At 61.1% G+C, this 56226-nt stretch carries 56 protein-coding genes (2 of these 56 running past the window's edge); 24 read left to right on the top strand and 32 right to left on the bottom strand.

All coding sequences use genetic code 11. The annotated features are described in order from the left end of the window. From ubiB to FBAL_RS18180, 10 genes are all read left to right on the top strand, one after another. A protein-coding gene (ubiB, locus tag FBAL_RS18135; protein WP_013347052.1) for a ubiquinone biosynthesis regulatory protein kinase UbiB crosses the window boundary here: on the top strand, positions 1-423 show its final stretch. It extends 1212 nt beyond the left edge of the window; 423 of the gene's 1635 nt are visible here — the last part of the coding sequence; the start codon falls outside the window, past its left edge; the stop codon is at positions 421-423. Between the two features lie 70 nt (positions 424-493). Next, positions 494-742, top strand: a complete 249-nt coding sequence (tatA, locus tag FBAL_RS18140) for a Sec-independent protein translocase subunit TatA (protein WP_013347053.1) — start codon at positions 494-496, stop codon at positions 740-742. Positions 743-748: 6 nt separating this feature from the next. Beyond that, positions 749-1159, top strand: coding sequence for a Sec-independent protein translocase protein TatB (gene tatB / locus FBAL_RS18145; RefSeq protein WP_013347054.1), 411 nt, complete (start codon positions 749-751; stop codon positions 1157-1159). Between the two features lie 3 nt (positions 1160-1162). Further along, positions 1163-1915 carry a twin-arginine translocase subunit TatC gene (gene tatC / locus FBAL_RS18150; RefSeq protein WP_013347055.1) on the top strand — a complete coding sequence of 251 codons (753 nt, stop codon included), beginning with the start codon at positions 1163-1165 and terminating at the stop codon, positions 1913-1915. 37 nt (positions 1916-1952) lie between these two features. Next, a complete protein-coding gene (locus FBAL_RS18155) occupies positions 1953-2486 on the top strand; it encodes a hypothetical protein (RefSeq protein WP_013347056.1) in 534 nt (177 codons plus the stop codon). Then, on the top strand, positions 2486-3268 hold the full coding sequence (locus tag FBAL_RS18160) for a TatD family hydrolase (RefSeq protein WP_013347057.1): 783 nt from the start codon (positions 2486-2488) through the stop codon (positions 3266-3268). The genes FBAL_RS18155 and FBAL_RS18160 overlap by 1 nt, the downstream gene beginning before the upstream one ends. A gap of 90 nt (positions 3269-3358) precedes the next feature. Then, the gene (hemB, locus tag FBAL_RS18165) at positions 3359-4369 is read left to right on the top strand and encodes a porphobilinogen synthase (RefSeq protein WP_013347058.1); all 1011 of its coding nucleotides are present in this window, start codon (positions 3359-3361) and stop codon (positions 4367-4369) included. Between the two features lie 156 nt (positions 4370-4525). After that, entirely contained in the window at positions 4526-5071 is a 546-nt protein-coding gene (locus FBAL_RS18170; protein WP_013347059.1) for a thioredoxin family protein, read from the top strand. A 287-nt stretch (positions 5072-5358) separates the two neighbouring features. Then, on the top strand, positions 5359-5727 hold the full coding sequence (locus FBAL_RS18175) for a DUF3718 domain-containing protein (protein WP_013347060.1): 369 nt from the start codon (positions 5359-5361) through the stop codon (positions 5725-5727). A gap of 155 nt (positions 5728-5882) precedes the next feature. Further along, on the top strand, positions 5883-7025 hold the full coding sequence (locus tag FBAL_RS18180) for a pyridoxal phosphate-dependent aminotransferase (protein WP_013347061.1): 1143 nt from the start codon (positions 5883-5885) through the stop codon (positions 7023-7025). A gap of 469 nt (positions 7026-7494) precedes the next feature. On the opposite strand, the gene FBAL_RS18185 is transcribed toward FBAL_RS18180, so the two are convergent. From FBAL_RS18185 to rhlB, 4 genes are all read right to left on the bottom strand, one after another. Next, on the bottom strand, positions 7495-8829 hold the full coding sequence (locus FBAL_RS18185; protein WP_013347062.1) for a CoA-disulfide reductase: 1335 nt from the start codon (positions 8827-8829) through the stop codon (positions 7495-7497). A 64-nt stretch (positions 8830-8893) separates the two neighbouring features. Then, the gene (locus FBAL_RS18190; protein WP_013347063.1) at positions 8894-10291 is read right to left on the bottom strand and encodes an L-cystine transporter; all 1398 of its coding nucleotides are present in this window, start codon (positions 10289-10291) and stop codon (positions 8894-8896) included. A gap of 179 nt (positions 10292-10470) precedes the next feature. Next, positions 10471-11403: a Ppx/GppA phosphatase family protein gene (locus tag FBAL_RS18195; RefSeq protein WP_013347064.1), complete on the bottom strand. Its 933-nt coding sequence runs from the start codon at positions 11401-11403 to the stop codon at positions 10471-10473. A 97-nt stretch (positions 11404-11500) separates the two neighbouring features. Beyond that, a complete protein-coding gene (rhlB, locus tag FBAL_RS18200; protein ID WP_013347065.1) occupies positions 11501-12784 on the bottom strand; it encodes an ATP-dependent RNA helicase RhlB in 1284 nt (427 codons plus the stop codon). Positions 12785-12975: 191 nt separating this feature from the next. Between rhlB and trxA the strand changes: the two genes are divergently transcribed. The 3 genes from trxA (at position 12976) to FBAL_RS20500 (ending at position 15132) form a co-directional block, all read left to right on the top strand. Then, positions 12976-13302: a thioredoxin TrxA gene (gene trxA, locus FBAL_RS18205; RefSeq protein WP_013347066.1), complete on the top strand. Its 327-nt coding sequence runs from the start codon at positions 12976-12978 to the stop codon at positions 13300-13302. A gap of 247 nt (positions 13303-13549) precedes the next feature. Beyond that, positions 13550-14815 (top strand): transcription termination factor Rho, encoded by a 1266-nt coding sequence (gene rho / locus FBAL_RS18210; protein WP_013347067.1) that lies wholly within the window; start codon positions 13550-13552, stop codon positions 14813-14815. Positions 14816-14982: 167 nt separating this feature from the next. Beyond that, positions 14983-15132: a hypothetical protein gene (locus FBAL_RS20500; RefSeq protein WP_013347068.1), complete on the top strand. Its 150-nt coding sequence runs from the start codon at positions 14983-14985 to the stop codon at positions 15130-15132. Between the two features lie 87 nt (positions 15133-15219). Here the strand turns inward: FBAL_RS20500 and FBAL_RS18215 are convergent, their stop codons facing one another. The 3 genes from FBAL_RS18215 to FBAL_RS18225 all read right to left on the bottom strand — a co-directional run bounded on the left by FBAL_RS18215 (position 15220) and on the right by FBAL_RS18225 (position 17479). Further along, positions 15220-16410 (bottom strand): conjugal transfer protein TraF, encoded by a 1191-nt coding sequence (locus tag FBAL_RS18215; protein WP_013347069.1) that lies wholly within the window; start codon positions 16408-16410, stop codon positions 15220-15222. Between the two features lie 156 nt (positions 16411-16566). After that, entirely contained in the window at positions 16567-17049 is a 483-nt protein-coding gene (locus FBAL_RS18220; RefSeq protein ID WP_013347070.1) for a hypothetical protein, read from the bottom strand. Continuing rightward, entirely contained in the window at positions 17027-17479 is a 453-nt protein-coding gene (locus FBAL_RS18225; RefSeq protein WP_013347071.1) for a hypothetical protein, read from the bottom strand. The genes FBAL_RS18220 and FBAL_RS18225 overlap by 23 nt, the downstream gene beginning before the upstream one ends. A 146-nt stretch (positions 17480-17625) precedes the next feature. Here FBAL_RS18225 and ubiD point away from each other — a divergent pair, with 146 nt between their 5' ends. From ubiD to FBAL_RS18240, 3 genes are all read left to right on the top strand, one after another. Beyond that, complete coding sequence (ubiD, locus tag FBAL_RS18230) at positions 17626-19104, top strand: 4-hydroxy-3-polyprenylbenzoate decarboxylase (RefSeq protein WP_013347072.1); 1479 nt, start codon at positions 17626-17628, stop codon at positions 19102-19104. A gap of 10 nt (positions 19105-19114) precedes the next feature. After that, entirely contained in the window at positions 19115-19807 is a 693-nt protein-coding gene (fre, locus tag FBAL_RS18235; protein ID WP_013347073.1) for an NAD(P)H-flavin reductase, read from the top strand. A gap of 186 nt (positions 19808-19993) precedes the next feature. Next, on the top strand, positions 19994-20590 hold the full coding sequence (locus FBAL_RS18240; protein WP_013347074.1) for a GNAT family N-acetyltransferase: 597 nt from the start codon (positions 19994-19996) through the stop codon (positions 20588-20590). Positions 20591-20651: 61 nt separating this feature from the next. On the opposite strand, the gene FBAL_RS18245 is transcribed toward FBAL_RS18240, so the two are convergent. From FBAL_RS18245 to FBAL_RS18355, 23 genes are all read right to left on the bottom strand, one after another. Next, positions 20652-20936: a putative quinol monooxygenase gene (locus FBAL_RS18245; RefSeq protein WP_013347075.1), complete on the bottom strand. Its 285-nt coding sequence runs from the start codon at positions 20934-20936 to the stop codon at positions 20652-20654. 165 nt (positions 20937-21101) lie between these two features. Beyond that, positions 21102-21344, bottom strand: coding sequence for a Rho-binding antiterminator (locus tag FBAL_RS18250; RefSeq protein WP_013347076.1), 243 nt, complete (start codon positions 21342-21344; stop codon positions 21102-21104). A 50-nt stretch (positions 21345-21394) separates the two neighbouring features. Then, positions 21395-22264, bottom strand: coding sequence for a 4-hydroxybenzoate octaprenyltransferase (gene ubiA, locus FBAL_RS18255; RefSeq protein ID WP_013347077.1), 870 nt, complete (start codon positions 22262-22264; stop codon positions 21395-21397). A 139-nt stretch (positions 22265-22403) separates the two neighbouring features. Continuing rightward, positions 22404-22919, bottom strand: coding sequence for an aminoacyl-tRNA deacylase (locus FBAL_RS18260; protein ID WP_013347078.1), 516 nt, complete (start codon positions 22917-22919; stop codon positions 22404-22406). Positions 22920-22975: 56 nt separating this feature from the next. Further along, the gene (locus tag FBAL_RS18265) at positions 22976-23953 is read right to left on the bottom strand and encodes a glutathione S-transferase family protein (protein WP_013347079.1); all 978 of its coding nucleotides are present in this window, start codon (positions 23951-23953) and stop codon (positions 22976-22978) included. A 92-nt stretch (positions 23954-24045) separates the two neighbouring features. Beyond that, positions 24046-24441: a DoxX family protein gene (locus FBAL_RS18270; protein ID WP_013347080.1), complete on the bottom strand. Its 396-nt coding sequence runs from the start codon at positions 24439-24441 to the stop codon at positions 24046-24048. Between the two features lie 117 nt (positions 24442-24558). Further along, positions 24559-25050: a hypothetical protein gene (locus FBAL_RS18275; protein WP_013347081.1), complete on the bottom strand. Its 492-nt coding sequence runs from the start codon at positions 25048-25050 to the stop codon at positions 24559-24561. 119 nt (positions 25051-25169) lie between these two features. Then, entirely contained in the window at positions 25170-26153 is a 984-nt protein-coding gene (locus FBAL_RS18280) for a formate dehydrogenase subunit gamma (protein WP_013347082.1), read from the bottom strand. 62 nt (positions 26154-26215) lie between these two features. Further along, on the bottom strand, positions 26216-26788 hold the full coding sequence (gene fdh3B, locus FBAL_RS18285; protein ID WP_013347083.1) for a formate dehydrogenase FDH3 subunit beta: 573 nt from the start codon (positions 26786-26788) through the stop codon (positions 26216-26218). A 25-nt stretch (positions 26789-26813) separates the two neighbouring features. Beyond that, entirely contained in the window at positions 26814-29675 is a 2862-nt protein-coding gene (locus FBAL_RS18290) for a formate dehydrogenase subunit alpha (RefSeq protein ID WP_013347084.1), read from the bottom strand. 13 nt (positions 29676-29688) lie between these two features. Next, a complete protein-coding gene (locus FBAL_RS18295) occupies positions 29689-29886 on the bottom strand; it encodes a formate dehydrogenase (protein WP_013347085.1) in 198 nt (65 codons plus the stop codon). A gap of 435 nt (positions 29887-30321) precedes the next feature. Beyond that, entirely contained in the window at positions 30322-31305 is a 984-nt protein-coding gene (locus FBAL_RS18300) for a formate dehydrogenase subunit gamma (RefSeq protein ID WP_013347086.1), read from the bottom strand. 53 nt (positions 31306-31358) lie between these two features. After that, positions 31359-31931 carry a formate dehydrogenase FDH3 subunit beta gene (gene fdh3B, locus FBAL_RS18305; RefSeq protein ID WP_013347087.1) on the bottom strand — a complete coding sequence of 191 codons (573 nt, stop codon included), beginning with the start codon at positions 31929-31931 and terminating at the stop codon, positions 31359-31361. Positions 31932-31954: 23 nt separating this feature from the next. Next, positions 31955-34825 carry a formate dehydrogenase subunit alpha gene (locus tag FBAL_RS18310; protein WP_013347088.1) on the bottom strand — a complete coding sequence of 957 codons (2871 nt, stop codon included), beginning with the start codon at positions 34823-34825 and terminating at the stop codon, positions 31955-31957. 9 nt (positions 34826-34834) lie between these two features. Next, a complete protein-coding gene (locus FBAL_RS18315) occupies positions 34835-35026 on the bottom strand; it encodes a twin-arginine translocation signal domain-containing protein (RefSeq protein WP_013347089.1) in 192 nt (63 codons plus the stop codon). 397 nt (positions 35027-35423) lie between these two features. Further along, entirely contained in the window at positions 35424-36479 is a 1056-nt protein-coding gene (locus tag FBAL_RS18320) for a formate dehydrogenase subunit gamma (protein WP_013347090.1), read from the bottom strand. A 16-nt stretch (positions 36480-36495) separates the two neighbouring features. Next, positions 36496-37077, bottom strand: a complete 582-nt coding sequence (fdh3B, locus tag FBAL_RS18325; protein WP_013347091.1) for a formate dehydrogenase FDH3 subunit beta — start codon at positions 37075-37077, stop codon at positions 36496-36498. A gap of 14 nt (positions 37078-37091) precedes the next feature. Continuing rightward, entirely contained in the window at positions 37092-39956 is a 2865-nt protein-coding gene (locus FBAL_RS18330; RefSeq protein WP_013347092.1) for a molybdopterin-dependent oxidoreductase, read from the bottom strand. An 11-nt stretch (positions 39957-39967) separates the two neighbouring features. Then, complete coding sequence (locus FBAL_RS18335) at positions 39968-40162, bottom strand: twin-arginine translocation signal domain-containing protein (RefSeq protein ID WP_013347093.1); 195 nt, start codon at positions 40160-40162, stop codon at positions 39968-39970. Positions 40163-40255: 93 nt separating this feature from the next. Further along, on the bottom strand, positions 40256-40882 hold the full coding sequence (locus tag FBAL_RS18340) for a TorD/DmsD family molecular chaperone (protein WP_013347094.1): 627 nt from the start codon (positions 40880-40882) through the stop codon (positions 40256-40258). A gap of 12 nt (positions 40883-40894) precedes the next feature. Next, positions 40895-42583, bottom strand: a complete 1689-nt coding sequence (locus FBAL_RS18345; RefSeq protein WP_013347095.1) for a 4Fe-4S binding protein — start codon at positions 42581-42583, stop codon at positions 40895-40897. A 172-nt stretch (positions 42584-42755) separates the two neighbouring features. Next, complete coding sequence (locus FBAL_RS18350) at positions 42756-43376, bottom strand: DUF3306 domain-containing protein (RefSeq protein ID WP_013347096.1); 621 nt, start codon at positions 43374-43376, stop codon at positions 42756-42758. Continuing rightward, a complete protein-coding gene (locus tag FBAL_RS18355) occupies positions 43376-43831 on the bottom strand; it encodes a DUF3305 domain-containing protein (protein ID WP_013347097.1) in 456 nt (151 codons plus the stop codon). Before FBAL_RS18355 ends, FBAL_RS18350 begins: the two co-directional genes overlap by 1 nt. 279 nt (positions 43832-44110) lie before the next feature. Between FBAL_RS18355 and FBAL_RS18360 the strand changes: the two genes are divergently transcribed. The 3 genes from FBAL_RS18360 (at position 44111) to FBAL_RS18370 (ending at position 47974) form a co-directional block, all read left to right on the top strand. Then, a complete protein-coding gene (locus FBAL_RS18360) occupies positions 44111-44944 on the top strand; it encodes a formate dehydrogenase accessory sulfurtransferase FdhD (protein WP_013347098.1) in 834 nt (277 codons plus the stop codon). After that, a complete protein-coding gene (locus FBAL_RS18365) occupies positions 44941-45846 on the top strand; it encodes a helix-turn-helix transcriptional regulator (protein ID WP_013347099.1) in 906 nt (301 codons plus the stop codon). Before FBAL_RS18360 ends, FBAL_RS18365 begins: the two co-directional genes overlap by 4 nt. 616 nt (positions 45847-46462) lie before the next feature. Then, a complete protein-coding gene (locus tag FBAL_RS18370) occupies positions 46463-47974 on the top strand; it encodes a hypothetical protein (RefSeq protein ID WP_013347100.1) in 1512 nt (503 codons plus the stop codon). Positions 47975-48018: 44 nt separating this feature from the next. Here the strand turns inward: FBAL_RS18370 and FBAL_RS18375 are convergent, their stop codons facing one another. Together FBAL_RS18375 and FBAL_RS18380 are read right to left on the bottom strand one after the other, a co-directional pair. After that, entirely contained in the window at positions 48019-50097 is a 2079-nt protein-coding gene (locus FBAL_RS18375) for a sensor histidine kinase (RefSeq protein ID WP_013347101.1), read from the bottom strand. Next, the gene (locus FBAL_RS18380) at positions 50091-51458 is read right to left on the bottom strand and encodes a sigma-54-dependent transcriptional regulator (RefSeq protein ID WP_013347102.1); all 1368 of its coding nucleotides are present in this window, start codon (positions 51456-51458) and stop codon (positions 50091-50093) included. The genes FBAL_RS18375 and FBAL_RS18380 overlap by 7 nt, the downstream gene beginning before the upstream one ends. 245 nt (positions 51459-51703) lie before the next feature. On the opposite strand from FBAL_RS18380, the gene FBAL_RS18385 reads away from it, so the two are divergent. The 5 genes in view from FBAL_RS18385 to FBAL_RS18405 are tightly spaced (at most 20 nt apart) and all read left to right on the top strand, a layout consistent with a single transcriptional unit that may run on beyond the window. After that, positions 51704-52513: an ABC transporter substrate-binding protein gene (locus tag FBAL_RS18385; RefSeq protein ID WP_013347103.1), complete on the top strand. Its 810-nt coding sequence runs from the start codon at positions 51704-51706 to the stop codon at positions 52511-52513. After that, on the top strand, positions 52510-53220 hold the full coding sequence (locus FBAL_RS18390) for an ABC transporter permease (protein ID WP_013347104.1): 711 nt from the start codon (positions 52510-52512) through the stop codon (positions 53218-53220). The genes FBAL_RS18385 and FBAL_RS18390 overlap by 4 nt, the downstream gene beginning before the upstream one ends. Before the next feature lie 2 nt (positions 53221-53222). Further along, complete coding sequence (locus FBAL_RS18395; protein ID WP_013347105.1) at positions 53223-53900, top strand: energy-coupling factor ABC transporter ATP-binding protein; 678 nt, start codon at positions 53223-53225, stop codon at positions 53898-53900. Next, a complete protein-coding gene (mobA, locus tag FBAL_RS18400) occupies positions 53897-54490 on the top strand; it encodes a molybdenum cofactor guanylyltransferase MobA (RefSeq protein ID WP_013347106.1) in 594 nt (197 codons plus the stop codon). Before FBAL_RS18395 ends, mobA begins: the two co-directional genes overlap by 4 nt. A 20-nt stretch (positions 54491-54510) precedes the next feature. Next, positions 54511-56226 carry the 5' portion of a bifunctional molybdopterin-guanine dinucleotide biosynthesis adaptor protein MobB/molybdopterin molybdotransferase MoeA gene (locus tag FBAL_RS18405; RefSeq protein ID WP_013347107.1) on the top strand. 78 nt of this gene lie beyond the right edge of the window, so 1716 of the gene's 1794 nt are visible here — the first part of the coding sequence; it begins with the start codon at positions 54511-54513; the stop codon falls past the right edge of the window.

A 56226-nucleotide genomic window follows, 5' to 3' on the forward strand; every position in this document is an offset into this window, starting at 1 on the left:
AAAACCCTGCTCTATATCGAAGGACTCGGTCGCCAGCTCTATCCGCAATTGGATCTTTGGGACACCGCCAAACCGTTCCTGGAACAGTGGATGGCGCAGCAGATGGGGCCCCAGGCCTACTGGCAACGGGTTAAGGAATCCGCGCCGTTCTGGGCGGAGAAACTGCCTGAACTGCCGGATCTTTTGCATGACAACCTGACCCTGGGCCGCACCCTGCTGACCAATCCCCGGCAGGTTCTGGAACCCTACATTCAGGAACGTCGTCGCCAACACAGAAGCCAAATTTTCCTCGTGATAGGTGGGTGTTTGGTGATCTCCAGCACAATCCTCTTTGGTAAAACCGTTACAATCTGGCCTTCCATGGCGTTGGCAACGGCGGGCTTTGTGGCCTGGATCACGTGCTGGCGAATTAGGAAACCGTGATTAACCACGGTACACTTGAAGATGATTTCTCAGGCTGAATAACAGCCGCAAACCGTAAATGGGAGCCACTATGGGCAACATCAGCATCTGGCAACTTCTGATCGTCGCACTGATCGTAGTTTTGCTGTTCGGAACCAAGAAACTGCGCGGCATCGGCGGCGACCTCGGCGGCGCTGTTAAAGGCTTCAAGAAAGCCATGTCCGACGAAGATTCCGCTGCGGCCGACAAGAAAGCACTGGAAGACAACGGCAAAGAGACTACCGCTCAAAACACTGCTGCCCAGAACACCACTGAGCAGAAGAACAAAGAACAGGCGTAATCCCTTATGTTCGACGGGTTCGGCTTTTTCGAAATGCTGGTGGTCGTGGTGCTGGGCCTGATTGTGCTCGGCCCGGAACGACTGCCCGTGGCGGTACGTACCGTCTCCGGCTGGGTCCGCACCATTAAGCGGATGGCCGGTTCTGTGCGCACCGAGCTGGAACAGGAGCTGAAAATCGAACAGCTCCAGGCGGATCTGAAAAAGGCGGAAGCCAAGGGGCTCAAGGATCTTGACCCCGGCCTGCAGCAATCCATCCAGGAACTGCGGGAGGCTGCCCAATCGGTAAACCGCCCCTACGCGGAAAGCGACGCTCAGGCCCCGGCCGCAGAGCCCGCTCCGGCGACCGCGGACAACGAGACCAAACCGGCAGCAGCCGCACCTGCAGCAGCGCCGGCCGAGTCCAAGCCCAAAGAGTAAACCATGTCTGACCAGCAACCCTTGATTAGCCACTTGATGGAGCTGCGCAGCCGTTTGATGAAGGCAATCGGCTCCGTTCTGGTGGTGTTTTTCTCTCTGGCCTACTGGTCCAAAGACATCTACCACTACCTCTCCAAACCGCTGCTTGAGGTAATGCCTGAGAGTGCATCGATGATCGCCACCGACGTGGCCTCGCCGTTCTTTGCACCCTTCAAGCTGACCCTGGTGGTGTCCTTCTTCCTCGCGATTCCGTACGTGCTGTACCAGATGTGGGCCTTTATTGCGCCGGGTCTGTACAAGCATGAACGCAAGATGATCATGCCACTGCTGGCCTCCAGTACGGTGCTGTTCTACTCCGGCATCGCGTTTGCCTACTTCGTTGTGTTCCCGGTGGTGTTTGGCTTCTTCACCAGCGTGGCACCGGAAGGGGTGCAGGTGGCAACGGACATCAACAGCTACCTCAACTTCGTTTTGAAGCTGTTCTTCGCTTTCGGTCTGGCGTTTGAGATCCCCATTGCGGTGATGCTAATGTGCTGGACAGGCGCCACCGACGTGGCAAGCCTGAAAGAGAAACGCCCCTACATCATCGTGGGTGCCTTCGTAATCGGTATGGTGCTGACCCCGCCGGACGTGATCTCTCAGTCCATGCTGGCCATCCCCATGCTGCTGCTGTTTGAAGCGGGCCTGTTCTTTGCCCGGTTCTACACGCCGAAGGACGACGAAGAAGAGGAAGAGGGCGAACACGCTACGGACTAACAGGCGATAGCAGGGCTATCGCCTCCATGGAGGGAGAATGCGCGCTACCCTGCTGCTACTGACCCTGATTTCCGGCGGCACTTATGCCGCCGGATTTGGTTGTACTGACCAACCCGACCAACGGGCCCGTCTGGCCTGTTACGACCAGCTGGCCGAAGCCATCGCCCAGTGCGCTGGCCAACAGGACCAACTCGACCGTCTGCTCTGCTACGACGAATTCAGCAAAGCCGCTGGCCGTACCGTACCCGCTGCCGTCGCTCCTGCTGCTCCCGTGGCCGCCGCCCCTGCCGTGGTCGCGCCCCAGGCCGATCCGGAAGCGGAATTTGGCGTTACTACGCCCAAAGCCGAGGCCATCGACGCCATCACCAGTGCGGTTACCAAGGTCACCACCAACCCCTACGGGCAATGGACCCTGACCCTGGAGAATGGCCAGCGCTGGCGCCAGACCGAATCCCGCCGCTACAAAGTAAAAAGCGGGGATACCGTGACCATTGAGCGTGCCTCACTGGGCTCCTTCCTGCTGTCCGCCGAAGGCCGTAACGGCTCCACCCGGGTGAAGCGACTCGACTGATGCACTGGACCGACATCGCCGTCAACCTGCTCTCTGGCCAACTGGCCGGAGAGATTGACCAAACGCTGGAAAACGCCAAAGCCGCCGGGGTACACCGGGTGGTGGCGCTGGCCAGCGATCTCGCTGAAGCCACCGCACTGCAAGCCATTCAGGCCGATTATCCGGCCCTGAAGCTGACCGCTGGCGTTCACCCCCATCACGCCAGCGAATGGGCCAGTGACCGCGTCGAACGGCTGGTCAGGCTGATACAGCATCCTGCCGTGATTGCCATTGGTGAGTGTGGGCTCGACTACTTCCGCGACTTCTCCTCCCGCGAGGCGCAACGCGCCGCGTTTGAGGCCCAACTGGAACTGGCGGTTGAACACCGCCGCCCGCTGGTGCTGCACTGCCGGGAGGCTTATGACGACTTTATTCCGATGGTCGCCCGCTACCGGGACCGATTGCCCGGCGCCGTGCTGCACTGCTTTACCGGCACCGCTGACGAGCTTCAGGCGGCACTGGACCTGGACCTTCACATCGGCATCACCGGCTGGATCTGCGACGAGCGACGCGGCACCGAGCTGCGCCAGCTGGTGACCCGCATCCCTGATCATCGCCTGCTGCTGGAAACCGACTCCCCCTATCTGCTGCCCCGTGATCTGCGCCCCAAACCGAAAAGTCGGCGCAATGAACCGGCCCATTTGCCCCATATCGCCCGAACCGTTGCCCAACTTCGCAGTCAAAGCGAGCAGGCACTGAGTGAGCTGACCGAGGCCAACGTCAAGCAGTTGTTTCAGTTGTGACCTCTGCCATACACCGTAACCACCAGTTTGCTAACATGACACGCTGAAATCGCCCTGGCGATCATCCAATTTCACTACAAGGAGTGATCCGTGAGCCAAGTAACCGGAGCCTTTCCCCGTCGACGTCCGCGTCGTATCCGCAAGCACGACTTTTCCCGTCGCCTGATCGCGGAGAACACCCTGACGGTCAACGATCTCATCTACCCGGTGTTCGTACTGGAAGGCAACAACCGTCGCGAAGCGGTTGAGTCCATGCCGGGCGTAGAGCGCCTGTCCATCGACCTGCTGCTGGAAGAGATGGCAGAGCTGGTGGCCCTGGGCGTGCCTGCGGTGGCCCTGTTCCCGGTCACCCCGCAAGAGAAAAAATCCCTCGGTGCGGAAGAAGCCTTTAACCCGGAAGGTCTGGCTCAGAAAGCGGTTCGTGCCCTGAAGCGCGCCTTCCCGGAGCTGGGTGTGATCACCGACGTGGCGCTGGATCCCTTCACCACCCACGGTCAGGACGGCATCATCGACGAGTCCGGCTACATCCTCAATGACATCACCACCGAAGTGCTGGTGAAGCAGGCTCTGTCCCACGCCGAAGCCGGTGCCGACATGGTGGCCCCGTCCGACATGATGGATGGCCGTATCGGCGCCATCCGTGACGCACTGGAAGCCGCGGGTCACATCAACACCCAGATCATGGCGTACTCCGCCAAGTACTCCTCCAGCTTCTACGGCCCGTTCCGCGACGCCGTTGGCAGCGCAGGCAACCTGGGCAGTGGCAACAAGCACACCTACCAGATGGACCCGGCCAACAGCGATGAAGCGATTCAGGAAGTGGCCATGGACATCGAGGAAGGGGCGGACATGGTGATGGTGAAACCGGGTATGCCCTACCTGGACATCGTTCGCCGCGTGAAGACCGAACTGAAAGTGCCCACCTTTGCCTACCAGGTGAGTGGTGAGTACGCCATGCTCAAAGCCGCAGCCCAGAATGGCTGGCTGGATGAGAAGAAGGTGGTTCTGGAAGCGCTGCTGTGCTTCAAGCGTGCCGGTGCCGATGGCATCCTCACCTACTTCGCCAAGCCGGTTGCACGCTGGCTGAAAGAGGCCGAGTAAGCCTCACTAAGCAAAAACGGGCAGGCTCTCCTGCCCGTTTTCACGCTTTCGCTGCTTTTTTGTCCCGTCTCACAGTTCCCATGAACGCCCCGCACTTTTTGCCCCGGTTGCCCTCATACTGGTGACACAGACGTGAACGGACAAGGGAGATTCACCATGAAACGCACTCTGTTAGCCCTGGTACTGGCCCCGCTGATGATGGGCCCGGCAATGGCCGCTCAGGGCGGTTGCGGTTTCGATAACCAAGCCGAAGGTGGCCTGTTTGCCACCTGCGAAGAGGAGAAGAAGGAAGTGATCCTGACCGGACTCCTTGGTTTCGAAGAGCTGCGCCAGCAGCCCGGTTATGAAGCCAACTTCGATGCCTACCAGGCCGACGCGGCCCTGGTGGCCAAACTGGCCGCCATCGACACCCCCACCGAGCTGGTGGTGATTGTGGGTACCTGGTGCCCCGACTGTCATCGCGAAACCCCGCGACTGGCCAAAATCCTGGCCGAAGCCAATAACCCCAACCTGAGCGTCAAGTACATCGGCATCGATCGCAGCCGCACCGATCCCGAAGGCCTGGCCGCCCAGTATGACTTCCAGCGCATCCCGACAGTGCTGGTGTTCCAGGAGGGTGAAGAGCAGGGTCGCATCGTTGAGCGTCCCACTTCAGAAACCCTGGAGCAGGACCTGATGAATATCCTCGGCACCACCGAGTAAGCGTCCACGTTCAGAAAAACCCGCCATAAGGCGGGTTTTTTTATGCTCTGCCATGCGCTCAGGCGGCCATTCAGTGTCGACATCGGGCATCGCCCACAAGCTGTTTCAGGATATGTCAGCAGCGCAGGGCGCAAACCCGGTTTTGCACTTCGCATACCGGCAGTTAGCCAACACTCCCCCGCACCACCTCTGTGATTTCCTTACACTCCCACACCCTTTCGCAACACCCGGAACCGCCATGCCAACCATGGTTTCAAAGTGCCCACTCCTCGCTTAAGGAATCGCCGATGAAAGCCGTTGCCCTTACCGCCATGATCAGCCTGGGCTTTATCGCCACCAGCCAGGCCGCCTCGGTCGAGTTTGTGCCTCAGGACCGTTCTACCGCCACCAAGCTCTGTATCGCCGCCGCCACCATGAAACCGATGCAGTTACGTCAGGCCATTAAGCATCAGGGCCTGACCGAACAATCGGCGGTTCGCGCCATCGACTGCAATGATGAAAACATCGCGACCTTTGCCGCCCGCTATAACCCCGACCGACGGTCGGTGCGGCGCCTGGGTGTTTATGCCCCACAGGGCACCGTGACCATTCAGGAGCAGGCCCAAACCCACTCGGATACGCCAGTGGTGATCGCCCTGACCGGCCGCTATCGCTAACGCTGACACCACCTGTGAAACGCGGCCCCGATTTGGGGCCGCTGCGTTTTTAACCGCCCCGTGAAACCGGTCACAGTTCGGTGTGATGGCACTGGCGCAACGGCCGTTGCCGATTATGATGCCCAAAAATAACAATTCAAATAAAGGGCATTTTTATGCACACAAACCTCTCCCGTCGCCACTTTCTCGGATCCAGCGCTGCACTGGGCGCACTGGCCCTAACTGGCTGTCAAAGCAACGCATCTGGCGCTGCCGAACTGCCATTTGCCGCCACAGACGGCAACGGCCCCCTGGCGCTCAATTTCAATGAAAATTCATTGGGACTGCCGCCCGCATCTCAGCAGGCGCTGGCCAAGGCACTGCCCAACGCCTTCCGCTACCCGGACCAGGCCAAGTCAGAGTTGATGGCCAGCCTGGCCAGCCACCACCAGATCAGTGCGGACCAGCTGATCTACGGCAACGGCTCCTCCGAGATCCTGAAGATGGCGGTGGACGCCATGGCCGAACCGGGCGCCCAGCTGGTGATGCCCGACCCCACCTATGGGGTGGCGGAAGACTATGCCCTGGCCCGGGGCCTCAAGGTGGTGAAAGTGCCGCTGACGTCGACGTTCGAGACCGACATCGCGGCGATGAAGGCCGCCGTTGCCGCCCACCCGGGCAAGTCCGTGGTGTATCTGTGCAACCCCAATAACCCCACCGGCCTGATGCTGCCACAGGGCGAGCTGGCCAACTGGCTGGCGCAGGGCTCCGATGCTCTGAGCTTCATCCTGGATGAAGCCTATGCGGAATACGTCAATGACCCGGCCTTTGTCTCCGCCATCGGCCTGACCCAGACCAACCCGCATCTGGTGGTGGCCCGTACCTTCTCCAAAATTTACGCCCTGGCCGGTTTGCGGGTCGGCTACGGCGTCGCGCACCCGAGTCTGATCAAGGCGATGGCGGCCCAGGCCAGTATCGACAACGCCAACCTGGCAGGCTGTGTCGCCGCCAAAGCCGCGCTGGAGGACAAGGATTGGGTTGCCCACTCCCGCCGCAGCAATCAGGACGCGCTGGCGCTGGTGATGGCCACGCTGGAGGCGCTGGGCCTGAAGGCGCTGCCCTGCAACGCCAACTTCCTGTTCCACGAGGTGAAGGGCGACACCGCTCAGTACCAGCAGCGGATGGCCGACGCCGGCATTCTGGTTGGCCGCGCCTTTAACCACAGCAATGGCTGGAACCGACTCTCTCTGGGCCGCCCGGACGAGATGAAACGGTTCTGCCAGACCCTGATCCAGTTCCGCCAGAAAGGCTGGGTATAATCCACAAAAAAGGTTCTTCGCGGATTAGCGGAGAAAGAAGGCAGAAGCGACTTCTCAAAGACAATACCTCTCGGTGGCCTCTGAGGGATCGCTGCTGATTTCGAATTGGAATGAGCACCCAACTATCACGGCGTAGCCGTCCACCAAACGCCGACTCGCGGCGCCGAGCGGGAGCGACTGGGAGTGAAGCCGAGGGCCAGGGATGGCCCGAGTGCCAGCCGAGCAGGGAGGCGAGTCTGGCCAGTGCTGAACGGGAAGGAGTGGGAGCGAGGGGCTTTCGCCGCGCCGGAGGCAGGGGTGTCAAGAGCGGGGCGCGCAGCCGGGCAGCGCCCTTCTGGTGCCCGCCGGGGCATCCCGGCAACGGCTCAGTAGGTCGCAACGGGCTCGGAGCCGAGGCTCCCACGAAAATATGCGATGAACCACAAAAAAGGGCAGCCACTGGCTGCCCTTTTCATTCGGTAACGACCACTTATTTGGCCACGTTGCCTGCCACGTTCAGCGCGTCCCAGGTGCGCGCGAATGGTGGCGCATAAACCAGGTCCATCATGCCCAGATCGGCGGTGGTCAGGTTGCCCTGAATGGCCGCGGCCAGGGTATCCACCCGCAGCACCGCACCCTCTCCACCAGCCAGCTGGCCACCCAGCAGGCGTTTGGTGCCCGCTTCGTACACCAGCTTGACCCGGATCGGCGCCTGGCCCGGCACGTAGTTGGTGGTGTTCTTGTCGTCGATCACCACGCTCTTTACGTCCAGTCCCAGCGCTTCTGCTTCACGCAGGCCCAGGCCGGTACGGCCCGCTTCCACGTCCAGCACCCGCACACCGGCGCTGCCCAGGGTGCCGGGGAACGCCTTCTCGGCGCCACACAGGTTCTCCCCCACCAGACGGCCAATCTTATTGGCAGTGGTCGCCAGCGGGATGTACACCGCCTGCTGACGTACCCGGTGCCACACGGTGGCACAGTCGCCGGCGGCGTATACGTCCGGCAGACTGGTGCGGCCCTGCTCGTCGATGACGATGGCACCGTTGGCCAGGCGCTCAATGCCGGTATCGGCAAGGAACTCGGTGGTCGGCCTGACCCCGGTGGCCACCACCACCAGATCCGCCGGGTAGACGCCCTTATCGGTTCGCACCTGAGTCACGGTGCCCTCACCCTCCAGGGCTTCAACCCGCTCCCCCAGATGCAGGGCGATGTCGTGGCGACGGATCGCCGCTTCGATGATGTCGCTCATCTCGCTGTCGAAGGACTCCGCCAGCACACGGTCCGCCAGCTCCACCAGGCGAACCTGCTTGCCGCGGTGGTGCATCGCTTCCACCACTTCCAGGCCGATGTAACCGGCACCGATCACCACCACGTTCTGAATCGCGTCCTGCTCCGCCAGCGCACGCAGCGCCAGGCCATCGTCCATCGACTTGAGGAAATGGACGTTGGCCAGCTCCAGTCCCGCCACCGGCGGACGCACCACCGAGGCACCGGTGGCGATCATCAACTTGTCATAGGGCTGCTCAAAGCGTTCGCCACTGGCCAGGTTGGTCACCACCGCCAGCTTGGCTTGTGCGTCGATGCGCTCAACCCGATGGCCGGTGCGCAGGTCGATGCCAGAGGCGCGGAACTGCTCCACGCTGCGCTCCGCCATATAGCCCGGCTCATCGAAGGAGCCGCCGACAAAATAGGGCAGGCCACAAGCGCCAAAGGAGACCACCTCACCCTGTTCAAATACGGTGATGGTGGCGTCGGGAGCGCTGCGACGCGCCTTGGCGGCAGCGCTCATACCGGCGGCTTCTGCGCCGATGATCAGGATCTTCATATCACTTCCTGCAACAAACAAACGGGCCGCCCAATGTGGCGGCCCGGGGCAACAATGGTGGGGATCAGGATACCGATTCCAGGTCCAGTTCCAACTCCTGCTCGCCATTGTAGACCGACATGTCGGTCTGCCCCAGCACGCGGCTGGTGACGAAGCCGGAGGTGATCGCACCGTTCACGTTCAGGGCGGTACGGCCCATGTCGATCAGCGGCTCAATGGAGATCAGCAGGCCGACCAGCGCCACCGGCATATCCAGCGCGGTCAGCACGATCAACGCGGCAAAGGTGGCGCCGCCACCCACACCGGCCACCCCGAAGGAGCCCACCACGATGGTGGCGATCACGGTGGCGATGAACATCGGGCTCATCGGGTCGATGCCCACGGCCGGGGCGATCATCACCACCAGCATGGCCGGGTAGATACCGGCACAACCGTTCTGGCCGATGGTGGCACCGAACGACGCGGCAAAGTTGGCGATACCATCCGGGATACCGAGCTGACGGGTTTGGGTCTGCACGGTCAGCGGGATGGTGCCGGCACTGGTGCGGCTGGTGAAGGCAAAGGAGAGCACCGGCAGCACCTTCTTGACGTAGGTGAAGGGGTTACCGCCCGCCAGGGTGATCAGCAGCAGGTGCACGCCAAACATCAGCGCCAGGGCCAGATAAGAGGCCAGCACAAAGTTAAACAGGTTGAGGATGTCGGCAAAGTTGGAGCCCGCCAGCACCTTGGTCATCAACGCCAGTACACCGTAGGGGGTCAGGCGCAGCACCAGGGTCACGATGCGCATCACAATGGCGTAAGCCACCTGCATAAAGCTGTCGAACTTGTCCGCCAGCTCCGGCTGCTTCTTATGCACACCCAGCGCGGCGATGCCGACAAAGGCGGAGAAGATCACCACTGAGATGATGGAGGTGTCACGGGCACCGGTCATGTCGAGGAAGGGGTTAGCGGGGATCAGCTCCACCAGGGTGCGGGCGATGGAGATCTGCTCCGCAGCGCCTTCCCGGGCCACCAGCGCGGCAGCGCGCTCCGCTTCACGGGCACCTTCGGTCAGCCCCTCAGCGGAGAGACCAAACAGGTGCGCCACGGCCATACCGATAAGGCCGGCGATGGCCACGGTAAACAGCAGAACACCAATGGTCAGGCCGGAGATCTTACCCAGCGACTGGCCATCCTTCAGTTTCAGGATGGCGCTGATGATGGAGACCATCACCAGGGGCACCACGATCATCTTAAGCAGCTGTACGTAGCCCTTACCGACGATGTCGAAGTACTCGATGGATTGGCTCAGTACCGGCGAGCCACTGCCATAGGCCCACTGCAGGATGGCACCGTAACCGATACCCAGGCCCAGGGCCAGGAACACCCGGCGGGTAAATTTGACGTGTTTCTGCTGCAGCGTGAACAGCAGGTAGAACAGTCCCAACATCACCACGACGTTGAGCAAAATAGACAAACTCATAGTACTCGTACCTTATCCGGGTAAATATCCCGGTTCGCCTCTTAATACTGGCGGGAGTGGTTGTAATTATGTTGCAACCCAAAGGATCCCTCTGGGTTTCTCCCTCTAGACGCGCAGCATACCCAATGGCGCGCCCAGATCTTTATGCCCAAATGGAATAATAAAGTCTATTTGAGTAATTAACGGTCGGTGTCAGCCAGTTCCCGCGCCAGCTCTACCAGCACACCCTCACGCAACGCGCCGCCAGCCAGAGCCAGCTGAGGCAGTTCCAGTGCCGTCATAAAGCCCGTCAGCAGGGCAACACCAGCGGCAAAGGTGGGCACCCGCTCCGGGTCGAGGCCGGGCAACGCGTTGTGGCCCAGGTTCAGCAACTCATCGCGTACCTGGGAAAGTTCGATTGGGGTAATCGCTTCCAGCGGTGTGCCCCGGGCTTCAAACAACTCAAACAAACTGCGGACGGTGCCGGAGACGCCCAGCGCTTCAATGCCATGGTAGGGCGCCAGTTGCTCGGCAAACGGCGCCAGCGCCTCGCTGACGGTCTGTGCGACCTGATCAAAGGCGTCGGCACTGATGCCCTGCTGCAACGCCCCCTGCATGGTGGTGACGCAGCCCAGTTCAAAGGAGTGCTTAAACGCCATGGCCTGCTCATCGCCCACCACCAACTCGGTACTGGCGCCGCCGATGTCCAGCACCATCACGGTGCCGGTTACGGCGGTGGCTGCCCGCATCCCCTGGTAGATCAGAGTGGCTTCACGCTGGCCGCTGATCACCTCAATGGGGTAACCGAGGCGAGGCTCCCCTTCCGCGATGAACTGAGCTGCGTTGTCGGCTTGGCGCAGGGCGGCGGTGGCCAGCACCGCCACTCGGGCGGGTTGGTACTGCTTCAGCAACTCGCCAAACCAGGCCAGGCAATCCAGTCCTTCGGCCATGGCGTCATCGCCAATGTGGCCGTCCAGGGCCAGGCCCCGGGCAAGACGGGCTTTGCGTTTGTGTTTGGCAATGATGGTGGGAACCGCCGGGCCGGTTTTGGCAATCAGCAGATTAAAGCTGTTGGAGCCAAGGGTGATGGCGGCAACCAGGGTGTCGGAAGGGTCGGTTTGGGGTTTTACCATAGGGGAGTGGGTTCATCGGGCCTGGCCCGCTCAGTGCTAGTCCTCGCCATTGGCTTTGCAATGGCAAAACGGCGGCCATCAGGCCGCCGTTATCCGTTTATCGCCGGGGCCGCGGGCCCCGTCCGCCGCCACTACGGCCGTCGCGTCGCTGACCATCGCGACCACCCGGACGGCGGTTGCGCTGGATGCGTTGCGGACGCGGAATGTCAGTCAGCAGAGCGGTGGCATCGTAGCTGCTCACCGGGATCTGATGGCCAATGTACTCTTCGATGGCCGGCAGGTTCAGAGCGTACTGCTCACAGGCAAAGCTGATGGAGTGCCCGGTAGCGCCCGCACGACCGGTACGACCGATGCGGTGTACGTAGTCTTCGGCATCGTCCGGCAGGTCGTAGTTGAATACGTGGGTCACGTCAGCGATGTGCAGACCACGGGCTGCCACGTCGGTGGCCACCAGGAAGTCGACTTCACCGGCTTTGAACTGCTCCAGGATCTTGACCCGCTTCTTCTGCGGTACGTCACCGGTCAGCAGGCCCACGCGGTGGCCATCGCCCGCCATCCAGGCCCAGATGTCTTCACAACGGTGCTTGGTGTTGGCGAAGATGATCGCCTTGTCCGGCCAATCTTCCTCAATCAGGGTCAGCAGCAGACGCATCTTGTCATCGTTGGAGGGGTAGAACAGCTCCTCCTTGATGCGCTTACCGGTTTTCTGCTCCGGCTCCACCTGCACGTGCTCCGGCTCGTTCATGTGCTCGTAGGCCAGCTCCTGCACCTTAAAGGAGAGGGTGGCGGAGAACAGCATGTTACGACGCTCAGCCGGGGCCGGCATACGACGGAACAGGTAGCGGATGTCTTTGATAAAGCCCAGATCGAACATGCGATCGGCTTCATCCAGCACCATCACCTGGATGCCGTTAAGCTTGTAGGTGCCCTGCTTGTAGTAGTCGATCAGGCGACCGGTGGTGCCGATAAGGATATCGACGCCCGCCTCCAGGGTGGCGCGCTGGCTGTCGTAGCCTTCGCCGCCATAGGCCAGACCCAGCTTCAGGCCGGTGGCCTCGGACAGCGGTTCCGCGTCCTTAAAGATCTGGATGGCCAGTTCCCGGGTCGGGGCCATGATAAGGGCGCGGGGGCTCTTACCATCGTGACCTTCCGGGGCGGGCTGCTTCAGCAGCTCGTGGAAGGTGGCGACCAGGAACGCCAGAGTTTTGCCGGTACCGGTCTGGGCTTGACCCGCAATGTCCTTACCGGACAAGACGATAGGCAGGGTCAGCGCCTGAATCGGCGTGCAGTGGGTAAATCCACTCGATTCCAGGGCTTCAACCACTTGGGGAGCCAGCGGAAAATCGGCGAATTTGGTTTCGGTAAGATGGGTCTTAGTCATAACGGTGCAGCATATCGGAAGCGCTTGCCATTGGGAACCTAATCAAGTCAAATAATCGCCATATCTCATCGTCTTCGGACCCTTCAATCCCACCCTTAGTCAAACGGGGTTGAAAGCCAGGGGCGGTGTCCCCAGATAGGACCTCATGGGGCGTCCCAAGGACGCTAGCCGAACTAGAAACGGAGTTAACAATGAGCGACAAGATTGTGCAGCTGTCCGATGACAGCTTCGAGACCGATGTACTGAAAGCGGACAAGCCGGTCCTGGTGGACTTCTGGGCAGAGTGGTGTGGCCCCTGCAAGATGATCGCTCCGGTTCTGGATGAGCTGGCCGAAGAGTACGGCGACCAGCTGACCATCGGCAAACTGAACGTTGACCAGAACAGCGAAACCCCGCCGAAGTACGGCATCCGTGGTATCCCCACCCTGCTGCTGTTCAAAGACGGTCAACTGGCGGGCACCAAGGTTGGCGCCGCCTCCAAGACCCAGCTGAAAGAGTTTATCGACGCCCACCTGTAAGACAGGCTCTGCGACGAAAGGAATCGGGCAGTCGAGTTAGCACTGATTGCTTGGCAGGGCCGTCCTCTGGGCGGCCCTTTTTAACGTTCGAAACCCCGCCAAAACGCTGGACGCTCCCAGACATTGGTGCTAGCTTAATAGCCAGTACATTTCTCGCCCTAAACGGGCAAATCTCCATTATTCAATCACAGCAACAGTGACATAGCCGCGCTCTTTTCCTGAGTGCACAATCAAAAGACCCACCCATATGAACCTTACCGAACTGAAACAGAAACCGGTCTCCGAACTGGTTGCCCTGGCCGAGTCCATGGGCCTGGAGAACCTGGCTCGTGCACGGAAGCAAGACATTCTGTTCGCCATCCTGAAGGCGCACGCCAAAAGCGGTGAAGACATCTACGGCGACGGCGTCCTGGAGATCCTGCAAGACGGCTTTGGCTTCTTGCGTAGTGCGGACTCCTCCTACCTTGCCGGCCCGGATGACATCTACGTCAGCCCCAGCCAGATCCGCCGTTTCAACCTGCGAACCGGTGATTCCATCTCCGGTAAGATCCGGCCGCCGAAAGAGGGTGAACGCTACTTCGCCCTGCTGAAAGTCAGCGAAGTTAACTTCGACCGCCCCGAAAGCTCCCGCAGCAAAATCCTGTTTGAAAACCTCACCCCCCTGCACGCCAACGATCGTCTGCGCATGGAGCGGGGTAACGGTTCCACTGAGGACATCACTGCCCGCGTTCTGGATCTGGCCAGCCCCATCGGTAAAGGTCAGCGTGGCCTGATTGTGGCACCGCCGAAAGCCGGTAAAACCCTGTTGCTGCAGAACATCGCCCAGTCCATCGCCTACAACCACCCTGAGTGTGTGCTGATGGTGCTGCTGATCGACGAACGTCCGGAAGAGGTGACTGAGATGCAGCGCCTGGTGAAGGGCGAAGTGGTGGCCTCCACCTTCGACGAGCCGGCATCCCGTCACGTTCAGGTGGCTGAGATGGTGATCGAGAAGGCCAAGCGCCTGGTTGAGCACAAGAAAGACGTGGTCATTCTGCTCGACTCCATCACCCGTCTGGCCCGCGCCTACAACACCGTGGTACCGAGCTCCGGCAAGGTTCTGACCGGTGGTGTGGACGCCAACGCCCTGCATCGTCCGAAGCGTTTCTTCGGTGCGGCCCGTAATGTTGAGGAGGGCGGCAGCCTGACCATCATCGCCACCGCGCTGATCGACACCGGCTCCAAGATGGACGAAGTGATCTACGAAGAGTTCAAGGGCACCGGTAACATGGAACTGCACCTGTCTCGTAAGATCGCCGAGCGCCGCGTGTTCCCGGCCATCGACTTCAACCGCTCCGGCACCCGTCGTGAAGAACTGCTGGCGGGCAGCGAAGAGCTGCAGAAGATGTGGATCCTGCGTAAGATCCTCAACCCGATGCAGGAAGTCGAAGCAATGGAGTTCCTCATCGACAAGCTGGCCATGACCAAGACCAACGACGAGTTCTTTGACGCGATGAAACGCGCCAAGTCCTGATTTCAGTCCGGTCTGACAGCCAAAAAACACCGCCTGATGGCGGTGTTTTTTTATGCCGGTTTGATTCGGGCAACGGGCCAGTCTCTCTGGGGAGGTGCCACCGTACTGCCACCGTTGGCTGCACTGGACTATAACCAGTAATACCACTGTGACTGGGGGAACAGACCATGGCCGAAGCGACCCAACCCATTGAACGGCGCCAACAGCAGGAGCGCCGACAGCACCATGAACGCCGTCAGCAAACCCGCTTTGGTGATGAGCAGGGCGACCGCCGCATCAGCGACCGGCGCCACGAGGACCGTCATCCGCCGCGCTAGCCACTGAGCTCGTCAGCACCACCGCACCGGCGCCAGAAAACAGAACGCCCCGGTCTGGGCCGGGGCGTTGCTATCGGGCTTTCAGGCTCAGAACTTAAAGCCGAGCTGCGCCATGGCGCCACGCTCATCATCGCTGCCGAACTGGCCAGCCAGGTCGAGGGTGAACACGTCACCCGGGGAGATCCCCAGGCCCAGGCTCAGCACATCTTCGTAGTTGCCTTCCAGATCATGACGATAGCCTGCGCGCAGCTGGGCGTGGCCGGCAAAGTCATACTCCAGACCCAGGCGGGCCCACTGGCGCGGGTCGGTAAACAGCGCGAAGGACTCATCCTTAATCAGGTCCAGATCCAGGGCCGCGGTAAAGCCGCCCTGCTGGTACGCCACCGCACCGATCACTGTGGGCTTCAGTTCCACATCCTGGTTATTGGTGTTGCGCACCGACTGGCTGATCAGGTTGCGACCCACCAGGCCGTACTGCCACGGGCCGTAGCTGCCCTGAAAACCCACATCGAAGTTAAATTCAGTCTGGTCGTTCAGGTTGTCGTCGGAGGTGATGTCATCCTCGTCAAAGTTGCTGACGTTGGCGTTGTAGTAGTAGGTGTCAAAGCGCTGCACCTTGGGCGACACACCAACGGAGAACTGGCCCAGCCAGGGGCTCTGGAACTCACGGGCGAAGCTCAGGGCCACCTCAGTGATGCCCACCGCCTGCACATCGGCGTTGGACTGAATCGCGTCCTGATCGAACGGCGCGCCGGCCAGCGCATCGTCCAGCAGCTGCTCATCCTCTTCGATGTAGTTGATCAGGCCGTTACCCACCAGATAGCCATTGAGGGAGAGACCGAAGCCCAGGGTTTTGCTCGGCACAAAGAACCCCAGCAATACGCCCGCGTTGGCTTCCGGCTTGGCCTGGTTGAGATCTTCCAGCTGGCCGACGATGTCGTCTTTCAGCCGCTCAGCTTCCGGCAATCCATTGGGATCACCGCTGTTCACCAGGGCTTCAAACGCGTCGAGGTTGTCCTGCAGCGCATCGATGTCATCAATGGTGTCTTCATAATCCCGCGCCAGGACACCGGCACCGAGCTGGAAATAGAAATCTTCGCTGTCTTTAAAGCGGGTCAGCAGCGCCGGGTTCTGGCTGGCACGGGTGTAATCCCCCGAAGCGACACCGACCCCACCCATGCCACCGGCACGGGCATCAGCAAAGGGAACGGCATTGGCGGTAGTGCTGAGCAGGGGGAGCAGCGCCAAGCTTACGGCGCCCAAATAAAAGCGTTTCATCAATTACTTCCTTGTCCAAAAAAGCGGACGGATCATACCCCAATAGGGTGAGAGTACTGGGGGCTCGATCACGACCTCGGCACCTTGTGGTCACAGGATGACAGCGCGCACGCCCCCATCTTTTAACGACCAACCCGAGGTCAAACTTGAGTGAAATTACTGCTGGGGAGGACAGGGTTCGGCCTGATAGCGATCCACCAGGTAGTCGTAGCGGTAACACTGGCCCTGCCACTGATAGCGGGTGCCCTGCCCGGTTTGGATCAGGCGGGCATTGGCCGGAAGCGTGGCGCGACTGCCTCGCTCGGTCTGCTCCTGAGTGAGAGTCCGGGGCGGAGACTGCACCACCACTTTAGGCTGCGGCTTGGGTTTAGGCGTGCTGCGGTAGGGATAGCGGTAGGGGTAACGGTAGCGATCATCCCAGTAACGCCGCTCCCAGCGGGAGGGGTACCAGGGGTAGTGCCAGCGACCAGTGTAGTACGGGGCACCGTAGCGGTAGTGGCCATAGCTGACGTGGGGGGAGCCATAGTGCACTGACCAGCCCCACTGCCCTGCCCAGCTCCGGGCCGGCAGCATCAGGGCGGTCAGCAGGACCAGGGGCAGCAACGCCAGCGCCAGCTTAGGGACAGGGGATCGGCACATAATCGGTGGTCATCCAGTTTTTGCGGTAACACCCCACCTCGTTCTGCCAGTAGCGGCCCTGGGGCGAGGTGCGCTCCACCGCCCCGGCGGGCGGGTTGCCAAGGGTCGGGTTGGGGCTGGCCGGCGGCGTCACCAGGGTATCGAAGTCGGTGCGGGCCTGGCCATTGCCCTCCAGCCTCAGGGTTGGAGTGGAGGGTGCCAGTGGGTCATCCAGCCCCTGCCAACGAGCGGGGTCGTGGCGCTGCTGATATTGCTGTTGCCAGGTCTGCTGGTGCCAGCGCTGATTTTGCTGCCACGCCTTTTGCTGCTGCCAGCGTTGCTCCAGCGGTGGTGCCCCGATGGGCCGCTGGGACTTATACCCCGCGTTCCAGTTCGGTGGTTGGTTGGCCAGCAGCATCAGGGCCAAAATCGCCGTGCTGGTGATCCCCATAGGAGAGTCCCCCGTTTGCGCTCTGATGTCAGTTTAGGCCGCGCCAGTGGGCCAGGGTTCCGACCGCCCTGTCCCACCGTCGACGGCACCGCTATAATACCCCGGCACTTTGACGAAGGTCACACCAGGAAAGAGAATAAAATCTAATGAAGTTCAGTGACTTACGAGAGTTTATCCAGTTCCTTGAGAAGCAAGGCGAGCTTAAGCGGATCAGCGCCGAGGTGGACCCCCACCTGGAGATGACTGAGATCTGCGACCGGGTGCTGCGCGCCGGTGGCCCCGCTCTGCTGTTCGAGAACCCCAAGGGCAAATCGATGCCGGTACTGGCCAACCTGTTTGGCACACCGCGCCGGGTGGCCCTCGCCATGGGTCGCGAAGACACCTCTGCATTGAAAGAGGTGGGCGAGCTGCTGGCTTTCCTGAAGGAGCCTGAGCCGCCCTCCGGCTTTAAGGACGCCATCGCCAAAGTGCCGATGTTCAAGCAGGCGCTGAACCTGCCGCCCAAGCGGGTCAGCAAGGCGCCGTGCCAGGAGATCGTGATGGAGGGCGACGAGGTCGACCTGACCCAATTGCCGGTGCAGCACTGCTGGCCCGGCGACGTTGCTCCGCTGGTGACCTGGGGCCTGACCATCACCAAAGGCCCCAACCAGAAGCGTCAGAACCTGGGCATCTACCGCCAGCAGCTGCTGGGCAAAAACCAGCTGATCATGCGCTGGCTGGCCCACCGTGGTGGGGCGCTGGACTACCGGGATTTCCAGCAGAAGTTCCCGGGCGAGCGCTACCCGGTCGCCGTGGCTCTGGGTGCCGACCCGGTCACCATCCTGGGTGCCGTAACCCCGGTACCAGATGGCCTCAGCGAGTACGCCTTTGCCGGCCTGCTGCGGGGCGAACGCACTCAGGTGACCAAGGCCCTTTCCTGCGATCTGGAGGTGCCAGCCACCGCCGAGATCATCCTGGAAGGGTATCTTGAGCCGGGTCTGGAAGCGCCGGAAGGCCCCTATGGCGACCACACCGGTTACTACAACGAAGTGGAATCCTTCCCGGTCCTGACCGTCACCCACGTCACCATGCGCAAAGACGCCATCTACCACAGCACCTACACCGGCCGTCCGCCGGATGAACCGGCCATGCTGGGTGTGGCGCTGAACGAGGTGTTCGTACCGATCCTGCGTAAGCAGTTCCCGGAGATCCAGGACTTCTACCTGCCGCCGGAGGGATGCTCCTACCGGATGGCGGTGATCACCATCAAGAAGCAGTACCCCGGCCACGCCAAGCGGGTGATGATGGCGGCCTGGAGCTACCTGCGCCAGTTTATGTACACCAAGTTCATCGTGGTGTGCGACGACGACGTCAATGCCCGTAACTGGGAGGACGTGATCTGGGCCATCACCACCCGGATGGACCCGGCGCGGGACACCGTCATGATTGAAAACACCCCCATCGACTATCTGGACTTCGCCTCCCCGGTGGCAGGCCTGGGTTCCAAGATGGGCATGGACGCCACCAATAAGTGGCCCGGCGAAACCGATCGCGAATGGGGCGAACCCATCGTCATGGACGAGGCGATCAAATCCCGCGTGGACCAGCGCTGGGACGAGCTGGGTCTGGACCCGATAAAAGAATAACGAGAATCCCATGAGTCGAATCCGTTGCCAGATAGACCAACTGACCCCCCTGAGCGACACCGTATTCAAAGCGGTGCTGACCCCAGAGCAGGCGCTGGCGTTTAAACCCGGCCAGTACCTGACGGTGGTGATGGGCGAAGAGGACAAACGCCCCTTCTCCATCGCCTCCAGTCCGCTGGATGACCAGATTGAGCTGCACATCGGCGCTTCGGTGGCCGAGAGCTTTGCCATGCAGGTGGTGGACCGCCTGCGCAATGACAGCCACATCGAGATTGAAGCCCCCTTTGGCGAAGCCTACCTGCGCCACGACAGTGAGCGTCCGCGCATCCTGATCGCCGGCGGCACCGGTTTCTCCTACATCCACAGCCTGCTGGATACCCTGCTGCGCCAGGGCGATACCCGCACCACCTTCCTGTACTGGGGCGCCCGGGATCCGGACGCCATGTACCTCAAGGCAATCGCAGACCAGTGGGCAGAACGCTTCCCTCACCTGACCTTTGTGCCGGTGTTCGATGACGCCATCGCAGGCCACCGCCAGGGCACGGTGATCGATGCGGTGTGCGAGGACTTTGTCAGCCTGCACGACTACGACGTTTACATCGCGGGTCGCTTCGAGATGGCGGGTGCGGCGCGGGAACGTTTCCGTCAGCAGGGCGTGCTGGATGCCCACCTGTTTGGCGACGCTTACGCCTTTATGAAGTAAGCCCATCCCAGTGGGAAAAACGGCGCCTCAGGGCGCCGTTTTTTATGCCCATGGTTCAGGCGGCTTCCAGCCGCAACTCAGCGCGAAAAAATCGCTGAAAAATCGTGCTGATTTGGTTCGGGATCACGGAACACGATCCCCTATTTGAGGATAATTCCGCCGCCCAAAACCCAGCCAGAGACCACCATGCCACTCACCACCCTGCTCAACGGCCAAAGCCTGCCCCTGAAGGGCGAATTCCACGTGCGCCTGATGCACGAGGCCGACCTGACCGCCTGCTGCACCATGCTGAATGACCCGCAGGTTAACCGTCACCTGTTCTTCGCGCCCGCCAGCGACGAGGTCTACCACGGCCACCTTGGCCCGCTGCTGAGTCGCGATGCACAGCGCCACGCCCCGGTACTGGCCATTGTCGATGCCGAGCAGCGTTTTGTGGGTATGGCCGGCCTGACCAAGAGCGGTGATAAAGGGGTGTATGAGCTGGGTTACCAGTTGTCGGCTGCCGCCTGGGGCCACGGCCTGGCGACCGCGGCCAGCCGCCTGCTGCTGGCCATCGGCTTTGACGAGCTCGGTGCCACCGAGATCAAAGCCGACTGCTACGACAGCAACCAGGCCAGCAAGCGCGTGCTGGAGAAAACCGGCCTGGGCCGCACCATCAAGGAGTACGGCTACTTCGAGAACGGCACCATCGACCGCTGCTGGTTCGCCATCTCAGAGGCCCAATACCGCCGCTCCCAACAGGTGGCTGGCACCGTCACCGAAAAGCCGGCTGTGGCAGCCTGATCTCAATCCGCCGCCACCACAAAAAAACGCCCCCGATTGGGGGCGTTTTTGATCCTGCGGTTTAACCGATACGGGTCATCTCGTTGACGGTAAACTCCGCGACCGCGCCTTCGGTGGCCGCCAGGTAATCCTTCAGGTGCTGGTTGCCCATATGGTCCTGCCACAGCGCGCGGCTCTCCCAGTTTTCAAAAAACAGGAAGTGAGCCGGATTGTCGTTGTCCTGATGCAGGTCGTACTGGACACAGCCGGCTTCAGCACGGGTGGTGTCGATCAGTTTGAGCAGTTCGGTTTTTACCAGCTCAGCTTTGTCCGGAAAGGCAACGATATTGGCGACGATGGTCAGCATGGCACGGTCTCCTTAGGGGATTTGTCGGGCCGCAGCCCGCGACAACCGACCTCGCCCTGTGCGATGCCGTGGTGTCGATGCAGAACCATAGTAGACCCGCTGCCGGGGACGATAAAGCCGGGTTGGCCAGAGACATTTTCAAAGGGATTTTGATAATCCCCGCGCTTATTGGAACTGCACCTGCTGAAAATGGGGGTTGTCGACGGTGACGGTCAGGCTGACCAGATCCGCCAGCAATACCGTTTCGAGGCCCTGATCCGTGGTCAGGCTCAGCACCTCCTGACGCTGGGCATTCCAGGTGCTGTCACCGGCGATGCCTTCGACCACCCGACCGTCCCTCAGGGTCAGCCGCACCGGGTAGTGGTAGAGGCAGGCGATCTCGATGTAGTCGTAATCCTGGCAGCGCATGGCCACACTCCTAGGCAGACAAAAAAGGCAGCCTGTGGCTGCCTTTCGGTTTATCTCAGGGCGTACTCCCCCACCACCGACAGGAACAGCACCAGGCCGGCCCAGTTGTTGTTGAGGAAGGCTTTAAAGCAGGGGTCCCGCTCACGCTCACGGATCAGGTACTGCTGGTACACGAAGAAGCCGGCCATGGCCACCAGGCCGAAGGGATAGAGGGTGGTCAGGCCCAGGCGCAGGCCGATGCCCAACAGCAACACCAGCGTGGCCAGCTGGAACACCGCAATCCAGAACCGGTCCCAGCGGCCAAACCAGATGGCGCTGGAGCGGATGCCCACCTTGAGGTCATCCTCCCGGTCCACCATGCCGTACATGGTGTCGTAGGCGACGGTCCAGCACCAGTTGGCGGCAAACAGGTACCAGGCCAGGGTCGGCACGTCGCCGGTCTGGGCGGCAAACGCCATCGGGATGGACCAGCTCCAGACGATGCCGAGGAACATCTGCGGGGCGGGCAGGAATCGCTTGGTAAAGGGGTAGATGATGGTCAGCACGATGCCGACATAGGCCAACTGAACCGTCAGGGCATTGAGTTGCAACACCAGGGCATAGCAGACCAGTCCCAGCACCACGAACAGCGCCAGCGCCTCTTTGGCCTTAATCTCGCCACTGGCCAACGGGCGGGAGCGGGTGCGGGCAACGTGGCTGTCCAGCTTACGGTCGGCAAAGTCATTGATGATGCAGCCGTTGGCACGCATCAGCCAGACACCGACAAAGAACACCCCCAGCACGAAGGGGTCGGGCAGGCCATCCGCAGCCAGCCACAGCGCGGCCAGCGCGGGCCACATCAGGAGAAACGTACCGATGGGTCGATCGAGACGCGCGAGGCGCCAGTAAGCGTCAAAGCGGCCCTGCAAAACTGCCAGCATGGTCCCTGCCTATGGTGATCACAATTGGCCGCCATTATGCGGGATTGGCCTCACGCTGTCAGCCCACAAAGTGGCCGGGAGCGCGCGCTGTCGCGGCTCCCGGCTGGAGGGTCATGGTGTGAAGGGATAAGCCCTTTGGCTATTGCCAGTCCCAGGCGCGCCGGGTCTGGCCGTAGTCGATGCCACGCACCACGCTGAAGCGGCCATGCTCATGGTTGGCCATCAGCGCCATAAAGGCTTCGCGGTCGATGCGGATCAGGTTTTCGTGGTCACCGGCTTCGAGGTACACGTCGCCCTCTTCTCCCAGCTGATCATCGTAAACCGCCTGCACCTGATAGGGGTCACCCACGGCGGGCACGGCCCCCAGCTCGCAGTCGTCAAACGCGTTCTTCAGCCGGGATTCGGGGATCAGGTGAAGCTGGCGCCCCAACTGTTCCCCCAGTTTGTGCAGCAGCACCCGATTGGCGGCAGGAACCACCGCCAGAATGCGCCGCCCTTCATGGTCTTCCAGCACCACCGCCTTGGCGGTCTGCCGGGCCGGAACGCCTGCGCTGACCGCAGACTGCAACGCAGACTGACTGTGCGCATGGGGCACCAGATCGTATTGAACGCCCAGGGACTTCAGGTAATCACTGACTTTGATGGCTACGCCCATAAGGCACCTCCTGACAATGTCGGTTTCACCCTTAAGTTTAGGCCCTGGGAGCCCGATCAGAGGTGCTCACGGCCATGAGGTGCAAGAAAATCCTGCTCCGGTCCCCTGGGCACCACCCGGGTGGGGTTGATCATGTCGTGGCTGTAGTAATAGTGGCGTTTGATGTGGTCCATATTGACCGTGTTGGCAATGCCGGGCCACTGGTACAGCTCACGCACGTAGCCGGACAGGTTGGGGAAGCTGGCCAGCAACTGGCGGTTGCATTTGAAGTGGCCAAAATAGACCGCATCGAAGCGCACCAGGGTGGTAAACAGGCGCCAGTCTGCCTCGGTGATCCGGCTCCCCAGCAGGTAGCGCCGGGTGGCCAGCCGGGCCTCGAGCCGGTCCAGCGCGGCAAACAGTCGGTCATAGGCGGCTTCATAGGCGTCCTGAGTGGTGGCAAACCCTGCCCGGTACACACCGTTGTTGACGTTGTCGTAGACCTCCTGATTCACCGCCTCTATCTCGTCCCGCAGCGCTTCGGGCCAGTAGTCGTCGGTGTTGCCGGTAAGGTGGTCAAACGCGCTGTTGAGCATGCGGATAATCTCTGACGACTCGTTGTTGACGATGCGCCGGGTGTGGGTGTCCCACAGCACCGGTACCGTCACCCGGCCGCTGTAGTCCGGCTGATTGGCGGTGTAGATCTGGTAGTGGTAATCAAAGCCATGGAGCTTATCGCCACTGGAGCCACTGGCTTTATCAAAGGTCCAGCCCTTGTCCAGCATATCCGGGCTCACCACTGACACGTCGATGTAATCCTGCAGCCCTTTCAGGGCGAGGAAGATCAGGGTGCGGTGCGCCCAGGGACAGGCGTAGGAGACGTACAGGTGGTAACGCCCCTTTTCGGCTTTGAAGCCGCCTTCGCCGGTCGGGCCCGGACTGCCATCGGCGGTGATCCAGTGGCGCAGTTGTGCCTGTTCACGCACAAACTCGCCCTTGTTGCTCTTGGTGTCGTACCAGACGTCGTGCCAGACGCCATTAACCAGTTGTCCCATGATCAGCTCCTTAGCGGGTTCGCCATCGGGGGGAATCAGTTACCCGGATTCGGTGACAGGTTGGGCGTCGCCATTCGGCGCCCAGCGGGGGCTCACTTGGCCAGCTTGGCGTCCAGGCTGAGTTTGCCGGGACCGTGCAGGGTCAGCAGCAGGAAGCCGCCGGCCATCGCCAGGTTCTTGGCAAAGGCGTTGAAGTCGTTGGCCAGATCATTGTGGAAGATCAGCGCGGACAGCACGCAGAAGCCCGCCAGCAGGAACGCCACCAGTCGGGTTTTCAGGCCAATCAGCAGGGCGATGCCGCCAAACAGCTCCAACGCCACCACCGGGTAGAGCAGAATGCCCGGGACGCCCATCGATTCCATCCAGCCCTGGGTGCCGGCAAAACCGCCAATCTTGTTGTAGCCCGCCATGATAAAGATGAAGGCCATCAGCGCCCGGGCCAGCAGGTCGGTCGTGGCAGCGAGAGTGTGGTTGCGCAGGTCAGTCATGGTCGGTCCTTGAATTCGGTTGGTTAAGAAGACAAGACCCATATTAGTGCGATTGGGTGAGATAAAAATCGCAAAATACTGGCAACAACGTTCGATTAAATAGAATTGATACGACGGTCAGAACTCGCAATTCATCGGGTGGGTGCGGTCGCTGGTGCAGTGGCGCTCCGCCAGCTGGTAGCCAAGATAGCGCTCGCCCTGCCACTCAAAGGTCAGGTACTGGCGATAGAGCCGTGGGGAGGTCTCCAGCGAGTCGACATTGTCGTACTTCCGGTCAGCAAACAGCTGGTACAGCAGGATCAGGATGTTGGCGGTATCGACGATGTCATCGTCCCGCTTCAGCACATAACGTTGATCCAGATAGAGCTGGTAACGCACCCGGTCGCTCTGGTTGGGCAAACGGTGGTGGCCGGGGAACTGGCGGCTGAAGTTGGTGCGTGAGGGATCCGACTCAAACCGGCTGAGGGGAACGGCATAGCGTTCGGTGATCCGATCCAGCTCGGACAGGCTGTCAATCACCTGGGGCTCATAGCCCGGCAACTGGCTGCGGTTGGAGCTGCAGGCGCCCAGCAGCAGCGCGCCCAGCACAATAAACAGTGTGGCTCTCATGGCATTCCTTGCCCCGTGTCAGCAACGCCATCCCGGCGCCAGACTCCACCATAGCAAAGCCTTCCGAGCACAAAAAAGCCCCTTGCGGGGCTTTTGCTTTGGCGGGGTGAATCGCAGTGTTAATCCCGATACTTCAGGCTGCCATCCGCCTTGATTTCGTCATACCAGACGTTGTGGTGCTGCTTGGCCCAGTTCTCATCACAGTAACCGGACACCATGCACTCCATACCGCCCTCGGACATGACGGTCGCCATAAAGATATGGACGATGGAGAACGCGGTCACAATGATGGCTGAGCTGGCGTGCAGGATCAGCGCCAGCAGGCTCAGGTTACGGGACGGCTCAACGTATTCCGGGAACAGCAGAATCACACCGGTCACCGCAATCACTGCGCCAAACAGGGCAAAGGTCCAGAACCAGACTTTTTCACCGGCATTGGCAAAGCCCGCATCCGGGTGCTTGCCTTTGAACGGGCCGAAGTTGATGTAACCGCCCACCACCAGGAACCAGTCCAGGTCGTACTTGGCGGGAAGCTGGTTTTTCGCCCACTTCACGGTCATCAGCAGCCAGCCCAGCATGAACGGAATCGCCATGTAGTCGTGTACCGGCTTCGCGATGGCGGCCATGGTGGCGAACGCCTGCTGACCCAGGTACGGCTCGATGATCAGGCGCCCGGCCAACAGCGTCAGGCCGGTCAGGATCAGCAACAGACACGGGATCGCACCCAGCCAGTGGATCGCCACATCCGCCTTGGACCAGCGATACACCATCTTGCCGGAGAAGCCGTGGTGCAGCTTGGAGATGCCGTTTACCGCGATAAAGGCGGCAAATACGGCGATCATGCCAAACAGGGCCAGGGCCATGCCCGGAGCCAGGATGTCGCTGCGAAACGGCAGCAAACGCTCATCCTGCGGGTTGATCAGCTGGGCGTGGAACTCCGACTCCGACACGGTGCGGCCTTCGGCCCCCTGTTGGATCGCCTGCCACACCACTTCCGCTTCGTTACCGGACTGCGCCGCAACGGTGCCCGGATCGGACGCCAGGGCGAGGCCCGGAACCAGCACCAGCAGCATCAGCAACGGCTTGAGCAGGGTTTTGAACATAGTCGCTCCTATTGAAGACAACAGCGGGGACGGCCCGAAAGCCGCCCCCGTGGAACCGGGAATTAACCCCAGGCTCCGTCTTTGTGACCACGGTTGACCACACGCTCGCGGTAGATGTCGGACACCATGCCCGCATCACCGGCCAGCAGGGCCTTGGTGGAACACAACTCAGCACACATCGGCAGCTTGCCTTCGGCGATGCGGTTGGCACCGTACAGCGCTTTCTCCTTGGCGGAGCCCGGCTCTACCGCAGGGCCACCGGCACAGAAGGTGCACTTGTCCATCTTGCCCTTGGAACCGAACGCAGACTGTTTCGGGAACTGCGGGGCGCCAAACGGGCAGGCGTACAGGCAGTAACCGCAACCGATGCAACGCTCTTTGTCGTGCAGCACGATGCCGTCTTCGGTCTTGCTGAACACGTTCACCGGGCACACCTTCATGCAGGGGGCGTCGGAACAGTGCATGCAAGCCACGGAGATGGAGGTCTCACCGGGTTTGCCGTCGTTGATGGTGACCACGCGGCGGCGCTGAATGCCCCATTCCAGTGCGGAGTCGTTTTCGTTCTTACAAGCGGTGACGCAGCCGTTGCACTCGATGCAGCGTTTGGTGTCACACATGAATTTCATAGTCGCCATATGGGCTTATCTCCTTAGGCCGACGTTAAGCTTTAACGATTTCGCACAGGGAGACCTTGGTCTCCTGCATCTGGGTCACCGGGTCGTAACCGTAGGTCAGCGCGGTGTTGGCGGATTCACCCACCACGTAGGGCTTGGTGCTGATACCACCGGACTCGGGGTACTGCAGCTCTTCACCTTCAAACACACCAGCGAAGTGGTACGGCATAAAGGTTTCGCCTACGGATACACGCTCGGTCACCATGGCTTTCATGCCAATGACCGCACCTTCGGGCGACTTCAGCTTGACGTCATCGCCATCGCGGATGCCACGGTCGGCAGCGTCCACCGGGTTGATCTCAACGAACATCTCCTGCTGGAGCTCGGCCAACCAGGGGTTGGAACGGGTCTCTTCACCGCCCCCTTCGTACTCAACCAGACGGCCGGAAGTGACCACCAGCGGGAACTTCTTGTCGAGGTTTTCGCTGATAACCCGGTCCTGGATGGACTTGAACAGGGTCGGCAGACGGTGAACCTGCATATCCTCGTGGGTCGGGTACTTGGCGATCAGGTCGCGACGCGGGGTGTACAGCGGCTCACGGTGAACCGGGATCTCATCCGGGAAGGTCCACACTTTCACACGGGCCTTGGCGTTACCGAACGGGATACAGCCGTGCTTCATGGCCACACGCTGGATGCCACCGGAGATGTCGGTCTTCCAGTTCTTGCCTTCGGCGTGCTGCTTCTCTTCCGCAGTCAACTCGTCCCACCAGCCCAGCTGCTTCAGCATGTCGGCGGTGAACTCGGGGAAGCCGTCCTGGAAGTAGTTGCCCTTGGAACCGGCATCTTCAGCCAGGATGCTGACGCCATCGTGCTCCACACCGAAACGGGCGCGGAAGTTACCGCCGCCTTCCATCACGTGCTTGGAGGTGTCGTACAGGATGTGGGTACCGGGGTGCTTCAGCTCCGGGGTGCCCCAGCACGGCCACGGCAGACCGTAGGTTTCGCCCTTCACGGCACCGCCCGGCGCTTTCAGGTCTTCCCAGCTGAACAGGTGCCAGTTTTCCTGGTGCTGCTTCAGACGCTCCGGAGACTGACCGGTGTAACCGATGGTCCACATGCCCTTGTTGAATTCACGGGTGATGTCTTCAACCAGCGGCTCGTCGTTGTTGACCTGGATGTGTTTGAACATCTGGTCAGCCATGCCCACTTTCTTGGCGATCTTGTACATGATCACGTGGTCCGGCAGGGACTCGAACATCGGCTCGATGACCTTGGAGCGCCACTGCAGAGAGCGGTTGGAGGCAGAGATGGAGCCGTAGGTTTCAAACTGGGTGGCTGCGGGCAGCAGGTAAACGCCATCTTTGCGCTGGTGCATCACACCGGCCATGGTCGGATACGGGTCAACCACCACCACGGTGTCCATCTTGTTCAGTGCTTCACGCACCTCACGGCCACGGGTTTCGGTGTTAACGGACTGACCCCAGAAGAACGCCAGACGGATGTTGTCTTTCTGGCCAATCTTGGCCTTGTCTTCCAGTACACCGTCGTGCCAGCGGGAGCACGGGATGCCGGGGGTGTTCATCGGCACTTTGCCCAGATGAGAGCCCTGGTCGAAGCGGCCTTTCACCCAATCGAAGTCCAGGTTCCAAACGTTGGACCAGTGCTTCCAGGCGCCTTCGGACAGACCGTAGTAACCCGGCAGGTTGTCGAACAGCAGGCCGAAGTCGGTGGCGCCCTGTACGTTATCGTGGCCACGGAAGATGTTGGCACCGCCGCCGGATACGCCCATGTTGCCCAGGGCCAGCTGCAGGATGCAGTAAGCACGGGTGTTGGCGTTACCCACGGTGTGCTGGGTACCACCCATACACCATACGATGGTGCCCGGACGGTGCTCGGCCAGCATCTTGGCGACGCGGTACATCTGCTCACCGGAAACGGAGGTCAGGTCTTCCACCTCTTCCGGGGTGTACTTCTTCACCTCTTCACGGATCGCTTCCATGCCGTAAACACGGCGACGGATGAAGTCGTTGTCTTCCCAGCCATTTTCAAAGATGTGCCAGAGCAGACCGTAGATGAACGGGATGTCGGTACCGGGTCGGATGTGCACGTACTCGTCGGCGTGCGCCGCAGTACGGGTGAAGCGGGGATCGACCACGATCATCTTGGCGCCGCGCTCTTTACCGGTGAGCACGTGGGACATGGCAACCGGGTGCGCTTCAGCGGCGTTGGAGCCGATAAAGAGCATCGCTTTACAGTTGTGCATGTCGTTGTAGGAGTTGGTCTGGGCGCCGTAACCCCAGGTATTGGCCACACCAGCTACGGTGGTGGAGTGACAGATACGGGCAGAGTGGTCAACGTTGTTGGTGCCCCACATCGCCGCAAACTTACGGTACAGGTAGGCCTGTTCGTTGGAGAACTTGGCGGAACCCATAAAGTAGATGGAATCCGGGCCGGACTCTTCGCGGATCTTCAGCATCTGGTCGCCGATCTCGTTGATCGCCTGGTCCCAGGACAGCTTCTTCCACTTACCGCCTTCCAGCTTCATCGGGTATTTCACCCGCTTTTCACTGTGGCCGTGGTGACGGATGGAGGCACCCTTGGCGCAGTGACCGCCACGGTTGATCGGGTGGTCGAAGGCCGGCTCCTGGCCAGTCCACACGCCGTTCTGTACTTCGGCGTAGATGCCGCAGCCAACAGAACAGTGGGAGCAGATGGTTTTCACCTGCTCAATCGGGCCTTCAGCGGATACCGCTTTGGCTTCGGCTTTGCGCACCATACCGGCACCCAGCATGGAGGCCGCGGCAATACCACCGGTGGTGATACCGGCGTTTTTCAGAAATTGGCGACGGTTCAGGCCCAGCGCGTTACCGCTCTGTACTGAAGTGCCTTTACGGGTCAGTTTCATGGTTGTCTCCTCATTACTGGCCGCGGGCAGCGGCGTAGTAGCGACGCACGTGCTCGGACTCGCGATAACCGGTGGTCTTGCTGTCGCCGGTGGTGGAGGCATCAGCAGCCATTACCGCCGGGGCGGCTGCCATGGCAGCACCCGCTGCCGCGGTACCGGTGGCCAGGGTTTTGAGGAATTGGCGTCGGGCCAATGGTTTTTCGGTTTTCATAGGCTTCCTTAGGTCTTCAGATCGAATCGTCTCGGCGCCTTAGGACGAACAATGAGACACAGATCATCAGAGCGGTGGTGGTCATGTGACGAAGGCATCATGACGTGGCGGGAAGGAAGATATCTTGATCTGGCTCAAGCGGGAATTTTCAGGAATTTGTGCGCACCCTCGAATTTTCAGCGGTTTTTGTTAAAACCTCTTCGACGGTGAGTCATTGTGTCCAAGTGACCCACTTGGCAGCTTTGGTGGGAGTTGCAGGAAAGGATTTTCGGTTTCTTACCATCCGTGCGCGAATCCGGACAATTTGTGCTGTCTTTTCGCACTTTTGTGATCCAGATCACCTGACAGCAATTCAAAAAAAAGCCCCGCATCGCGGGGCTTTAGGTGTAATAAGAGGCATTCTTATCTGCGTCAGTGACTGACGCTGGAACACCCTTACTCTTTGTACTTCAGAGTACCGTCGGCTTTGATCTCGTCAAACCACACGTTGTGGTGCTGGATCGCCCAGTTCTCATCACAGTAACCGGACACCATGCACTCCATGCCACCTTCGGACATGACGGTCGCCATGAAGATGTGAACGATGGAGAACGCACAGATGATGATCGCGGCAGCGCCGTGGATGATCAGGGACAGCAGGCTCAGGTTGCGGGACGGCTCAACGTATTCCGGGAACAGCAGGATCACGCCAGTGGCGGAGATCAGGGCACCGAAAGCGGCGAAGGTCCAGAACCACAGCTTCTCACCGGCGTTGGCAAAGCCAGCGTCCGGGTGCTTGCCTTTGAACGGGCCGAAGTTGATGTAGCCACCAACCACCATGAACCAGGCGATGTCGTACTTCGCCGGGATCTGGTTCTTCGCCCATTTCACGGTCATCAGCAGCCAGCCCAGCATGAACGGAATCGCCATGTAGTCGTGCACCGGCTTAGCAAACGCCGCCATGGAGGCGAAGGTTTGCTGACCCAGGTAAGGCTCGATGATCAGGCGACCTGCCAGCAGAGTCAGGCCGGTCAGGATCAGCAGCAGACACGGGATCGCACCCAGCCAGTGGATGGCCACGTCGGCTTTGGACCAACGGTAAACCATCTTGCCGGAGAAGCCGTGGTGCAGCTTGGAGATGCCGTTCACTGCGATAAACGCAGCGAATACGGCGATCATGCCAAACAGCGCCAGAGCCAGGCCCGGGGCCAGGATGTTGCTGCGCAGCGGCAGCAGACGCTCGTCCTGCGGGTTGATCAGCTGAGCGTGGAACTCGGAATCAGAAACGGTGCGGCCTTCAGCGCCCTGTTGGATCGCTTGCCACACAACTTCTGCTTCGTTGCCCGCCTGAGCCGCTACCATACCGGCATCGCTGGCCAGGGCCAGGCCCGGCAGCAGCGCGACCATCAGCAGCAGAGGTTTCAGCATCTTGTAGAACATGATTGCTCCTAGTGGATGGGCCGGGGCAGCACGCCGCCCCGGCTCGTCACGCCTTAGCTCCAGGCGCCGTCTTTGTGGCCACGGTTAACCACACGCTCGCGGTAGATGTCGGACACCATGCCCGCATCACCGGCCAGCAGGGCCTTGGTGGAACACAGCTCGGCACACATCGGCAGCTTGCCTTCGGCGATACGGTTGGCACCGTACAGCTCCTGCTCCTTGATGGAGCCCGGCTCGGTGTTCGGGCCACCGGCACAGAAGGTGCACTTGTCCATTTTGCCCTTGGAGCCAAATACGGCTTTTTTCGGGAACTGGGGGGCGCCGAACGGGCAAGCGTACAGGCAGTAACCACAACCGATGCAACGCTCTTTGTCGTGCAGCACGATGCCGTCTTCAGTCTTGCTGAATACGTTCACCGGACACACTTTCATACAAGGCGCATCAGCACAGTGCATACAAGCTACAGAGATGGAGGCTTCACCCGGCTTACCGTCGTTGATGGTTACCACGCGGCGACGCTGGATGCCCCACTCCAGAGCGGAGTTGTTTTCGTTCTTACAAGCGGTGACACAGCCGTTACATTCGATGCAGCGTTTGGTGTCACACATGAATTTCATAGTGGCCATTTTGGCTTATCTCCTCGTGAACCTTACGCTTTCTCGATCTGACACAGGGAAGACTTAGTCTCCTGCATCTGAGTGATCGGGTCGTAGCCATAGGTCATCGCGGTGTTACAGGATTCGCCGACAACGAAAGGCTTGGTGCTGATGTCGCCAGACTCCGGGTACTCCAGGTCAACGCCATGCATCACACCAGCGAAGTGGTACGGCATCCAGGTCACGCCCGGCTTAACGCGCTCGGTTACCATGGCCTGTACCTTGATACGGCCACCCTCAGCGCCTTCCACCCATACGGTGTCGCCGTCACGCAGACCGCGGTCAGCAGCATCCACCGGGTTGATCTCGATGAACATCTCCTGCTGCAGCTCAGCCAGCCACGGGTTGGAACGGGATTCCTCACCGCCACCTTCGTACTCAACCAGACGGCCAGAGGTCATCACCAGCGGGTACTTCTTGTCGAGGTTCTCGCTGATGACCTTGTCCTGGATGGTCTTGTACAGGGTCGGCAGACGGTGTACCTGCATATCGTCGTAGGTCGGGTACTTGGCGATCAGGTCACGACGCGGGGTGTACAGCGGCTCGCGGTGTACCGGCATCGGATCCGGGAAGGTCCAAACCTTACAACGGGCTTTGGCGTTACCGAACGGGATACAACCGTGCTTCATGGCAACGCGTACGATGCCGCCAGACAGGTCGGTCTTCCAGTTCTTGCCTTCCGCTTCCGCTTTCTCTTCGGCGGTCAGGTCGTCCCACCAGCCCAGCTGCTTCAGCATGTCGGCGGTGAATTCCGGGTAACCGTCTTCGATCTCAGCGCCCAGGGAGAAGGAGCCATCGGCCAGGATGTTTTCACCCTGGTATTCCACGCCGTAACGGGCACGGAAGTTACCACCACCCTGCAGCACGTGCTTGGAGGTGTCGTACAGGATGTGGGTACCCGGGTGTTTCTGCTCAGCAGTACCCCAGCACGGCCACGGCAGACCGTAGGTCTCGCCCTTGAACTCGCCACCTTTGGCCTGCAGGTCTTCAACGTTGAAGGAACCCCAGTTCATGGTGTGAGCTTTGATACGCTCCGGAGATTGGCCGGACATACCGATGGTCCACATACCGCGGTTGATTTCGCGGGTGATGTCTTCCACTACCGGTGCGTTGCCTTTCACCTGAATGCGCTTGGTGTACTGCTCAGCGAAGCCAACTTTCTTGGCCAGCAGGTACATGATCTCGATGTCGTTCTTGGAGTCGAACAGCGGCTCAACCACTTGCTCACGCCACTGAACGGAACGGCCAGAGTTGGACAGAGAACCGGTGGACTCGAACTGAGTACAGGCCGGCAGCAGGTATACGCCGTCCTTACGACGGTGCATTACGCCCGCCATGGTCGGGTACGGGTCAACCACAACCACGGTGTCCATCTTGTCCAGAGCGTCACGCACGTCGCGCTGACGGGTCTCGGTGTTCACGGACTGACCCCAGAAGAAGGCCATGCGGATGTTGTCGCGCTGAGCCAGTTTCTGCTTGTCTTCCAGAACGCCGTCGTGCCAACGGGAGCACGGCATGCCCGGGGTGTTCTGCGGCTTCTTGCCCAGGTACTCGCCCTGGTCAAAGCGGCCGTTCACCCAGCTCTCTTCCAGATCCCAAACGTGGGTCCAGTGTTTCCAGGCAGCGCTGGTCAGACCGTAGTAGCCCGGCAGAGTGTCGAACAGCAGACCCAGGTCGGTCGCGCCCTGTACGTTGTCGTGGCCACGGAAAATGTTGGTACCACCACCGGATTTGCCCATGTTGCCCAGAGCCAGCTGGAGCAGACAGTAAGCACGGGTGTTGGCGTTACCTACGGTGTGCTGGGTACCACCCATACACCATACAACGGAACCCGGACGGTTCTCGGCCATCATCTTGGCCGCGTTGTAGATGGCTTGCTCTTCTACGCCACACACTTCGGCAGCTTCAGCCAGCGGGAACTTGGCCGCTTCCTGACGGATCTCGTCCATCGCCCATACACGCTGGTCGATGAAGGTCTGGTCGTGCCAGCCGTTTTCGAAGATCACGTTCAGCATGCCGTAGATGAACGGGATGTCGGTACCGGGGCGGATGCCAACGTGCAGGTCGGAGTGCGCAGCGGTACGGGAGAAACGCGGATCGATCACGATGATCTTCGCGCCACGCTCTTTTGCAGTCAGGATGTGCTGCATGGAGACCGGGTGCGCTTCAGCCGGGTTAGAACCGATGAAGAAGATCGCTTTGGCGTGACGGATGTCGTTGAAGGAGTTGGTCATCGCGCCGTAACCCCAGGTATTTGCCACACCAGCTACGGTGGTGGAGTGACAGATACGGGCGGAGTGGTCGACGTTGTTGGTACCCCACATGGCCGCAAACTTACGGTACATGTAGCAACCTTCGTTGGAGAACTTGGCAGAACCCATGAAGTACACGGAATCCGGGCCGGACTCTTCGCGGATCTTCAGCATCTGGTTGCCAACTTCCTCGATGGCTTGTTCCCAAGACAGCTTCTTCCACTTGCCGCCTTCAAGCTTCATCGGGTACTTAACGCGTTTGATGGAGTGGCCATGCTCACGCAGTGCAGCACCTTTAGCACAGTGCCCACCACGGTTGAAGGGATGGTCGAAGGCCGGCTCCTGCCCAGTCCAGACACCATTCTGAACTTCGGCGTAAACACCACAACCTACTGCACAAGCGGAACATACGGTGCGCTTGATTTCGGTCGGAGCGTTCGGATCTACGTGGGAAGCGGCTTCTACGCGCTTCACCATGCCTGCACCCAGCATGGATGCGGCAGCAATACCACCGGTGGTGATACCGGCGTTTTTCAGAAACTGGCGACGGTTCAGGCCCAGCGGGGCATCGGTCTTGGTCGCAACAGCTTGCTGGTTAGGAGTCAGTTTCATTGGTTCTCCTTACAGACCGCGAGCAGCGGCGTAGTAGTTGCGAACGTGTTCGGACTCTTGATAGCCCTTTTTCTTCGCCTCGGCAGCAGGCTTGGCCTGTGCCAGAGCAGCCGGTGCGGCCATCACAGCGGCACCAGCCGCGGTGCCGGTGGCAACCTGCTTCAGGAACTGGCGACGAGCCAGAGAGGGTTGGTGTTTCATAATCATCCTTAGTCGTTCATGAAGTGGAGAGCGCCGATATGGCGGCCCACCCATAAGCGGGGCTAAGGATGGCTTACCGGGCACTTGAGAAAATTGATCCCGGTCACGAAGAAATTTGCGATGAATTGGCCAAAACTGCCTGTTAAAGCCCAGTTCTGTTAGGGTTTTGTAAATGATGGGCCGTTTTGTCCCACCAAACTTTCTGGCGGCAACGGGCCCCTCTGCCCGGGTCATTTTGGGTTATTTTGACCCGTTGGTGACAATGCCTCGAGATAACCCACAAAATGTCAGATTTGCGGACCAGATCACGCGTCGCCGGGCATAAAAAACCCCGCCAGCGCGGGGTTTTCGGGTGGTTTACGAGCGGCGATAAGAACGCCTCTCAATTCGCCGACAGTCAGCCCTGTTTGTACTGGATGCTGCCGTCTGCCTTGATCTCGTCATACCACACATTGTGGTGCTGCTTGGCCCAGTTCTCATCCACGTAGCCACTGGTCATGGCCGGGAAGCCACCCTCCGACAACACCGTCGCCATAAAGATGTGCACCACGGTAAAACCGGTCAGCACGATGGCGGAGATGCCATGGATAAAGATGGCGGTGAGACTGGCGGTACGGCTGGGATCGACCTGCCCCGGGAAGAGCATGACGATGCCGGAGCCGATGATGGCCAGGCCAAAGATGGTGAAGCTCCAGAACCACAACTTCTCGCCGGCATTGGAGAACCCGGAGTCCGGGTGCTTGCCTTTGAACGGCCCAAAGTTGAGGTAACCGCCGACCACCATAAACCACTTCAGGTCATAGGCGGCGGGGATGTTGTGCTTCATCCAGCGCAGCATGGCAATCACCGCAAAGATGGAAAACGGGATCGCCATATAGTCGTGGATCGGCTTGGCGATGGCCGCCAGCGCCCCCACCCCCTCCTGACCGAGGAAGGACCCGAACACAAAGCGTCCCGCCATCAACGACAAGCCTGTCAGAATCAACAGGATGCAGGGGATGGCCATCAGCCAGTGCACCAGGATATCCACCTTGGGCCAGCGCAACACCTCGACACCGGAGTAACCCTTCTCCAGTCGGGCCGCACCGTTGACCAACACGAACAGCGCGAAGATCACGATCATCCCAAACAGGGCCAGGGCCAGCACCTGAGACAGCCAACCGGCGCGAGCCTGGATCAGCATGGGGTCATAGGTGTTGATCAGGTTGTTGTGGAAACGACTGGTGGAGTTGGTGGTGCCCACCTCGCCATCCTTCACTGCGCTCCACATGGGATCGAGTTCAGGCTTGCCAGGACTGGTACCCTCCACCTCTGCCGCCTGGGCCGCCATCACAGACTGGACCAGGGCAGCATCCGCTTCCGCTTTGGCGTCGTTGGCCTGGGCTGGCACGATCATCATCATGCCAAGCGCCAGAGCCGCCAACGTGCGCCGCAGCGTCACTAAGCGTTTCATACTCCGTCCTCCCTGTTCAGTTGCTGGCCCAGCCAGCTTCCTCAGCACCCCGAACCGCGACACGCTGACGGAAGATCTGGGACACCACTTCGGCGTCACCGGCCAGCAGCGACTTGGTGGAGCACACCTCGGCGCAGAACGGCAGCTTGCCTTCGGCGATGCGGTTGGCCCCGTACAGACGCGCTTCCTTCTCGGACCCCGGTTCGGCATCCGGACCACCGGCACAGAAGGTGCACTTGTCCATCTTGCCACGGGCGCCAAAGGCGGTCTGTTTCGGGAATTGCGGAGCGCCAAACGGGCAGGCGTACAGGCAGTAACCGCACCCGATGCACTTGTCCTTGCTGTGGCGAATGATGCCATCGGCAGTCTGCTCAAAGCAGTCCGCCGGGCACACCGCCATGCAGGGTGCGTCGGAGCAGTGCATGCAGGCCACCGAGATGGAGACCTCCTTGCCCTCAACCCCGTCGTTCATGGTCACCACGCGTCGCCGCGCGATGCCCCACTCCAGGGCACTGTTGTTGGCGTTCTTACAGGCGACGGTACAACCGTTGCATTCAATGCAGCGCTTGGTGTCGCACAGAAATTTCATCGTAGCCATAGTGACTCCCGTCCTTAAGCCTTGGTGATCTGGCAGAGCGACACTTTGGTCTCCTGCATCTGGGTAACGATGTCATAGCCGTAGGTCAGGGCCGTGTTGGCCGATTCCCCCTGAACGTATGGCACCGTGCCGTCGGGATACTGGGGCACCAGCGATTCGCCCTCGAAAATCCCCGCGAAGTGATAGGGCATAAAGCATTCGCCCGGGATCACCCGCTGTGTCACCAATGCGTGGATATAGAGTTTCGGCCCTTCCGGTGAGTGCAGCACAACGGCATCACCGTCCTGGATGCCCCGGTCCGCCGCATCCGCCGGGTTGATCTCAACAAACATGGTTTGCTGCAACTCGGCCAGCCACGGGTTGGAACGGGTCTCCTCGCCGCCCCCTTCGTATTCCACCAGGCGTCCGGACGTCACCACCATGGGGAACTTCTTGTCCAGATCCTCGGCCATCACCTTCTCCTGAATGGAGCGGTAGAGGGTCGGCAGTCGCGCTACCTGGCGGTCTTCGTAACTCGGGTACTTGACCATCAGATCGCGGCGCGGTGAATAGAGCGGTTCGCGGTGAATCGGCACTTCATCCGGGAAGGTCCAGACCCGACAACGGGCCCGCGCATTGCCGTAAGGGATACAGCCATGCTTCATCGCCACCCGCTGGATGCCGCCGGACAGGTCGGTCTTCCAGTTGCGGCCTTCGGCTGCCACCTTCTCTTCGGCGGTCAGTTCATCCCACCACCCCAGCTGCTTCAGCATCTCGGCGGTGAACTCCGGGAAGCCCTCACCGATGTCGTTACCGGCGGAGCCGGGATCATCGGCCAACAGGTTTTCACCTTCGTACTCCACACCGAAGCGGGCACGGAAGTTACCGCCCCCCTCCATCACATGTTTGGAGGTGTCGTACAGAATGTGAGTGCCCGGGTGCTTCAGCTCCGGGGTGCCCCAGCAGGGCCACGGCAGGCCGTAGGTTTCGCCCTTGCACGGGCCGCCTTTGGCTTGCAGATCTTCCCACTCGAAGGTGCCCCAGTTTTCCTGGTGCTGCTTGAGGCGTTCCGGCGACTGGCCGGTGTAGCCCACGGTCCACATGCCGCGGTTGTATTCGCGGGTGATGTCCTCAATCAGCGGCACGCTGCCCTGCACCTCGATGTTCTTGAACATCTGGTCGGCAAAGCCCAGCTTCTTGGCGAACAGGTACATGATCTCGTGGTCCGGCTTGGACTCGAACATCGGCTCCACCACCTGGCTGCGCCACTGCAGCGAGCGGTTGGAGTTGGAGACCGACCCGTAGGTTTCGAACTGGGTGGCTGCCGGCAGCAGGAAGACGCCATCGGTGCGGGTGCTCATCACCCCGGCCATGGTCGGATAGGGGTCAACCACCACCACCGCGTCCATCTTGTTCAGGGCTTCACGCACTTCGCGGCCACGGGTTTCGGTGTTCACCGACTGGCCGAGGAAGAAGGCCAGGCGAACGTTGTCCTTCTGACCCAGTTTGGCGGTGTCTTCCATCACCCCGTCATGCCAACGGGAGCAGGGAATACCCGCAGAGGTCATCGGCTGTTTGCCCAGATAGGTGCCCTGGTCAAAGCGGGCTTTGACCCACTCGTAATCCAGTTCCCACACCCGGGACCAGTGCTGCCAGGCCCCTTCGGACAGGCCGTAGTAACCGGGCAGGTTGTCGAACAACAGACCGAAGTCGGTGGCGCCCTGCACGTTGTCGTGGCCACGGAAGATGTTGGCACCGCCACCGGACACGCCCATGTTGCCCAGCGCCAGCTGCAGGATGCAGTAAGCCCGGGTGTTGGCGTTACCGATGGTGTGCTGGGTGCCGCCCATACACCAGACGATGGTGCCGGGACGGTTGTCCGCCAGCATCTTGGCCACACGGTAGACCTGTTTCTCGCCGGCGCTGCAGATGTTTTCCACTTCATCCGGCGGGTAGTTCTTCACCTCTTCGCGGATGGCGTCCAAACCCCAAACGCGACGGGAGATAAAGTCTTTGTCTTCCCAGCCATTCTCAAAGATGTGCCAGAGCAGGCCATAGACGAACGGGATGTCGGTACCGGGTCGGATATGCACGTACTCGTCGGCGTGCGCCGCAGTACGGGTGAAGCGGGGATCGACCACGATCATCTTGGAGCCGCGCTCTTTGGCGGTAAGAATGTGCTGCATTGCCACCGGGTGCGCTTCAGCGGCGTTGGAGCCGATGAAGATCATGCTCTTACTGTTGTGCATGTCGTTGTAAGAGTTGGTCATGGCACCGTAGCCCCAGGTGTTGGCCACACCGGCTACCGTGGTGGAGTGACAGATCCGGGCGGAGTGGTCGACATTGTTGGTGCCCCACATCGCCGCGAATTTGCGGTAGAGATAAGATTGCTCGTTGTTGGTCTTGGCCGAGCCCATAAAGTAGATGGAATCGGGGCCAGACTCTTCGCGGATCTTCAGCATCAGGTCGCCAATCTCGTTGACCGCCTGATCCCAGGACAGCTTGGTCCACTTACCACCGCTCAGCTTCATCGGGTACTTCACCCGCTTTTCACTGTGAGTGTGGTGAATCACCGAAGCGCCCTTGGCGCAATGGCCACCACGGTTGATGGGGTGATCGAACGCCGGTTCCTGGTCTACCCAGATCCCATTCTGCACCTTGGCGTAAAGACCGCAGCCAACGGAACAGTGAGAGCAGATGGTTTTCACCGTCTTGACGTCACCGCCACCCACCGATTCGGCCGCCTCAGCCTTTCGCACCATTCCACTGCCGAGCATGGAGGCGGCGGCGATGCCACCCGCCGTGACACCGGCATTTTTCAGGAATTGACGACGATTGAGTCCAAGCGACTCCTTATCGGAAGTGGATGCTTTGGTTGGTACTGTACGTGTGAGCTTCATCCTTAACCTCCTTATTTACGCAACGTGGCGTAGTAGGCCAGGACATGGGGGGATTCACGATAGCCGGACGGCTTCGTGTCGGGAGTGGCTTCAGCCGGGGTTGCTTTAGCCTGAACCGTACCGCTTGAGAGGGCAACAGCGCCCGCCCCAAGGCCCAGGGCCTTGAGAGCGCGGCGGCGGTCCAATCGGGTTTGCCGATCGTTCATAACACCTCCGAGGTGTTGAGGGATTTAGGTGGGGCAACAGCCCTCTGCCCCACCACCGGAACCTTTACCCATCCGGTCTGGCACAGGCGGTGTTTAGCCGGCCTGTTCTACCTGTACATCCAGGATCAGGTTGCCAAACTCCACCTTCTCCGCAGCGAAGAACGCCTGGCCCAGTGCCGCTACCGCGACATAGAACGAAGCGTGCTTGGCCGCAGCCAGATCGGTAAAGAACTGGTCTACCCAAGGGGCCAAATGTTTCTGCCAGAACGGGATCTGGTCCTGCTGCCGGCCTTCCAGCAACAGAAACGCCATCACCTCGCACAGGGCAGACAGATGGTCCTCAGGCTCTTTCACGTTCTCTTCACGGGCAAAGCCCAGTCGGGTCAGGTCCTGACGCAGCAGGGCCAGCGGCTGGTCCATCAGGGAACCGGTCAGGTACCAGCTGATGTACGGGATCACTTCGCCGTGACCCAGGCCGATGAAGAGGTTGAAAAACTCGTCGTCCAGCTGGCTGTCCAGATGGGTCTGGGCCGCCAGTTTCAGGCCATGCCAGGCCTTGCCCATGTCGCTGTCGTTGTCCTCGTCCAACTCCAGATTGGCCAGGAACTGCATCAGCTCCGGATTCGGCACCTGGCGCAGCAGGGCTGACAGCAACTGGTAGATGTCCGCGCGAAGTTGCTGGTGTTCAGATACGACCCGAGTGGTTTGTTGTTCAGTCATCACTACCTCAAATTAGACCCGGAGTTGCTTTTCGGGATCGTTCAGAATGTCGGTGAACATGTCTTTCACCCGACAGTCTTCGCACATTTTCAGACGATTCAGCGCGTCACCAGCAAAGGCACTGTGGCCCGCCAGCGCGGTGGTCATCTTCTCAATCACCGCTTTGGTGGCGAACGGCTTACCGCAGGTCACACACTCGAACGGTTCCTCCTCCTTCAGCACCTGCTCGGTTTGACGCGCTTCGCGGTCGAGCTGGATGCGGGAGGTCAGGGTAATCGCTTTCTCCGGACAGGCGCGCTCACACAGGCCGCACTGCACACAGGCTTGCTCGGTGAACTTCAGGGCCGGGCTGTCGCCACCGTCCATCAGGGCACGGCTCGGGCACAGCGCGGCGCAGCTCATGCACAGGGTGCACTTGTCGACGTCGACGCTGACGGTGCCATACGGAACGCGCGGCAGGTCCAGCACCTCGGTGCTGCCTGCGCTGGCGCCGTTGATGTGGTCCAGAGCGTTAAACAGGGTGTCCCGTTTGGCCAGGTCTTTGCCGAAAGCAGCAATCGGCAGCTCAGCAAAGGCGGCGCTTTCGGCCAGGATGGCGTCCAGCTGGTCCAGCTCCGCGGTGCTGATCAGGCGCACACGGTCGGCCGGCTCACCCACTGCCTGCAGCAGGGTGGTCACCAGATCGTGCTCACTGCGTACCAGGGTCAGCAGAGTTTCCGGGGTTTGTTCGGTGGTCAGCACCAGCACCTGACGGGCGCCCCAGGCCAGGGTGGCCAGCCAGCTGTCGATGCCCGCTACCGCCACCTCTTCCAGCGCCACCGGCAGCACGCCACCAGGCAGCTGGCGCAGGGCGGAGAGGGCAGCCTCACCGGCGCTGTCGTCGTGCAGCACCACCGCCGGGCGCTGGTCAGACAGCTCCAGGTAGCGGGTCAGCAGACGCTTAACGTAATCCTTGAGGATCGCCGGGGTGGGCTGGTCGTAGCTCAGTGCACCGGTCGGGCAGGCGGCGGTGCAGCTGCCGGCACCGTGGCACAGGTGCGGATCAACGGTGATCTTGTGGTCGACACTCTCGATGGCGTCGGCCGGGCAGACGTTCAGACAGCGGGTGCAGCCATCAATGCCACTGGAGTGGTGGGCACAGATGTCGTAGTTCACTTTGACGTAGCGCGGCTTGTCGAACTGGCCAATCAGCTGCGGCAGTTGCGCCAGGGCCGCGGCCAGCTTGTCGGCATCGTCACCCACGTGGAAGTAACCGGGCGGCAGCAGCTCCAGGTTCAGGACCGGCTGTTGGCCGAGGTCGAGCACCAGGTCGTAATGGGGGCGACGAACCGCACCCGGCGCCAGTTCCTGCTCAACGCCATCAACCTTGATAAAGGCCTGGAACTGACCCAGGAACCCTTTCAGCGACACAGTACGGCTGAAGTAGGCGGGCAGGGATTCGGTGGCTTCGGCGGCAGCCATCACCTTGTCCAGGTGGGCTTCGTCCTGGCTGGTCACCGCTTCGGTGGCCACCAGAGTGCGGCTGGCCATGCCGTCCAGTTCAGCGGCGGCCAGACGGATCAAATCTTCCGGCCCGATGATCAACAGGTGGCCGGCGGTATTGTAGGAGACCGTCTGCGGGATCAGGTTCTCCAGCATGGTGACTTGGGCCAGGCTCTGCTCACGGGCCGGATCCATCACCGGGATTTGGCTATTGCTCACTCTACGTTTCCTAGTCGGTCGTTGCTCTGTTGTCGGTGAGGCGGACAATCCGCCCCGGCTGGCAACGTTCCCTTGTTTCCGGTTGACCCGGGCACCAGATGCTCACCACTGGCGTTCACTCTATTAGTTAGCAAGGGATGTACCAGCACTTATGATATTTGAGTCGGCTGAATTACGCCTGACTCCGAGTGCTTTCGGTTTCCCCGCCTTCTTGCGGGTCATTTTGTCCAATATCCTCACGGACATTGGGTAATTCTGACGGCGTTTGCGCCGACTCAGCCTGGGCCAGTTCCACGCCCTCGGCGCGCTCGGAATCGGCCGCCTCCAGCTTGGTCTCTTGCTGCGCCACGGCCTCATCCACCTGCTCCACCGCTTCGGTCACGTGGCGGAATACCTTCTTGGCCACTTCCGCCGCCACTGCAGCGGTCAGTTTGGGCTGGGCGGCGTAGTCGAGGTCGTATTCGCAAAGGCCATCGCGGATGTTGTACTGCGGCTGTTTCCACAGCGCGCGCAGCGCCTCTTTGCGTTGAGTCGGGTCAACCCCGGGCTTGAGGTAGTCGGCAAAGCTGCCGCCCTGCTCAATGCTGGTGGGGTCCGGCAATGCCTCGGCCTCAGCAGCCTCTTCGGCAGCGGCCTCCACCTGGGCTTCGGTTTGCCCCTCAACCGGGGCAGCCGCCTCGGCAGTGGGCTCAGCATCATCGACTGGCTCAACCGTGTCGCGGACCAGTTCGGCCTCTTCGGCCTCCTTGGCGACCTCGGCCTTACGCTGTTGCCAGCGGGACAGAAAGCTCATCAGGCACCCTCCCCACGGGCTTTCACTTCACCGCGGACGTCGATGTGCTTGCGGCGATGAGCCTGGATCGGCGCTTCGCCGTGACGGGTGATAAAGGACTCAATCCAGCAGCCGATCGCTTCCGGAATGGCGCAGGTCAGCACCGGAGTGTCACCCTCCAGCGCACCCGCGGCGATGTTCTGGTTGGCGGTCACCGACATCGGCACCGGCACCCCATCGCCCTTGTCATCACAGATGATGAACAGCTTGGGATTGTCCAGGTCCAGGTTCAGGCGGTAGTTGGCGCGCTCATCCAGGAACAGTTCAATCGCCACCAGATGTGCCCCCTCCGGCTTTTCACCGGAAGCCGGCAGCAGGCTATCAACCTCGTAGTTGGTCTGAGTCCAGCGGCCGACGGTCACCTGTTTGGCTTTCAGGGTGACGTATAAAGGCCAGATCGATTCGCTGTGTTGCATTCCACGCTCCCGTGTCGATGTGGATTGGGGCCCAAGGCCACCGGGAATCCTAACTGCTCCGTCCACTGCAAGTATTGTTCCATCTTAAAACCATCGCCACAGGATGATCCCGTTCACGCTTTTTGTCCCCATTGGGACAATTTGTCCTTGGCCAGTGGGACAGCTTGGGGCACTGAGTCGCTGCAGAGGTGATCCGGATCTCACTGTCAGGGCCATTCTCAGCTGGAACAGGTTTTGCATTTCCTTAAACTGAGTTTAGATCCCTTGGCAAGTTATTGAATGACCACGACCGTGAAACGCCCCCGCCTCACCCGCACCCATGCGGAAGCGCCCCTGACCATTGCGGTGACCGCGGTGGACGAAAAGGGACAGATCCAGGAAAAGCAGATCGCCTGCGAGCGACCGCTGACCCTTTACCTTAACTGGCAACCCATCGTCACCCTGATGACCCTGGGCGCCCGGCCGGAAGCGCTGGCTCTGGGTTACCTGAAAAACCAGGGCTTTATCAGCGACATCGAACGGGTGGAGTCGGTCATCGTCGATTGGGAGGTCAACTCCGCGGCGGTGATCACCAAGGAGGACGTCAGCCATGTCGAGAAAAAGCTGGAGGAGAAAACCGTCACCAGTGGCTGCGGCCAGGGCACGGTCTTCGGCAGCTTTACCGCCGGCATCGACGACATCCGGTTGCCCACACCGTCGCTGACCCAGAGTGGCATCTACGCTCTGCTCAAAAACCTCAGCCAGTACAACGACACCTACAAGAATGCCGGTGCCGTACACGGTTGTGGCATCTGCGAAGGTGACCGCATCCTCAGCTTCGTTGAGGACGTGGGCCGCCACAACGCAGTCGATACCCTGGCCGGTGAGATGTGGCTGGAGGGGATCGACGGTGGCGACAAGATCTTCTACACCACCGGCCGACTGACCTCGGAGATGGTGATCAAAGTGGCCAAGATGGGCATTCCCGTGCTGCTGTCCCGCTCCGGCGTGACCGAAATGGGCCTGAGCCTGGCCACCCAACTGGGCATCACCATGATTGCCCGCGCCAAAGGACGGCACTTCCTGGTTTACCACGGCGCCGAAACCATCGAATTTGACGGAGCCGAGGCATGACCCAGAGCACTGATAACCTGTTTATGAACGCCAAGCAGGTGGCGGACTACCTCGATCTCAACGAGAAGAAGGTGTACGCCATGGCCAACGAGCGCCAGTTGCCGGGCACCAAGATCACCGGCAAATGGCTGTTCCCCAAAACCCTGATCGACCGCTGGGTGATGGAGTCCTGCCACAGCGGCATGCTGTCTGACCGCCTGATCATCACCGGTTCCGATGACCCTCTGCTGCACTGGGTGGTGGGCCGGGTCAGCCAACGCATCGGCAGCAGCGGCCTGGTGAACTACTCCGCCACCAGCTCCGGCCTCGGCCTCTCCCTGCTGGCCCAGGGTCTGGCAGACATCTGCTGCCTGCACTGGGGCAATGAATCCGAGCGTGACCTGCGCCACCCGGCGCTGCTCAAGCGCCATGCCCTGCACAAGCAGTGGGTCATGGTGCACGCCGCCAGCCGCGAGTTTGGCCTGCTGATGCGTAACGAACACCTGCACCTGGGTCAGGATGTCGAGCAGGCACTGTCTCTGCGCTACCGCTGGCTGACCCGCCAGGAGGGCGCCGGTGCCCGTTACCACTTCGACAACTGGCTGGCCGAGCGCGGCATGGCGGGCACCGACCTCAATATCGTCGGCACCGCCTTCAGTGAGCGCGAACTGGCCGCCTCGGTGGCCCGCGGTGAAGCGGACTTCGGCTTCGGTTGCCACGGCATCGCCGGCGAGATGGGACTGGCGTTTGTGCCTCTGGGTCGCGAATCGTTCGATCTGGTGATGCCCCAGGGCGTCTACTTCCGCCAGCACCTGCAGCAGCTGTTCTCGGTGATGCAGAGTCCGGACACCCTGTCTCAGGCCCAGCGCCTTGGCGGCTATGACCTGACCGACAGCGGCAAGTTGATCTGGAGTCCGGTCTGACCGGCTCCCTCCCCGACGGGCTCAATTGAGCCCGTTTTTTTTGTTTATCCCATATTTCCGTGGGAGTCTTGGCTCCAGGCCTGTTGCCACCTACCGAGCCGTTGCCGGGATGCCCCGGCGGGCACCAGAAGGGCGTTGCCCGGCTGCGCGCCCCGCTCTTGACACCCCTGCCTCCGACGCGGCGACAGCCCCTCGCTCCCACTCCTTCACGTTCAGCACTGGCCAGACTCGCTTTATGAAAAGGCCTTTCCATGTCCTTTTCAAAAGTCCGGCTTCGCCCTCCATGGCTCCGCGTTCACGCCTCTCGGCGTTCACCCCTGCTCGACTGGCACTCGGGCCTTCCCTGGCCCTCGGCTTCACTCCCAGTCGCTCCCGCTCGGCGCCGCGAGTCGGCCTTTGGTGGACGGCTTCGCCGTGATAGTTGGGTGCTCATTCCAATTCGGAAACAGCACAAAGTCCTCAAGAGGCATTTTCTTGGAGATGTCGCTCCTATCTTCTTGCCTCGCTAATCCGCGAAGAACCTATTTTTTGCCATGGATTTCATTCAAACGTCTGTTATGTCGACGTTTTAGCCTCTGTGCTGGCGTAAGCTGACGGCGACATGACAGGAGTTTGTATGCAGTATCGAATTGAATCTGGCGTGACCGATCCCACCCCCACCGTGCTGGTGCTGGAGACCGGAGAGGACGGTCTGGAGCGGGTGATCTGGCACCTGACCTGGCGCCACAGTGCGCCGCTGGTCCTGCTGGAGATGGTGGATAACGACCATATGGTGGTGGCGGACTGGGACGGCCGATTTGAGCTGTATCACCTGCCCACTCGCAACCGCATCGCCGAGCAGAAGCTGGCCGCCAGCATTCGCATTGGGGCCCGGGTGGCCGACGATGGCCGCACCATCCAGGTGGCTTACGCCGACGAAGACCATTACAACGTCGACGTACTGGAGATCCTCGATGCCATGACCCTAACCCAGCTCAAGCGCTTCGAACTGCCCGACCGGGAGGTATTTACCCAGCTGGACCTGTCGCTCCGCCAGATTTTCGCGCCTTACCCCGACCAGCTCTGGTTCTACGACTGCGAAGCCAACTTCGGTTTCGATGCACCCGCAGAGCAGGCCTTTTTCCAGCTCAACCTGGCCACCGGCGAAGCGGAGTTCCGCGAGCTGCCTGGCCTGGGCAATGCCAATGATGATTACTGCCTGCCCGCGCTCAACCCCAAGCAAAATCTGGGGGTGATGCTGGACTGGGGTCGCCAACCCATTGTCAGCAACGAGGCCGGTGAGCCGGAACTGGTGCTGTGCCTGGCGCGGTTCCAGCTGGACGACCTCTCCGATCAGGGCCGGATAACAACCCGCCGCTTTGACCGCGCCGCACTGGAGCAGTGCTATGCCGACGCCGACCTGCTGCTCGACCCCGAAGCGGAGCTCGACGACGACTACCGCAAAGCGCTGGGCGACCTGTTCGAACGGCTGACCGAGCTGTACTGGCAGGACGATACCCTCTGTCTGCACTTTGAGGACGGCCAGCACCTCCGAATCCTGCCCAACGGCGAAATGCAGACGTTCGGCGATGCGCCGGTACCGCAATATGAATGGACCCCGCTGGCCCGGTTTGATCGCGATCTCGAAGGCCGCATCCCGGTGTTTGTCGGCGATGACGACCTGCGCTCATTGCGCCAGATGGGTCAGGCCTGTGACGACATCGCCCGCCAGCGTCGCGGCCAGCGATTTGCCTTTGCCCTGATGAGCAGTGATGGCAGCCCCACCGATCAGGCCGCGTTTTTCCAGCGGGTGGCCGCCGAACACCACGCCAAACTGGCCGCGATGCTGGAACCCTTTATCGCTCTGGATGAGATGCTGTACGACGATCTCAACGCCGGTCACGCCGCCCTGTGCCATGTGGCCGAGGCATTGGCGACGACCGCCCGAGCGGAGTACCTGCCGCTGCTGACCCGCTACGTGGAAGCGCTGGACCTCGACCACGAACTCTTTGTTGATGAATCGCTGTTGCCGGCCATCGCCCGCCACTACGGCGCAGCGACGCCCGGCGTCAAAGCGCTGGAGCAGTATGTCCGCGATTGGCATGGCGGCGACGATGAGGATGACGAGTACGAAGACGAGGACGAGTGAACCCACCATAGAAAAGGCCCCACCGATTGGTGGGGCCTTTTGTCTCAGGAGCGCACGCTCAACTGCACGCCCTGAGGTTCCGACATCGCCGGACACTGCATCGGCAGTTTGATGGTGAACACCGAGCCTTTGCCCAGCTCCGACTCCACCTCCAGCAAGCCCCCAAAGCGGCGGATGATGCCGTAGCTCAACGCCAGCCCCAGCCCGGTGCCCTGCTTACGGGTGGTAAAGAACGGGTCGAAGATCCGAGACAGCACCTCAGGGGCGATGCCACAGCCATCATCGGCCACGGTGATCCACACCCCTTTGGGCTGGTCACCATCCATCCAGTCACCACTGGCCACCCGAACCTGACCCGCGCCTTCCAGCGCGTGGGCGGCGTTTACTACCAGGTTGATCAGCACCTGCAGCAGCTGTTGGCGATTCACCTCAACCAGCGCACTGGCGCCCAGATCCAGCTCCACATCCACCATCTGCTTGCGCAGTGAGTGGCGCACCAGCACCAGCATCTCCTCCAGAATCGGGTTGACCGGCTGACGCTCCAGCGGCATCGCCAGATCCCCGGGGCGGGAGTACTGCAACAGCGACTGAATGATGCTGTTGATGCGCTGCACCTGCTGGACGATCAGCTCAATCTCCTCGTTGAGGTCGTGGTCCTGATCGCTCAGCTCCATCTTAATCAGCTCAATGTTGCCCAGGATCACCGCCGTCGGGTTGTTGATCTCGTGGGCGATGCCCGCGGTCAGTTCCCCCAGTGCCACCAGCTTTTCGTTGGTCACCATCTGCTGACGGGTCTCCTCCAGCAGGCGGATATTGCGCTTCAGCTCCCGAGTGCGCTGCTTCAGGCTGAAGGTTCGCTCCTCCACCTTCTGCTCAAGCTGGGACGCCGCGGCCTGGATCTGCTGGTTGCGCTCCTGCAGCTGGTCCAGCATCAGGTCAAACTGGCGACCGAGCTGGGCCAGCTCATTGGCAGGGTCAAGGCCGAGGTCGCCGATGCGGCGGTTGCGCCCCTCCTGCACCTCACGCACCACGGTGTGGATCCGATCAATGGGCTTGAGCAGGCCCGACGCCCCCCGGTACACCGCCAGACCCGAGCCCAGCATCACCAGCAGCAGGATGGTGCCCATCTCGATGATGTTGATCAGGTAGTTGAGGACAAAGGGCCCTTCGGTAAATCCGGTGTAGATCATGCCGATACGCTCGCCTTTGGTGTCCAGCAGCGGCGCGTAAGCGGAGATGTACCAGTCGTTAAACACAAACGCCCGGTCCACCCACAAATTGCCCTGTTCCAGCACCTTAAGGCGCACCTGCTCCGACACCAGGGTGCCCACGGCCCGGCCATTCTCACCGTCCGGCACGTTGGTACTGATGCGCACATTGTCGAGAAACAGCGTCACCGCCCCCCGGGCCCGGCTGGGCAGGGTGCCATCGGCGTAGGTCAGCGCCTTGATGTTATCCACCAGTTCGGTGTTGTGGTTCATCAGGGCGCCGCCATCGAGGTAGCCAATCCGCTCCCCATTGGGCCCCACCACCGGGATCAGGCTGCGGATCACCATGCCCCGCTGCTCAAACCCTTCGCGGGGTTGGGGGGCCATGGGGGTCGGCTTCAGTCGCATCGAGGCCAGCCGCGCCAGCGACGGACTGATGCGCAGCATCTGCTTACGGGACAACACCTGCAAACCGGAACGGGCGTCGTCATCCTCATCCGGGATAAGCTGGCGCAGCTTGGCGTCCGCCAGCGCGTCCTCCAGGCTGACCAGGCGCAGAAAATCCAAGCCAAGGCGGTCCCGATGGGCTTCCAGCAGGCGGTTCAGTGAGCGATCGGAGTACTGCAGCGACTGGATAAGCTGGGTAAAGTCCCAGGCGTGCTGGGTCTGGCGCAGGGCGCGCTCCTGCGCCTCGGCCTGATTGGCCAGCACCCCCTGGGCCACAGCCAAATCGGCCCGCACCTTCATAAACAGCTGCTTGCCGGTGTAGGTGACGTTCCAGTAGATGGTGATGAAGACCAGGCTGGCCAGGGTGACCAGCACCGGCAACAGCATCAGCACCAGCAGGCGATAGCGCACCGTGCTGGTCATCACCTTGACGTCATTGGTGAACTGATGGCGCCAGCGTTTCAGCATCCGCCTTCCTGACCCCACTCTTTAAACTTGCGATCCAGGGTCTTGCGCGACACCCCCAGCACCCGGGCGGCCGCGGACTTGTTGCCCTCCTGAGCCGCCACCACCTGAAGCACGTGCAGGCGTTCCACCTCTTTGAGCTCCATATCATCCGGGTAACCAGCACCGGCGGGCGCTTCAGCCACCGGCGTCTCCTGGCTGCGCCAGTACTCCGCCGGCGGTTTGCCCAGCAGCAGGCAACGCTCCACCAGGTTACGCAGTTCGCGGATGTTGCCGGGCCAGTCGTAGCGCTGCATCACCTGCAGATCTTCGTGGCTCCAGGCCACCTCGCGCAGGCCCAGTTCGGTGGCCAGCTGACGGGTAAAGAAGTGCACCAGGTCGACCACGTCTTCCGGTCGCTCTTTCAGGCTGGGGATGCGGATATTGAGCACGTTCAGGCGGTAGTACAGGTCGCGACGGAAACGCCCCTCCTCCACTTCCAGCTGCAGCTCACGGTTGGTGGCCGCCACCACCCGCACGTCCACCGGTGACTCCTTCTCTGAGCCCACCGGACGGATGGTGCGCTGCTCCAGCACCCGCAGCAGTGCCGTCTGCATCTGCAGCGGCATCTCGCCAATTTCATCCAGGAAGATGGTGCCGCCGGAGGCAAAACTGAACAGACCCTCACGGGCACCGCGGGCACCGGTAAAGGCCCCGGCGACGTGGCCAAACAGTTCGCTCTCCAGCAGTTCCGGCGCGATGGCGCCACAGTTCACCGCCACAAAGGAGCCGCTGCGGCCCGACATCTGGTGCAGTGAACGCGCCACCAGCTCTTTGCCGGTACCGGATTCGCCCTCAATCAGCACCACCGCATTGGTGGCCGCCACCCGGCCAATCACCGACTTCACTTCCGCCATGGCGGCGCTGTTGCCAATGATGGTGTTGGGGTGGGTGTGAGCCACTTCCCGACGCAGCAGCAGATTTTCCCGCCGCAACAGGCGGCGCTCGATGCAGCGGTCCACCGCCTGCATCATCTGCTCAAGCCGGAACGGCTTCAGGATAAAGTCGACGGCTCCGGCGCGCAGGGCTCGGATGGCAGTTTCCATATCGGCAAAACCGGTCATAAAGATCACGTCGGAACGACGGGTGTCCATGTCCAACGCTTCGTGCCATTCGATGCCATCCCGGCCGGGCAGACTGATGTCCACAATCAGCAGGTCAAAGTGGCAACGGCTGCGCAGTTGCTCCGCTTCCTCAACACTGCCGGCAACCTCAACCAGGGCAAAGCGTTTACTCAATGCTTTCTTAAGGAATGAACGCATGCCGGACTCATCGTCCACCACCAGGACTGACATGGCTGTCGAGGCTGGAATCTTGTCGACCATACCGCTGTGGGCCTCCGAATTCAGAAATTGTATTGGTACAAATTGTCCCCTAAGGGTCAATTTGCCCACCAGTATCGTTAAGGTGCGTCATTTTGACCCTATTAGCCAGCTGGAAAGTGTGATCACCGGCAAAAATCCCCCTTATAAAAGTGATTGGCATTATCCTTGCAGCTTTTTGCCCCACCACAATGGCTTCAACAACGTGGCACTCACCCTCTGCGAAGGGGCTGTCAAATGGAAAACGGATGAAACGTACACTCTCAAAAGTGTTGCTGCTGCTGGCGCTGATGCCTGGCCTGGCCCTGGCGAATGAGCCGGTGCGACTGGCCACCACCACCAGCACCGACAACTCCGGGCTGCTGGCCTACCTGCTGCCGGAATTTGAGAAAGCGAGCGGCTACTCCGTGCAGGTGATCGCCACCGGCACCGGCAAGGCCCTGCGCCATGGCCGCAATGGCGATGTGGACGTGGTGATGACCCACGCCCCCTCCGCCGAGGCGAAATTCGTCGAGGACGGTTTTGGCCGTCTGCCGCGACAATTGATGGTCAATGATTTTATTCTGCTCGGCCCGGCCAGCGACCCGGCCGATGTGGCCTCCGCTCGCAGCGCCGCCGACGCCATGCGCAGGATTCACGACGCCCAGGCCCCCTTTGTGTCCCGCGGCGACGAATCCGGTACCCACATCAAGGAGTTGGCACTGTGGCGGGCCGCCCGGGTCAACACCAACTTTACCGGCTACTCCGCCATCGGCCAGGGCATGGGTCCGGCCCTGCTGACCGCCAGCGAGATGCAGGGCTATCTGCTGGCAGACCGGGGCACCTATCTGGCCTTCAAGGACAAACTGAATCTGGCGGTGCTCTATCAGGGCGACGCCAACCTGATGAACCCTTACCAGGTCATCCTTATCAACACCACCACCTACCCTGACCTCAACCACGCCGGCGCCGAAGCGCTCAGTGACTGGCTGGTCAGTGAGAAAGGCCAACAAATGATCAACGACTTCAAGGTCTCGGGCGAGCAACTGTTCCGGGCCACTTACAAGGCCACTGAATGAACGAAGGCATGTTTTCCGTTTTCCAGCAGGGGCTCTCGCTGCTGCTGAGTTTTGACCCGGATGTGTGGGCCATCATCGGTGTCTCTTTCAGCGTGTCTCTGCGCGCTCTGGCCTTTATTCTGCTGCCCAGCATCCTGCTCGGCTTTGCCCTTGCCGTGACCCGCTTCCCGGGCCGGGGCACCGTGATCTCCCTGTTCCAGACCCTGCAGGCGATCCCCACTGTGGTGGTGGGCCTGATCACCTACCTGTTGCTGTTCCGCCAGGGGGTGATGGGCGACCTACGCTGGCTGTTCACCCAGAACGCCATGGTGCTGGCTCAGGTGTTTCTGGCGATGCCGGTGTTGGTGTCGCTGAGCTACGGCGCCTTTGCCAGCGGCGACTGGCGGGCGTGGGAAACCGCGCGTACCCTCGGTGCGCCGCGCCATCGGGCTTTCTTTACCCTGTGCCACGAGCTGCGCGCACCGCTGCTGGTGGCGGTGATCGCCGCGTTCAGCCGCATCATCACCGAGGTGGGCGCCTCCATGCTGGTGGGGGGAAACATCCACAATGTGACCCGTAATATCCCCACCGCCATTGCGCTGGAAACCAGTAAAGGCGAATTTGCCCAGGCCGCAGCTTTGGGCACGGTACTGCTGATCCTGGCCCTGATCATCAACTTCTCCCTTGGCACCCTGCGTAATCAGCAGGAAGGCCTGCGTCGAGGATAACCATGCAACTGACCGCGACTGCGCTGGAGATGCGCTTCGACCAACGACTGCTGTTCCGGATCCCCGAACTGGTGCTGACCGGGCACCAGCGGATCTGGCTGAAGGGCCCCAATGGCGTTGGCAAAACCACGCTGATGAAGGTGCTGGCCGGCCTGGCCAGGCCGACCCGCGGCAAAGTGCGTCTGGATGGCGCACCGAGTCGCCGCTGGCGCCGTGATGGCTCGCCCCTTGGGCAGGTGGTGTACCTGCATCAAAGCCCCTACCTGTTTGACGGCAGTGTGTGGGACAATTTGGCCTATGGTCTCAATCACCTGGCTCTGTCGGTGAATGAGCGTGATGAGCGGATCCGTGAGGCCCTCAGTCTGGCTCGCCTCGACCACCTGACCGAACGTCCGGCTCAGGTGCTGTCCGGCGGTGAGCGCCAGCGTCTGGCGCTGGCCCGGGCCTGGGTGCTGAACCCGCGGTTCCTGCTGCTGGATGAACCCAGTGCTAACCTTGACCCGGACTCACTGCGACTGATCACCGAGATGGTGGACCAGCTCTACCAACAGGGTTGTGGCCTGATCATCACCAGCCACCAGCAAACCGAACTGACCGACCGGTGCGAAGAGCACTGGATTCTGGAAAACCAAGGCTTGGTCTGTCTCCGCGAAGCGGACCAAGAGGAAGCCCGCGCATGACACTGAACGACATCACTCTGGCCGTACTGGCCGGTGGCCAGGCGCGCCGCATGGGTGGCGACGACAAAGGGCTGATCCCGGTTGCCGGCCAGCCCATGATTCGACACGTACTTAACCGGGTTCAGCAACCCGGCATGACCACCATGATCATCGCCAACCGCAACCAGCAGCAGTACGCCGAGCTGGGCCTGCCGGTACACGCCGATGAGCTGCCGGGCTTTATGGGCCCGATGGCGGGCATGGCCGTTGCGATGAACCGCGCCACTACCCCGTTGGTGCTGATCTGCCCCTGCGACACGCCGAAGCTGCCGGCCGACCTGGCACACCGCCTTCTGGCCGCCCTCGAAGCGGAAGAGGCAGACGCTGCCGTGGCCTGCGACGACGAGCGCGAGCACCCGGTGGTGATTCTGCTGAAACGGGAGTTATTGGGATCCATCGAGCAGTTTCTGGCTGCCGGGGATCGTAAGATTGACCTCTGGTATGGCCAACATAAGGTCGCCCGCTGCGTGTTCCACGGCGCCGCCGACGCCTTTGCCAACATCAATACCCCTGAACAACGCCAGGAGCTGGAGCAACAGCTGCTGCCCTGAAAGCACAGATGAGAGAGTCCATGAGCGCCGACACCCTTCTGTCCGATTGCCGGGTCCCCGTTCTGGGGATTTGTGCGTACAGCGGCACCGGGAAAACCACCCTGCTGCTGAAACTGCTGCCTGAACTGAACCGCCGTGGCCTCAAGGTGGCCGTGGTCAAACACGCCCACCACAACTTCGAGGTGGATAAGCCCGGCAAGGACAGCTTTGAGCTGCGTAAAGCCGGCGCCGACCAGATGCTGATCGGCTCCAGCAACCGCCGCGCCCTGATGATGGAGCGCCCGGTAGAGGGCGACCCGGACCTCAAAGAGCTGCTGGCGATGATCGACCAGAGCCGGGTCGACCTGATCCTGGTGGAAGGCTTCAAGAAGCTGGCCCTGCCCAAGCTGGAACTGCACCGGGCCGAAGTGGGCAAACCCTTTGTGTTCACCCACGACCCGCTGATCCAGGCCATCGCCTGCGACGACGCCACCCAACTGCCCGCCGACTGCACCCTGCCGCAACTCTCCATCAACGATGTCGACGCCATTGCCGACTTTGTGCAGGGCTTTATCGCCAGCTGGACCCCTGTGGCTCCGGCACCGCTGGGCCCGAGCTGCGACAGCGTAGAGCGCAAACAGCTGTCGGTTAACCAGAGCGTGGCCCGCATTCTGGCCAAGGTGTCCCCGCTGCGTGACACCGAATCCCTGAGCCTCACCGAAGCCCGTGGCCGGGTCCTGGCCAGCGACGCCATCTCCCCCATCAACGTGCCCCAGCACACCAACTCGGCAATGGACGGCTACGCCGTTGCCCACGGCGACGCGGACGAGTACACCGTGGTCGGCGAGGTGTTTGCCGGTCACGCCTTTGATGGCGTGGTGGGTGCCGGTGAAGCGGTCAAGATCATGACCGGCGCGCCGCTGCCGGCCGGAGTCGACAGTGTCGTGATGCGTGAACTGGCCCAGGAGCAGGACGGCAAGGTGCGCTTTGACGGCGCCATTGAGCCGGGCCAGAACGTCCGCCAGGCCGGTGAAGACATTCAGGTGGGCGCCACCGCGCTGACCGCCGGTGCCCGCATCGGTGCCGCCGAGATGGGCCTGCTGGCCTCTCTGGGGCTGGCCCAGCCCACCGTTTACCGTCGTCCCAAGGTGGCCATCTTCTCCACCGGTGACGAAGTCTGTGCCCCCGAACAGCCGCTCAAACCGAACTGCATCTTCGACGCCAACCGCTTCAGCCTGCACGGCATGCTGGCACAGCTGGGCTGCGACGTGATCGACCTCGGCATCATCGAGGACAGCGAAGCGGCCATGATCGCCGCCCTGTCCGGCGCTGCCGAGCAGGCCGACGTGGTGATCAGCTCCGGCGGCGTGTCCGTGGGTGACGCTGACTTCATCAAAGATGCCCTGGCCAAGCTGGGCACCATCGACTTCTGGAAGATCGCCATGCGTCCGGGTCGCCCGCTGGCGTTTGGCAGCATCGGCAACGCCCTGTTCTTCGGCTTGCCGGGCAACCCGGTGGCGGTGATGGTCTCATTTATGCAGTTCGTTCAGCCCGCCCTGCGCAAGCTGGCCGGTGAAGCCAACTGGCAACCGCAGTTGATTCGCGCCATCGCCACCGAGCCGATGCGCAGCCGCAGCGGCCGCACCGAGTTCAGCCGTGGCGTCGCCAGCCTGGGGGCCGGCGGCCAGCTGGAGGTGCGCACCACCGGCAGCCAGGGCAGCGGCATCCTGAGCTCCATGGTGCAGGCCAACTGCCTG

It is taken from the genome of Ferrimonas balearica DSM 9799, from assembly GCF_000148645.1.
In the GTDB taxonomy this organism is placed as follows: domain Bacteria; phylum Pseudomonadota; class Gammaproteobacteria; order Enterobacterales; family Shewanellaceae; genus Ferrimonas; species Ferrimonas balearica.

Excerpts from the sequence above, each read along its gene's own strand:
- tatA (WP_013347053.1), top strand. The coding sequence starts at position 494 with ATGGGCAACATCAGCATCTGGCAACTTCTGATCGTCGCACTGATCGTA.
- tatB (WP_013347054.1), top strand. The coding sequence starts at position 749 with ATGTTCGACGGGTTCGGCTTTTTCGAAATGCTGGTGGTCGTGGTGCTG.
- tatC (WP_013347055.1), top strand. The coding sequence starts at position 1,163 with ATGTCTGACCAGCAACCCTTGATTAGCCACTTGATGGAGCTGCGCAGC.
- FBAL_RS18155 (WP_013347056.1), top strand. The coding sequence starts at position 1,953 with ATGCGCGCTACCCTGCTGCTACTGACCCTGATTTCCGGCGGCACTTAT.
- FBAL_RS18160 (WP_013347057.1), top strand. The coding sequence starts at position 2,486 with ATGCACTGGACCGACATCGCCGTCAACCTGCTCTCTGGCCAACTGGCC.
- FBAL_RS18170 (WP_013347059.1), top strand. The coding sequence starts at position 4,526 with ATGAAACGCACTCTGTTAGCCCTGGTACTGGCCCCGCTGATGATGGGC.
- FBAL_RS18175 (WP_013347060.1), top strand. The coding sequence starts at position 5,359 with ATGAAAGCCGTTGCCCTTACCGCCATGATCAGCCTGGGCTTTATCGCC.
- FBAL_RS18180 (WP_013347061.1), top strand. The coding sequence starts at position 5,883 with ATGCACACAAACCTCTCCCGTCGCCACTTTCTCGGATCCAGCGCTGCA.
- FBAL_RS18185 (WP_013347062.1), bottom strand. The coding sequence starts at position 8,829 with ATGAAGATCCTGATCATCGGCGCAGAAGCCGCCGGTATGAGCGCTGCC.
- FBAL_RS18190 (WP_013347063.1), bottom strand. The coding sequence starts at position 10,291 with ATGAGTTTGTCTATTTTGCTCAACGTCGTGGTGATGTTGGGACTGTTC.
- FBAL_RS18195 (WP_013347064.1), bottom strand. The coding sequence starts at position 11,403 with ATGGTAAAACCCCAAACCGACCCTTCCGACACCCTGGTTGCCGCCATC.
- rhlB (WP_013347065.1), bottom strand. The coding sequence starts at position 12,784 with ATGACTAAGACCCATCTTACCGAAACCAAATTCGCCGATTTTCCGCTG.
- trxA (WP_013347066.1), top strand. The coding sequence starts at position 12,976 with ATGAGCGACAAGATTGTGCAGCTGTCCGATGACAGCTTCGAGACCGAT.
- rho (WP_013347067.1), top strand. The coding sequence starts at position 13,550 with ATGAACCTTACCGAACTGAAACAGAAACCGGTCTCCGAACTGGTTGCC.
- FBAL_RS20500 (WP_013347068.1), top strand. The coding sequence starts at position 14,983 with ATGGCCGAAGCGACCCAACCCATTGAACGGCGCCAACAGCAGGAGCGC.
- FBAL_RS18215 (WP_013347069.1), bottom strand. The coding sequence starts at position 16,410 with ATGAAACGCTTTTATTTGGGCGCCGTAAGCTTGGCGCTGCTCCCCCTG.
- FBAL_RS18220 (WP_013347070.1), bottom strand. The coding sequence starts at position 17,049 with ATGTGCCGATCCCCTGTCCCTAAGCTGGCGCTGGCGTTGCTGCCCCTG.
- FBAL_RS18225 (WP_013347071.1), bottom strand. The coding sequence starts at position 17,479 with ATGGGGATCACCAGCACGGCGATTTTGGCCCTGATGCTGCTGGCCAAC.
- ubiD (WP_013347072.1), top strand. The coding sequence starts at position 17,626 with ATGAAGTTCAGTGACTTACGAGAGTTTATCCAGTTCCTTGAGAAGCAA.
- fre (WP_013347073.1), top strand. The coding sequence starts at position 19,115 with ATGAGTCGAATCCGTTGCCAGATAGACCAACTGACCCCCCTGAGCGAC.
- FBAL_RS18240 (WP_013347074.1), top strand. The coding sequence starts at position 19,994 with ATGCCACTCACCACCCTGCTCAACGGCCAAAGCCTGCCCCTGAAGGGC.
- FBAL_RS18245 (WP_013347075.1), bottom strand. The coding sequence starts at position 20,936 with ATGCTGACCATCGTCGCCAATATCGTTGCCTTTCCGGACAAAGCTGAG.
- FBAL_RS18250 (WP_013347076.1), bottom strand. The coding sequence starts at position 21,344 with ATGCGCTGCCAGGATTACGACTACATCGAGATCGCCTGCCTCTACCAC.
- ubiA (WP_013347077.1), bottom strand. The coding sequence starts at position 22,264 with ATGCTGGCAGTTTTGCAGGGCCGCTTTGACGCTTACTGGCGCCTCGCG.
- FBAL_RS18260 (WP_013347078.1), bottom strand. The coding sequence starts at position 22,919 with ATGGGCGTAGCCATCAAAGTCAGTGATTACCTGAAGTCCCTGGGCGTT.
- FBAL_RS18265 (WP_013347079.1), bottom strand. The coding sequence starts at position 23,953 with ATGGGACAACTGGTTAATGGCGTCTGGCACGACGTCTGGTACGACACC.
- FBAL_RS18270 (WP_013347080.1), bottom strand. The coding sequence starts at position 24,441 with ATGACTGACCTGCGCAACCACACTCTCGCTGCCACGACCGACCTGCTG.
- FBAL_RS18275 (WP_013347081.1), bottom strand. The coding sequence starts at position 25,050 with ATGAGAGCCACACTGTTTATTGTGCTGGGCGCGCTGCTGCTGGGCGCC.
- FBAL_RS18280 (WP_013347082.1), bottom strand. The coding sequence starts at position 26,153 with ATGTTCAAAACCCTGCTCAAGCCGTTGCTGATGCTGCTGGTGCTGGTT.
- fdh3B (WP_013347083.1), bottom strand. The coding sequence starts at position 26,788 with ATGGCGACTATGAAATTCATGTGTGACACCAAACGCTGCATCGAGTGC.
- FBAL_RS18290 (WP_013347084.1), bottom strand. The coding sequence starts at position 29,675 with ATGAAACTGACCCGTAAAGGCACTTCAGTACAGAGCGGTAACGCGCTG.
- FBAL_RS18295 (WP_013347085.1), bottom strand. The coding sequence starts at position 29,886 with ATGAAAACCGAAAAACCATTGGCCCGACGCCAATTCCTCAAAACCCTG.
- FBAL_RS18300 (WP_013347086.1), bottom strand. The coding sequence starts at position 31,305 with ATGTTCTACAAGATGCTGAAACCTCTGCTGCTGATGGTCGCGCTGCTG.
- fdh3B (WP_013347087.1), bottom strand. The coding sequence starts at position 31,931 with ATGGCCACTATGAAATTCATGTGTGACACCAAACGCTGCATCGAATGT.
- FBAL_RS18310 (WP_013347088.1), bottom strand. The coding sequence starts at position 34,825 with ATGAAACTGACTCCTAACCAGCAAGCTGTTGCGACCAAGACCGATGCC.
- FBAL_RS18315 (WP_013347089.1), bottom strand. The coding sequence starts at position 35,026 with ATGAAACACCAACCCTCTCTGGCTCGTCGCCAGTTCCTGAAGCAGGTT.
- FBAL_RS18320 (WP_013347090.1), bottom strand. The coding sequence starts at position 36,479 with ATGAAACGCTTAGTGACGCTGCGGCGCACGTTGGCGGCTCTGGCGCTT.
- fdh3B (WP_013347091.1), bottom strand. The coding sequence starts at position 37,077 with ATGGCTACGATGAAATTTCTGTGCGACACCAAGCGCTGCATTGAATGC.
- FBAL_RS18330 (WP_013347092.1), bottom strand. The coding sequence starts at position 39,956 with ATGAAGCTCACACGTACAGTACCAACCAAAGCATCCACTTCCGATAAG.
- FBAL_RS18335 (WP_013347093.1), bottom strand. The coding sequence starts at position 40,162 with ATGAACGATCGGCAAACCCGATTGGACCGCCGCCGCGCTCTCAAGGCC.
- FBAL_RS18340 (WP_013347094.1), bottom strand. The coding sequence starts at position 40,882 with ATGACTGAACAACAAACCACTCGGGTCGTATCTGAACACCAGCAACTT.
- FBAL_RS18350 (WP_013347096.1), bottom strand. The coding sequence starts at position 43,376 with ATGAGCTTTCTGTCCCGCTGGCAACAGCGTAAGGCCGAGGTCGCCAAG.
- FBAL_RS18355 (WP_013347097.1), bottom strand. The coding sequence starts at position 43,831 with ATGCAACACAGCGAATCGATCTGGCCTTTATACGTCACCCTGAAAGCC.
- FBAL_RS18360 (WP_013347098.1), top strand. The coding sequence starts at position 44,111 with ATGACCACGACCGTGAAACGCCCCCGCCTCACCCGCACCCATGCGGAA.
- FBAL_RS18365 (WP_013347099.1), top strand. The coding sequence starts at position 44,941 with ATGACCCAGAGCACTGATAACCTGTTTATGAACGCCAAGCAGGTGGCG.
- FBAL_RS18370 (WP_013347100.1), top strand. The coding sequence starts at position 46,463 with ATGCAGTATCGAATTGAATCTGGCGTGACCGATCCCACCCCCACCGTG.
- FBAL_RS18375 (WP_013347101.1), bottom strand. The coding sequence starts at position 50,097 with ATGCTGAAACGCTGGCGCCATCAGTTCACCAATGACGTCAAGGTGATG.
- FBAL_RS18380 (WP_013347102.1), bottom strand. The coding sequence starts at position 51,458 with ATGGTCGACAAGATTCCAGCCTCGACAGCCATGTCAGTCCTGGTGGTG.
- FBAL_RS18385 (WP_013347103.1), top strand. The coding sequence starts at position 51,704 with ATGAAACGTACACTCTCAAAAGTGTTGCTGCTGCTGGCGCTGATGCCT.
- FBAL_RS18390 (WP_013347104.1), top strand. The coding sequence starts at position 52,510 with ATGAACGAAGGCATGTTTTCCGTTTTCCAGCAGGGGCTCTCGCTGCTG.
- FBAL_RS18395 (WP_013347105.1), top strand. The coding sequence starts at position 53,223 with ATGCAACTGACCGCGACTGCGCTGGAGATGCGCTTCGACCAACGACTG.
- mobA (WP_013347106.1), top strand. The coding sequence starts at position 53,897 with ATGACACTGAACGACATCACTCTGGCCGTACTGGCCGGTGGCCAGGCG.